48 protein-coding genes, 4 tRNA genes, 3 rRNA genes and 1 riboswitch (1 of these 56 cut by a window edge) are annotated in these 57,671 nt (G+C 61.5%); of the genes, 27 read left to right on the forward strand and 28 right to left on the reverse strand.

From position 1 onward, the window contains the following. Positions 1 to 968: 968 nt before the first annotated feature. From AAGS40_RS23415 to AAGS40_RS23455, 9 genes are read left to right on the forward strand one after another with little or no spacing between them, the layout of a single operon-like run. Entirely contained in the window at positions 969 to 1,793 is an 825-nt protein-coding gene (locus AAGS40_RS23415) for a hypothetical protein (protein WP_345815328.1), read from the forward strand. Between the two features lie 50 nt (positions 1,794 to 1,843). Further along, positions 1,844 to 2,101, forward strand: coding sequence for a hypothetical protein (locus AAGS40_RS23420; RefSeq protein WP_345815329.1), 258 nt, complete (start codon positions 1,844 to 1,846; stop codon positions 2,099 to 2,101). Continuing rightward, the gene (locus AAGS40_RS23425; protein ID WP_345815330.1) at positions 2,098 to 2,775 is read left to right on the forward strand and encodes a hypothetical protein; all 678 of its coding nucleotides are present in this window, start codon (positions 2,098 to 2,100) and stop codon (positions 2,773 to 2,775) included. Before AAGS40_RS23420 ends, AAGS40_RS23425 begins: the two co-directional genes overlap by 4 nt. 8 nt (positions 2,776 to 2,783) lie before the next feature. Then, positions 2,784 to 3,701, forward strand: a complete 918-nt coding sequence (locus tag AAGS40_RS23430; RefSeq protein ID WP_345815331.1) for a hypothetical protein — start codon at positions 2,784 to 2,786, stop codon at positions 3,699 to 3,701. A 56-nt stretch (positions 3,702 to 3,757) separates the two neighbouring features. Beyond that, entirely contained in the window at positions 3,758 to 4,084 is a 327-nt protein-coding gene (locus AAGS40_RS23435; RefSeq protein ID WP_345815332.1) for a hypothetical protein, read from the forward strand. Continuing rightward, positions 4,081 to 5,079, forward strand: coding sequence for a phosphoadenosine phosphosulfate reductase family protein (locus AAGS40_RS23440; protein ID WP_345816557.1), 999 nt, complete (start codon positions 4,081 to 4,083; stop codon positions 5,077 to 5,079). Before AAGS40_RS23435 ends, AAGS40_RS23440 begins: the two co-directional genes overlap by 4 nt. Positions 5,080 to 5,105: 26 nt before the next feature. Next, positions 5,106 to 6,056 carry a Lar family restriction alleviation protein gene (locus AAGS40_RS23445; RefSeq protein WP_345815333.1) on the forward strand — a complete coding sequence of 317 codons (951 nt, stop codon included), beginning with the start codon at positions 5,106 to 5,108 and terminating at the stop codon, positions 6,054 to 6,056. Then, positions 6,053 to 6,304, forward strand: coding sequence for a hypothetical protein (locus AAGS40_RS23450; protein WP_345815335.1), 252 nt, complete (start codon positions 6,053 to 6,055; stop codon positions 6,302 to 6,304). Before AAGS40_RS23445 ends, AAGS40_RS23450 begins: the two co-directional genes overlap by 4 nt. Before the next feature lie 3 nt (positions 6,305 to 6,307). Further along, complete coding sequence (locus AAGS40_RS23455; RefSeq protein WP_345815336.1) at positions 6,308 to 7,342, forward strand: DUF551 domain-containing protein; 1,035 nt, start codon at positions 6,308 to 6,310, stop codon at positions 7,340 to 7,342. A gap of 2 nt (positions 7,343 to 7,344) precedes the next feature. Here AAGS40_RS23455 and AAGS40_RS23460 read toward each other — a convergent pair whose 3' ends face one another. Next, positions 7,345 to 7,524, reverse strand: a complete 180-nt coding sequence (locus AAGS40_RS23460; protein ID WP_345815337.1) for a hypothetical protein — start codon at positions 7,522 to 7,524, stop codon at positions 7,345 to 7,347. 308 nt (positions 7,525 to 7,832) lie between these two features. Between AAGS40_RS23460 and AAGS40_RS23465 the strand changes: the two genes are divergently transcribed. After that, positions 7,833 to 8,825 (forward strand): site-specific integrase, encoded by a 993-nt coding sequence (locus tag AAGS40_RS23465; RefSeq protein WP_345815339.1) that lies wholly within the window; start codon positions 7,833 to 7,835, stop codon positions 8,823 to 8,825. Positions 8,826 to 8,914: 89 nt separating this feature from the next. On the opposite strand, the gene AAGS40_RS23470 is transcribed toward AAGS40_RS23465, so the two are convergent. From AAGS40_RS23470 to fdnG, 7 genes are all read right to left on the reverse strand, one after another. Further along, a tRNA-Sec gene (locus AAGS40_RS23470) sits at positions 8,915 to 9,010 on the reverse strand. Positions 9,011 to 9,052: 42 nt separating this feature from the next. Beyond that, the gene (gene selB / locus AAGS40_RS23475) at positions 9,053 to 10,966 is read right to left on the reverse strand and encodes a selenocysteine-specific translation elongation factor (RefSeq protein WP_345815340.1); all 1,914 of its coding nucleotides are present in this window, start codon (positions 10,964 to 10,966) and stop codon (positions 9,053 to 9,055) included. A gap of 20 nt (positions 10,967 to 10,986) precedes the next feature. Beyond that, on the reverse strand, positions 10,987 to 12,414 hold the full coding sequence (selA, locus tag AAGS40_RS23480; RefSeq protein WP_345815342.1) for an L-seryl-tRNA(Sec) selenium transferase: 1,428 nt from the start codon (positions 12,412 to 12,414) through the stop codon (positions 10,987 to 10,989). 15 nt (positions 12,415 to 12,429) lie between these two features. Further along, positions 12,430 to 13,449 carry a formate dehydrogenase accessory protein FdhE gene (gene fdhE, locus AAGS40_RS23485; protein ID WP_345815343.1) on the reverse strand — a complete coding sequence of 340 codons (1,020 nt, stop codon included), beginning with the start codon at positions 13,447 to 13,449 and terminating at the stop codon, positions 12,430 to 12,432. Positions 13,450 to 13,548: 99 nt separating this feature from the next. Beyond that, the gene (locus tag AAGS40_RS23490) at positions 13,549 to 14,214 is read right to left on the reverse strand and encodes a formate dehydrogenase subunit gamma (protein WP_345815344.1); all 666 of its coding nucleotides are present in this window, start codon (positions 14,212 to 14,214) and stop codon (positions 13,549 to 13,551) included. Then, a complete protein-coding gene (gene fdxH, locus AAGS40_RS23495; RefSeq protein WP_345815345.1) occupies positions 14,211 to 15,143 on the reverse strand; it encodes a formate dehydrogenase subunit beta in 933 nt (310 codons plus the stop codon). Before fdxH ends, AAGS40_RS23490 begins: the two co-directional genes overlap by 4 nt. 10 nt (positions 15,144 to 15,153) lie before the next feature. Then, the gene (gene fdnG / locus AAGS40_RS23500; RefSeq protein ID WP_345815346.1) at positions 15,154 to 18,222 is read right to left on the reverse strand and encodes a formate dehydrogenase-N subunit alpha; all 3,069 of its coding nucleotides are present in this window, start codon (positions 18,220 to 18,222) and stop codon (positions 15,154 to 15,156) included. 193 nt (positions 18,223 to 18,415) lie between these two features. Between fdnG and AAGS40_RS23505 the strand changes: the two genes are divergently transcribed. From AAGS40_RS23505 to AAGS40_RS23525, 5 genes are all read left to right on the forward strand, one after another. After that, positions 18,416 to 18,775 (forward strand): beta-xylosidase, encoded by a 360-nt coding sequence (locus AAGS40_RS23505; RefSeq protein WP_345815347.1) that lies wholly within the window; start codon positions 18,416 to 18,418, stop codon positions 18,773 to 18,775. A gap of 180 nt (positions 18,776 to 18,955) precedes the next feature. Further along, entirely contained in the window at positions 18,956 to 20,020 is a 1,065-nt protein-coding gene (gene selD / locus AAGS40_RS23510; RefSeq protein ID WP_345815348.1) for a selenide, water dikinase SelD, read from the forward strand. Between the two features lie 123 nt (positions 20,021 to 20,143). Then, positions 20,144 to 21,211 (forward strand): tRNA 2-selenouridine(34) synthase MnmH, encoded by a 1,068-nt coding sequence (mnmH, locus tag AAGS40_RS23515; protein WP_345815349.1) that lies wholly within the window; start codon positions 20,144 to 20,146, stop codon positions 21,209 to 21,211. 24 nt (positions 21,212 to 21,235) lie between these two features. Next, positions 21,236 to 22,291, forward strand: a complete 1,056-nt coding sequence (locus tag AAGS40_RS23520; RefSeq protein ID WP_345815350.1) for a permease — start codon at positions 21,236 to 21,238, stop codon at positions 22,289 to 22,291. 64 nt (positions 22,292 to 22,355) lie between these two features. Then, positions 22,356 to 22,490: a hypothetical protein gene (locus AAGS40_RS23525; protein ID WP_345815351.1), complete on the forward strand. Its 135-nt coding sequence runs from the start codon at positions 22,356 to 22,358 to the stop codon at positions 22,488 to 22,490. 74 nt (positions 22,491 to 22,564) lie between these two features. On the opposite strand, the gene dhaK is transcribed toward AAGS40_RS23525, so the two are convergent. Both dhaK and AAGS40_RS23535 read right to left on the reverse strand, forming a co-directional pair. Further along, positions 22,565 to 24,304 carry a dihydroxyacetone kinase subunit DhaK gene (gene dhaK / locus AAGS40_RS23530; protein WP_345815353.1) on the reverse strand — a complete coding sequence of 580 codons (1,740 nt, stop codon included), beginning with the start codon at positions 24,302 to 24,304 and terminating at the stop codon, positions 22,565 to 22,567. Positions 24,305 to 24,681: 377 nt separating this feature from the next. Continuing rightward, positions 24,682 to 24,758, reverse strand: a tRNA-Val gene (locus AAGS40_RS23535). A gap of 244 nt (positions 24,759 to 25,002) precedes the next feature. Here AAGS40_RS23535 and AAGS40_RS23540 point away from each other — a divergent pair. After that, positions 25,003 to 25,467 carry a hypothetical protein gene (locus AAGS40_RS23540; RefSeq protein WP_345815355.1) on the forward strand — a complete coding sequence of 155 codons (465 nt, stop codon included), beginning with the start codon at positions 25,003 to 25,005 and terminating at the stop codon, positions 25,465 to 25,467. Positions 25,468 to 25,682: 215 nt separating this feature from the next. Here AAGS40_RS23540 and rrf read toward each other — a convergent pair. The 5 genes from rrf to AAGS40_RS23565 form a co-directional block, all read right to left on the reverse strand. Next, positions 25,683 to 25,796 (reverse strand): 5S ribosomal RNA (gene rrf, locus AAGS40_RS23545). Positions 25,797 to 26,013: 217 nt separating this feature from the next. Continuing rightward, positions 26,014 to 28,897, reverse strand: a 23S ribosomal RNA gene (locus AAGS40_RS23550). Between the two features lie 316 nt (positions 28,898 to 29,213). After that, a tRNA-Ala gene (locus tag AAGS40_RS23555) sits at positions 29,214 to 29,289 on the reverse strand. Positions 29,290 to 29,358: 69 nt separating this feature from the next. Further along, positions 29,359 to 29,435: transfer RNA gene (locus AAGS40_RS23560), tRNA-Ile, on the reverse strand. Positions 29,436 to 29,530: 95 nt separating this feature from the next. Next, positions 29,531 to 31,063: ribosomal RNA gene (locus AAGS40_RS23565) — 16S ribosomal RNA — on the reverse strand. Together the 16S, 23S and 5S rRNA genes with 2 tRNA genes alongside form the textbook arrangement of a ribosomal RNA operon. 789 nt (positions 31,064 to 31,852) lie before the next feature. Here AAGS40_RS23565 and rpoD point away from each other — a divergent pair. Further along, positions 31,853 to 33,847 (forward strand): RNA polymerase sigma factor RpoD, encoded by a 1,995-nt coding sequence (rpoD, locus tag AAGS40_RS23570; RefSeq protein ID WP_345815356.1) that lies wholly within the window; start codon positions 31,853 to 31,855, stop codon positions 33,845 to 33,847. A 428-nt stretch (positions 33,848 to 34,275) separates the two neighbouring features. Continuing rightward, on the forward strand, positions 34,276 to 34,752 hold the full coding sequence (locus tag AAGS40_RS23575) for a PRC-barrel domain-containing protein (RefSeq protein ID WP_345815358.1): 477 nt from the start codon (positions 34,276 to 34,278) through the stop codon (positions 34,750 to 34,752). A gap of 82 nt (positions 34,753 to 34,834) precedes the next feature. Here the strand turns inward: AAGS40_RS23575 and AAGS40_RS23580 are convergent, their stop codons facing one another. The 3 genes from AAGS40_RS23580 to AAGS40_RS23590 form a co-directional block, all read right to left on the reverse strand. Next, positions 34,835 to 35,335: a hemerythrin domain-containing protein gene (locus AAGS40_RS23580; RefSeq protein WP_345816558.1), complete on the reverse strand. Its 501-nt coding sequence runs from the start codon at positions 35,333 to 35,335 to the stop codon at positions 34,835 to 34,837. Between the two features lie 472 nt (positions 35,336 to 35,807). After that, positions 35,808 to 36,980, reverse strand: coding sequence for an FAD-binding oxidoreductase (locus AAGS40_RS23585; RefSeq protein ID WP_345815360.1), 1,173 nt, complete (start codon positions 36,978 to 36,980; stop codon positions 35,808 to 35,810). A gap of 136 nt (positions 36,981 to 37,116) precedes the next feature. After that, positions 37,117 to 38,616 (reverse strand): aldehyde dehydrogenase family protein, encoded by a 1,500-nt coding sequence (locus tag AAGS40_RS23590; RefSeq protein ID WP_345815362.1) that lies wholly within the window; start codon positions 38,614 to 38,616, stop codon positions 37,117 to 37,119. Between the two features lie 405 nt (positions 38,617 to 39,021). On the opposite strand from AAGS40_RS23590, the gene AAGS40_RS23595 reads away from it, so the two are divergent. Next, on the forward strand, positions 39,022 to 39,390 hold the full coding sequence (locus AAGS40_RS23595) for a response regulator (RefSeq protein WP_345815363.1): 369 nt from the start codon (positions 39,022 to 39,024) through the stop codon (positions 39,388 to 39,390). 192 nt (positions 39,391 to 39,582) lie between these two features. On the opposite strand, the gene AAGS40_RS23600 is transcribed toward AAGS40_RS23595, so the two are convergent. Then, the gene (locus AAGS40_RS23600; RefSeq protein ID WP_345815365.1) at positions 39,583 to 40,425 is read right to left on the reverse strand and encodes a MaoC family dehydratase N-terminal domain-containing protein; all 843 of its coding nucleotides are present in this window, start codon (positions 40,423 to 40,425) and stop codon (positions 39,583 to 39,585) included. A 206-nt stretch (positions 40,426 to 40,631) separates the two neighbouring features. Here AAGS40_RS23600 and AAGS40_RS23605 point away from each other — a divergent pair, with 206 nt between their 5' ends. Continuing rightward, positions 40,632 to 41,366: a 2OG-Fe(II) oxygenase gene (locus AAGS40_RS23605; RefSeq protein WP_345815367.1), complete on the forward strand. Its 735-nt coding sequence runs from the start codon at positions 40,632 to 40,634 to the stop codon at positions 41,364 to 41,366. A 507-nt stretch (positions 41,367 to 41,873) separates the two neighbouring features. Next, positions 41,874 to 43,811 carry an FUSC family protein gene (locus AAGS40_RS23610; protein WP_345815369.1) on the forward strand — a complete coding sequence of 646 codons (1,938 nt, stop codon included), beginning with the start codon at positions 41,874 to 41,876 and terminating at the stop codon, positions 43,809 to 43,811. A gap of 168 nt (positions 43,812 to 43,979) precedes the next feature. On the opposite strand, the gene AAGS40_RS23615 is transcribed toward AAGS40_RS23610, so the two are convergent. Together AAGS40_RS23615 and AAGS40_RS23620 are read right to left on the reverse strand one after the other, a co-directional pair. Further along, on the reverse strand, positions 43,980 to 44,723 hold the full coding sequence (locus AAGS40_RS23615; RefSeq protein ID WP_345815370.1) for a CbtA family protein: 744 nt from the start codon (positions 44,721 to 44,723) through the stop codon (positions 43,980 to 43,982). A gap of 14 nt (positions 44,724 to 44,737) precedes the next feature. Beyond that, on the reverse strand, positions 44,738 to 44,959 hold the full coding sequence (locus AAGS40_RS23620; protein WP_345815371.1) for a CbtB domain-containing protein: 222 nt from the start codon (positions 44,957 to 44,959) through the stop codon (positions 44,738 to 44,740). 41 nt (positions 44,960 to 45,000) lie between these two features. Next, a riboswitch (cobalamin riboswitch) is annotated at positions 45,001 to 45,161 on the reverse strand. 56 nt (positions 45,162 to 45,217) lie between these two features. On the opposite strand from AAGS40_RS23620, the gene AAGS40_RS23625 reads away from it, so the two are divergent. Continuing rightward, the gene (locus tag AAGS40_RS23625; RefSeq protein WP_345815373.1) at positions 45,218 to 45,793 is read left to right on the forward strand and encodes a histidine phosphatase family protein; all 576 of its coding nucleotides are present in this window, start codon (positions 45,218 to 45,220) and stop codon (positions 45,791 to 45,793) included. Between the two features lie 33 nt (positions 45,794 to 45,826). Here AAGS40_RS23625 and AAGS40_RS23630 read toward each other — a convergent pair whose 3' ends face one another. From AAGS40_RS23630 to AAGS40_RS23645, 4 genes are all read right to left on the reverse strand, one after another. Then, entirely contained in the window at positions 45,827 to 46,267 is a 441-nt protein-coding gene (locus AAGS40_RS23630) for a hypothetical protein (protein WP_345815375.1), read from the reverse strand. 106 nt (positions 46,268 to 46,373) lie between these two features. Continuing rightward, the gene (locus AAGS40_RS23635; protein ID WP_345815377.1) at positions 46,374 to 47,399 is read right to left on the reverse strand and encodes an alpha/beta hydrolase; all 1,026 of its coding nucleotides are present in this window, start codon (positions 47,397 to 47,399) and stop codon (positions 46,374 to 46,376) included. A 37-nt stretch (positions 47,400 to 47,436) separates the two neighbouring features. Next, positions 47,437 to 48,783 (reverse strand): MFS transporter, encoded by a 1,347-nt coding sequence (locus AAGS40_RS23640; RefSeq protein WP_345815378.1) that lies wholly within the window; start codon positions 48,781 to 48,783, stop codon positions 47,437 to 47,439. Next, complete coding sequence (locus AAGS40_RS23645; protein WP_345815379.1) at positions 48,780 to 49,841, reverse strand: alpha/beta hydrolase; 1,062 nt, start codon at positions 49,839 to 49,841, stop codon at positions 48,780 to 48,782. The genes AAGS40_RS23640 and AAGS40_RS23645 overlap by 4 nt, the downstream gene beginning before the upstream one ends. Before the next feature lie 188 nt (positions 49,842 to 50,029). On the opposite strand from AAGS40_RS23645, the gene AAGS40_RS23650 reads away from it, so the two are divergent. The 3 genes from AAGS40_RS23650 (at position 50,030) to AAGS40_RS23660 (ending at position 54,191) form a co-directional block, all read left to right on the forward strand. After that, positions 50,030 to 50,938, forward strand: coding sequence for a LysR family transcriptional regulator (locus AAGS40_RS23650; RefSeq protein WP_345815380.1), 909 nt, complete (start codon positions 50,030 to 50,032; stop codon positions 50,936 to 50,938). Positions 50,939 to 51,011: 73 nt separating this feature from the next. Then, positions 51,012 to 52,529: an ATPase domain-containing protein gene (locus tag AAGS40_RS23655; protein WP_345815381.1), complete on the forward strand. Its 1,518-nt coding sequence runs from the start codon at positions 51,012 to 51,014 to the stop codon at positions 52,527 to 52,529. A gap of 3 nt (positions 52,530 to 52,532) precedes the next feature. Then, on the forward strand, positions 52,533 to 54,191 hold the full coding sequence (locus AAGS40_RS23660) for an ATP-binding protein (protein ID WP_345815382.1): 1,659 nt from the start codon (positions 52,533 to 52,535) through the stop codon (positions 54,189 to 54,191). Between the two features lie 53 nt (positions 54,192 to 54,244). On the opposite strand, the gene AAGS40_RS23665 is transcribed toward AAGS40_RS23660, so the two are convergent. The 3 genes from AAGS40_RS23665 to AAGS40_RS23675 are packed head-to-tail and all read right to left on the reverse strand — an operon-like array spanning position 54,245 to position 55,892. Next, complete coding sequence (locus AAGS40_RS23665; RefSeq protein WP_345815383.1) at positions 54,245 to 55,519, reverse strand: diguanylate cyclase; 1,275 nt, start codon at positions 55,517 to 55,519, stop codon at positions 54,245 to 54,247. Then, positions 55,516 to 55,692, reverse strand: a complete 177-nt coding sequence (locus AAGS40_RS23670) for a hypothetical protein (RefSeq protein ID WP_345815384.1) — start codon at positions 55,690 to 55,692, stop codon at positions 55,516 to 55,518. The genes AAGS40_RS23665 and AAGS40_RS23670 overlap by 4 nt, the downstream gene beginning before the upstream one ends. Beyond that, positions 55,689 to 55,892 (reverse strand): hypothetical protein, encoded by a 204-nt coding sequence (locus AAGS40_RS23675; RefSeq protein WP_345815385.1) that lies wholly within the window; start codon positions 55,890 to 55,892, stop codon positions 55,689 to 55,691. Before AAGS40_RS23675 ends, AAGS40_RS23670 begins: the two co-directional genes overlap by 4 nt. Positions 55,893 to 56,205: 313 nt before the next feature. Here AAGS40_RS23675 and AAGS40_RS23680 point away from each other — a divergent pair, with 313 nt between their 5' ends. Together AAGS40_RS23680 and AAGS40_RS23685 are read left to right on the forward strand one after the other, a co-directional pair. Continuing rightward, positions 56,206 to 56,796, forward strand: a complete 591-nt coding sequence (locus AAGS40_RS23680) for a MarR family transcriptional regulator (RefSeq protein ID WP_345815386.1) — start codon at positions 56,206 to 56,208, stop codon at positions 56,794 to 56,796. Between the two features lie 6 nt (positions 56,797 to 56,802). Next, positions 56,803 to 57,671, forward strand: partial view of an FUSC family protein gene (locus AAGS40_RS23685; RefSeq protein ID WP_345815387.1) — the 5' end (the start) only. Its footprint extends 1,234 nt past the window's final position; the window shows 869 of its 2,103 coding nt (coding positions 1-869); its start codon is at positions 56,803 to 56,805; its stop codon lies off the right edge, out of view.

A 57,671-nucleotide genomic window follows, 5' to 3' on the forward strand; every position in this document is an offset into this window, starting at 1 on the left:
AGCGAAGAATCTCGAAACTCAGTCCTGTTGCTAAAGATAGGGCGCCCGGTTCCGACTTCAAAGCCGAAGGCTGGCTCTCCCAGCAGTATCACGTTCCACCTTTCACTGTCTCCCCACTCCTCGACAAAAACGGTCCTTCCCACCAACGACGGGATGGTGGAATGGACCACCTGCGCGAGGTCGCCGGCCTTACAGCGCGGCGCATTGTCTAGCGATTTTTCTTTCATATACAAGCCAAGCGACGGTAAGAACTGTATGGATGTACAGTAGCAGACATTGCGGTCGGCGCACCAGATAGCGGGATTCCCGCTTTTATGCGTTTGCCTTGTCTAGTCGTGCCTTGTCAGGGTATACGACTATCAAACTTCAATTGGCCGCGTCGTTATAACGATACGCAGGTCCTCAATGTCCCCTCCTGAACTACCCCTAACTGGTGTGTCGGCAGATCAACTTGGTCTGCCTCAAGACAAACCGGCGGTAGATTAAACCAAACGGTGTTGACTGGAAATACACCACATGGTTTAATGCGTCACCCGAGCTAACTGTCTCGCATGAAAAGCTCGCAGTGACTTGCAACCATCTACTCAGGACACACCAATGGCGTTCATCCGGTACGTCGCCGTCACAACATTTGCACTAGCCATGGTTGTGCTCTTAGTTGCGACGGTGCAGCAATGGGATGAATCGAGCAACGTAACTGCGGTGGCCTGTCGATCCGACCACTGCAACTGATCCCGTAAAGGCTCACCTGTGAATACCGACTTCAGCATTCAGTTAGTTGTACTTTTTATTACTGTCGTCATGGCGTTGGGTATCGGGTTTGCATTCGGAACGTTGTTCGGAGCGACTGCCCGCGTTTACCAATCCACAGCATTTTTCCCAAGCGGCTACGCGCACGAGTCCGAGCCACATTAGTAGCGTCGGCCGAATCTAAATCTCCGCACGGCGGCTCACGAGGCCGCGGCTTTGTGGGCGCTGTTCTGGCCCACTCTTTTTGGATACCTGACATGGTTGCATCGACGAAACACGACCGAGTCGTACACGCGAATCAGCTGATCCAAGTGATTGCAGCGCACGGACGCCGCTTTTTCTACTGCAAAAGCCAAGACACATATGCGCGTATCGAACTGGATGCCCGCGGCCGTGTTTGGTTCGTCGACGACTATACGCAGCAACGCTTCTACACACATCACGAGGGACGCTGGAGCGGCTTCTCTCACGGCGGAACGCTGCGCGGATTGGTGGAATGCATGCGTGACTACATCACGCGCGGTGAGCAGATTGGGCGCTGGCGTATTGGCACGCATTGGGGTTATAGCGAAGCATCGCTCGACTTGGTCAAAAGTGCCGCATTCAGCCTACCGATCATTGCGCGCGACCCTAGCGAGCCGCGCGACTACTACGTCATCAGCGTGCACCACACACGCCGGGACCATCGTTACGTGACGCTGTGGGCCCCGGATAACAAGGGATATGTATTTCGCGCCTACAAAGCTGGGCGTTACGCGGAAGATGGCGTGCGCGAAAAACTCGGCTACTACAACGACGGCTGTTCGAACATCGCCGTGCCGTGCGACATCGTAGACCCGCTCACGATCATGACGACGCCTGCTGACCAACTCGACGGAGCAGACGGCCCAGCGCTACTGAACACGCGGGATAGCTGGAAGATGATTCTGGCGAACGTGATCGCCGCGCCGAAGTACAAGCCGTGGCCGCTCTACAAGGGCGCACCTCTGTCCGATTACGAACGCGCGTCCCGCGGTCTGCCGAAGAGAAAGGAGGCAGTGTGAATAAGATCCTGAAGCCGTACTTTGTGACGATTCAAACGACTGCGGTCGTTATGGCCGAGAACGGCGACCACGCGCGCCGCGTCGCGGCGGATCACAAAGCCGATATTTGCGCTGACACACCGCTCAAGTTTTCGATCGGCGCTTTTATTGCCAGCGAAGACGAACTCATCGCACACGACTGGGACGGTATGTGCCTGCCCTATGGCGGTGATGGCCATACTCGATTGCGCGAAATCATCGCAGCAATCGCTGCACTGCCTGATCGCGACACGAAGACCATCGACATGTTCTCGGAGCAGGCATCGTGAAAGAACGTCCGATCCTCTTCAGCGGCCCGATGGTGCGCGCGCTGCTCGATGGCCGCAAGACGCAGACGCGGCGCATCGTCAAGCTGCCGCACAATAATCCGCTCGGGCAGTGGGAGCCGATTCCCATCGGCGGCGAGAACGGTGGACGCACGGCCGCCGGCGAAACGATCCCGCTCCAAGGCGGCATCTGGCACACGCGGACCGGTGACAGCCTCATGTGCCCTCACGGCCAGCCCGGTGATCGTCTGTGGGTGCGTGAGACGTGGCGCGGCGTCGTCGAGATCAATCCGCCCGGCAAGATGACTGAATTGGGCGTGGCTCGATACGTACCGGACCAGCAGTATTGCCGGCGCGTCGAATATCTTGCGACGCACGGGCGAGACGACGAACCGTGGCGGCCGAATATCCACATGCCGCGCTGGGCGTCGCGCATCACGCTCGAAGTCACGGGCGTGCGCGTCGAGAGCCTTGAGGACATCAGCGAGGCCGATGCGCGGGCTGAGGGTGTGACCATCGAAGAACGGCACATGAATGGCTATTGCGCCGGCGAAACGCGGCCGCCAAGCATTCGCGCTTTCCGCGAATTGTGGGAGTCGATCAACGGCGCGGGAGCGTGGACCGCAAACCCGTGGGTGTGGGTCGTCCAGTTCAAGCGCGTCACGCGCGAGGCATGACCATGCCGATGCGAACTCATTCTGCATTACTCGCCGTCACAGCGACCGCTACTGCCGTGTGTCTGTCCGTAGTTGCGGGCTGGCAGCGTGGTGGCTGGGCTGCTGAGCGCGTTCTGTGGATCGCCGTCGGCGTCGTACTGGTGATCGCCGCTCACCTGCTCCCTGCCCTCTGCCGGTCGTATGGCTGGCGTATCCGGATCATCGGCGCCGTGCTCTGGCTCGCCTGTATGGCGGCTACCTGCTACGGCCATGCCGTCTTCTTTCTTATGGCCCAGAAGCATGCGGGTGATCTGCGGGCCGCCGCGGAGCCGGTAGTAACGGCAAAGGGACGCGGCTTGGCCGAGATCGCACGTGACCGTGCAGACGCAGTAGCGCGACTGGCCCGCACCAGTACGCGCCGCTGCGTCGAACCGTGTTTGACCCGGACCGCCGAGCGCACCGCCCTGACTGCGCGACTCGACGCGTTGACGGTGGAAACAGTCGAAGCGAAGCGAGCCGAGGAAGCGCAGGACCGGGCAGCAGCCGCACGTGACGCGGCGATGGCTGATCCAGTAACCGGAGCACTGACAGCGTTCGGCGTGACGGTAGCGCATGCCGACTTGGCCGCGGGCCTTGCGTTCGCCGCCGTGCTCGAAGGCGTCGCCTGCTTCGCCTGGCTGCTCGCGCTCCAACCTGCCGGAATCGCTGTAACGCCCGTCACACAAGGCAGTAATGCCGCGCCAGTAGCGGAAGTAACGGAATCGCGTAACGCCGTCGCGGTGCTGGAGTCGCCAGTTGCGGAGCAGCACGACGAAGTTACCCGCGTCACCACGGCAGTAGCTGCCGGGTCACTGCGGCCAACGGTGAACGAGATTCGCAAGTTCCTTAGCTGCTCTCAGGCGACTGCGATGGCAATACGAAAGAAGGTCGTCGAAGTAACGGCGTAACGGTATCTGCCCCACGAATAACCGGCGTGTATGCGCCACACAGATGAGAGATGAGCATGAAGACGCACGACGTGCCGACATTCTGGGCTCGAATTTTCATAGCCGGGGATCTGGCAACCATCAAGGCGACTTGCCAGAAATATTGCGATGAGATCGGGCTGTGCGTGACGGTTGAGCGCTCTCATTACATCTACACGGCCGGCAAGGAGCTCGGCGCCGTGATTGGGCTGATCAACTATCCGCGCTTCCCGTCGACGTCAGAAGAAATTTTCGAGCGCGCCGAGAAGTTGGCGATGCGTCTGATGGATGCGTGCGAGCAGCAGTCGTTCTCGATCATGACTCCGGCCTTCACTCGTTGGTACAACAACCGAGGCTACGAATGAGCGATCGTCCAATCATGCACGTCGTGTCGATGTCGGGCGGGAAAGATAGCACCGCAACTGCTCTGATGGCATTGGAAATGCACGGCCACGAGAACTGCCGGTTCGTTTTCGCTGACACGGGCAATGAGCACGCGCAGACATATGAATATGCGCTTGATTATCTGCCTTCGATGCTTGGCATAAAAGTCGACGTGGTGAAAGCAGATTTTTCCGACGAGTTCGCGACAAAGCGCGCCAACCTTGCGCGACTGGCCGCTGGCGAACCGGAAAGCGCCGTCTACGGGAAGCGCAAGTTTCAATACCCGTGGACCGCTGAGGCAGCCGCGAAAGCATTGGAGTTGTTGCATCCGACAGGCAATCCGTATCTCGACATGTGCATGCTCAAGGGCGGATTCCCGTCGCGCAAGCGGCAGTTTTGCACCCAGTACCTGAAGACGGAACCGCTGACCGAGTACGCACTTGATCTGATCGATTCCGGATATGCCGTCTGGTCATGGCAAGGCGTTCGCATCGATGAAAGTGATTCGCGGCGCACACGACTGCAAGGGACCGGTGCCTGCGTGAAAGCGTTCGACGTCGTCGGCGGTGGCCTGTTCAACTATCGGCCAATCCTGCGCTGGCACGTGGAAGACGTGTTCGAGGCACACGCGATCGCTGGTATCCAGCCGAACCCTCTGTATCGCCAAGGCATGAATCGCGTGGGCTGCATGCCCTGTATCAACGCGGCGAAGGCGGAACTCGCTGAAATCGCGCGACGCTTCCCTGAAGAAGTCGAGCGCGTGGCTGAATGGGAGCGGCTGGTATCGAGCGTGACGCGCCCACGATCGCCGGTTTCCTTCTTTCACATGGGAACGCAAGGTCATTCTGGACAAGCATCGACTATCTGGGCTGTCGTCGAGTGGTCGAAGACAACTCGCGGCGGCCGCCAGTACGACCTACTCGAACCGACCTATGACGCGAAGGCCTGCTCTTCGGCCTACGGACTTTGCGAATAACCGCCTAACCCACCCTACCTACACCCATGAAAACATCAAATTTGAAAGACGAGCGCGAGGCGCTTTTGCCATGTCCGTTCTGCGGATACTGGAATTGCAGTCTGTCGCTTAGGGCTGGCGCATGGAAGTTTGCCTACTGCCCTGACTGTCTTACTGAAGGCCCTGCGAGGGACAGCGATAGCGATGCCATCGCAGCATGGAACACCCGCGCAACTCAGGCTTCCGAGGTAGAGCAAGCGCCCCATCCCTTCCTTACCTGGCAGCAAAAACAGGCTATCTCGCTGGCGTTGTCGTTTCTTCAAGACAAAAACTTCACACAGGCTCGTGACGAAGCGGTAAAGGTCATCCGTGAATTGCTGGATGCGCCTGAGAAGGCTTACGAGGTGAAGCATCATCCGGAGCAGTCCGACCTTATTAATTTGGTGGTGAAACTGCAAACTATGCACAAACGCGCCACTGGAATGAAACTGCCCGATCAAGCTGCGTATCCAATGGCTAGGGCCATTCTTCCCGCAGATAAAGCCTCCAATTTAGAACAAGCTCCGGTTGCATACCCCGACGCCAGAACACTTGAGCGCCTAAAAGCGAACCCGTTCGGAGGTTATGCCGTATGGGGGTCGCCGTGCGACGGCTACGACGTTGCGATATATGCCGCGCCCGGCGCTCCCACTGCAGAGCAGGATAAGCGGGATGCGGAAGTCGAGCAGTTTCTGTCAGAGGTTCGCACCGAATTGATCCGCGCGCGCTCGAAGTTCCCCGGTGACCGGATCATGACCATTGCACTTGCCGAAGAATTCGGCGAACTGTGCAAAGCAGTGCTCGACGAGAGCGCAGCGAACGTTCGGAAAGAAGCGATTCAAACCGCAGTCATGTGCGCTCGCGTGGTTCTCGACGGTGACGGATCGGTAGTCGCGTGGCGTGAAGAGCGCGGGCTAGACGCTCTCGCCGCAACCGCTCAATCGGAGGGGGAATCGTGAGCAACGTCGAACAATTGCCCGTTAAGGGCGCCAGCGACCGCCCCGCGCCCAAGAAAATCATGCGCCCCTGTGATTGGGGATTGATCGTCGCCATTCGCGATATGGAAACACAGGTTGGCACGGTCGAGGCATACAACCGACTCTGCGACGCAGCCCAACAACTCAAGGCGAAGATCGACCGCGGCGACGCGCAGATCCAGAACCGTCTATTTGCGACCGATCCGAAGTGGATCTACCCGGCAGGCTGAACCATGACCACCAACACAACCAAGCAAGCTGAAGCGGAAATGATCGCCGAGATGAAGCGTGCCGCGCTGGCCGCGACGCCGCAGAGCATTGATACCGCACAACGCATCGAGCACTACGACGACGGCAGCCACATCGAATGCCCGGCATGCGGCGGCGAAGGTAACGTCGAGCTTGAAGCTGATTTCTGCAACTACGACGGCACAGCGATCGGCGTGCAGTTCTATGGCGTTGGCAATGCGCATGGCGCGGCTGAAGCGTATCTGCGCGCCGCGATGCCCGCAAACGTCTTGGCCCTGATCGAGCGGCTGGAACGTGCCGAAGCTGCCCTGCTATCTGCAAGCAAACCTGCAGCGCCAGCGCAATCGGGGGAGCGTCCCGACCCGAAAGATATTCACGGCTGGTCCGTGACCGTCAACGTGAATGCCCAAGACATTCTGATGATCGGCCACAACAGCCTAAGCGGCATCGACAATATCGAAGATTTTGCGCAGGTCGTGCGCGATTGCGCCGAGCACCTTCTCTCGTTCATCGGAAAGCCCGAGGAATCCGCCGTGGTGCTGGACGATGAACGGGCCGACGACCTGATCGAGCAGCAAGCCGCACGGATTGCCGCCCTCGAAGCCGCTGCAAAGGGCGAGCCGGTGGCGTACATCTGCGATGCGGGACTCGCGATTCTTGAGAAGCACACAGCATCTGCCTCCGATGTATCCGTATGGTCAAAGGACCACGCTGCTCCCGGCGATACCGCACTCTACCGTCATGCCGCCGCTACTGATAACGGAGGCGGCCGGGATGCGTGGATCAGCGTCGATGAGCGGTTGCCAGATGAAGGTCAAAACGTCGCCTTCGTAGTCAGCAGCGCGAGCCCAACTTTCGCTTATCTGAACGGCAGGGTGCTCGGCGGATATTTCGGCCATGTCGCCAAACATCCGACGTTCAGCGTTCCGGGGCTGGGACTGCACGCATCGCACTGGATGCCCCTGCCCGCATCCCCGCAATCCACGGCGACGCCGCACGACGGCCAGGGGAAGGCGTGATGTCAGTGAGACGTGTCGGGCTTGTTCAGCAGAACGTCGAGGGATTCGATCGTCGCGTCGGGCATCACTTCGACGATCGCACCTTCAACGATCTTGTCATAAAGCCTTCCCCATTCAGGCGAAAGCACACGGACTTCATTGGCGTCGAGAATCAGCTCAAACAGGACGTTGGCGGCGTCCATGATCGCTTGCGCTTGAGTTTTGGATATGGGCTTTTTCATCCGTGTATTTAACGGCTTTACTCACGAAATCTTTAATTGCATTGCCGAAGCAGCAAAGCAAATCCTAGAAGTAATGCGAAAACAGTGGGGTGTGAAATGGACTTAGCGAAGGGAAAAAGAGTCAGCGCCACCGAGGCAGCGCAGGTCCTCGGCGTGCCGCGTTATGCGATCAGCCGGATCGACCGGGCAGGCGAGATCATTCAGCGTTACAAGCTCGGCCACAAAACACACGTCTACGACCTCGAATCGCTCTACAAATTTCTCGCATCATGCCAATCGAAACCATTACAAAAGCCGGTCGTCGGCGCTACCGCTGGACGTTCGAACGAGTCATCGAGAGCAAGCGTGTCCGCAAAACCAAGCTCCTCCCTGCGGGAATTTCTGCGGCAGAAGCTGACAAGCTCGGGCGGCAATGGGACGCTGAGGTCTACGCGGTAGAAACGGGCGCCAGAAAACAGGTAGTCACGATCGGCGAATGTGTTCGGCTCCACATCGAAGATGAAGGCCCAACTTGGAAGGATTTCGAGACCCGCTGCCGGGTCATGAACAAGTACGCGCCCGAATACGAGAACCAAGACGCCCTGCATCTCTATGAGTGGTCGATCACCTTCGCGGGGTATATGCGCGCCAGCGTCGATCGAGACGGGCGGCCAAAGAAACCGATGAGCGACAAGACCATCAGCAACACGCTCGGCTATATCAGGGCAGCGATCAAGTACGCCTACAACAAAGGCAAGGTCGAGCATGACGAAACGGGAAAGATGGCGATCCCAAGGGTCGAGAACGAGCGCCACGTCTACAAGGTACGGCGCGAAATGCTCGCCATTGCCAAGGCATGTAAGCACCGCCAGACGCGTGCCGCCATCCGGGTCGCGTTTTATTCAGGCATGCGCCTAAGCGAAATCCTGAGAGCGAGAGTAACGCGCGACGGGTTCTCTTTGTCGACGACAAAAAATGGTCGACCGCGCATCGTTCCGATTCATCCAAAAATTGCGGTGATCGCGCGCCGCGTGAAATTTACGATCCAGCCTCACAAGCTGAAAGTCGAGTGGAACAAAGCCCGCAAGACCGCCGGCTATCCTGACGTCCGGTTTCACGATCTACGACATAGCGCCGCATCAGAGATGATTAATGCGGGTATTGACCTGTACACCGTCGGCGGTGTGCTCGGGCATAAGACGCCTGCATCGACGAAGCGTTATGCGCACCTGGTAACCGAGAGACTGGCCGGAGCAGTCGCAACTATCGGCACCCGTAAGTAGGACGCGAATTCTGGCTCGGGCAGAAAAACCCACACCCCGAGCGCGAATTGGATGATTTTCTAGAATGACGAGAATCGATGGAAGCCTTGTGGCGGAAGACAGCCGGAGTCGAACCGACCTGAGAACGTCTGACGTCCTCAACTGGGTTTGAAGCCCAGCCGCACCACCGGATGCGAATGCCTTCCACAGTGATTGAAAAAACTCGGTATTGAATCGCGTGCCGCGCGTCAAAGCAGATCGTGCCAGCGAGTCTCCGCGCGCATCAGGTGAAGGCCACGGTGAAAGCGAGTATACCCAACGCGGTCGAAAAACTCTAAGAGCTGGATCGCACGTTTGCGCCCAAGGCCTGTAGCGTCGCGAAATGGCGCGGCCGCCACGGTGCCCGCGTTCTTGCGGGCCTCGTTCCCGGCGAGCGCCGCCAGTTCGCGGATCACGTCGGCATGGTAGAAAAGATCGCGTACTACCTGGAACAGCTCGCCTTGCCGGGCGAGCTTTCGCATCAACTGCCGCACGCGCTCCTCGGCGACACCTTGCGCGCTCGCGAGGTCGCGCACCCAGGGGGGATCGAAACGCCCCGCCTTGACCAGCGGCAAGAGCGCGGCGGCAAGGGTGCGATCCGCTTCATCGAGCGTGACCGCGTGGCCCGGCATGTGCAGCCACGGCCCATTCCTGACGATGTCGCCGCGTGCCGCCGCATCGTCGACGAGCGCACGCCATAGCGCTTCGTCGAGCAACGGCGCGGCGATGCGCCGCAAGCGCGACAGGTCCGGCCCGAGTTCGTCCGGCGAGCGCTCGTGAAAATGGACGAGCGCGGCCGTGAGTCGCCCTCCGAGCGCCTGCCAGGCGTCGTCCGCAATCAGCAGCGCATCGCCTCCGGCCAACTCAACGGTTCGCGTGGCGGACGGCAACGCGAGCGCGTCGGCGGCCATCCCTGTCAAGCGTTCCAGCAGCGCCCGGCGCAATCCGTGCGGCGCGCGCGCGAACAGTGCATCGAGCTTACCTGTGTCGAGCATGATCTGGAGCGCGTCGAGCCACGCAAGGCGCTCAGCCGAGCGACGTTTGCGCGACGGCGCAAATGGATCGAGCACATGGCCACCGCCAACGGTCCGGCTCGCCTGTGCATTGCGCACGACGAAGCGATCCCCCGGCACTGCGCACACCGGCCGCTCGAACACGAGTTGCACACGGCCGCGCTGCCCCGCTTCGAGTCGGTCGTGATCGAGCAATGCGACGTGGGCAACCTGATGTTGGGTGCCGAGATGTACATGCAACGGTGTCCAATGTTCGAGCGCGAGCGGCGCGTCGGCGAGAAGCGAAAGCGTTACGTCGATACGTTCCGATGTCTGTGACAGGCGCGGATCGACAATCCAGTCGCCCCGGTCAATTGCGCTCTTGTCGATGCCGGCGAGATTCAGCGCGCAGCGCTCGCCCGCTCGTCCCGCGTCCGCCGGCCGGTTCTGCGCGTGGATGCTGCGTAGGCGCACGAGCTCGTTTTTCGGCGCGAGCAGCATGGTGTCGCCGCTCTTCACACGCCCCGACACCACCGTGCCCGTCACGATCGTGCCTTGTCCAGACAGCGTGAACACGCGGTCGATCGCGAGACGGAACAGGCCGTCGTCATGCTTCATTCGCCATGCTTCGGCGGCATCGTGCAAATGCGCTTTCAATGCGGCAACGCCGGGATCGTCGGCACGGGTGGCGCACGTCTCGAACACGGGTGCGTGCTGTAACACGCTGCCGGCTACAAACGCCGCAATTTCCTCATGCACGTCCCGCAGGCGCGCTGCATCCACACGATCGATTTTGGTCAACGCAATGGCGCCGCGCCCGATGCCGAGCAGTTCGACGATCGCCAGATGCTCGCGCGTTTGCGGCATCACGCCGTCGTCCGCGGCGATCACGAGCAGCGCGAAGTCGATGCCGCTCGCGCCCGCTGTCATGGTGTGAACGAGCTTCTCGTGGCCCGGCACATCGATCAGGCCAAGCACGTCACCGTTATCCAGCGGCACATACGCGTACCCCAATTCGATCGAGATACCGCGCGCTTTTTCTTCCTTCAGCCGATCGGTGTCGACGCCGGATAGCGCCTTCACCAAGCTCGTTTTGCCGTGGTCGATATGCCCGGCTGTTCCAACGATCATGCGTACCTGCCCTTCCTGTGCTACGGGTTACCCTGCAATTGCGCAATCAGCTGCGCTTCGTCCGCCGCTTCGAGACAGCGCAGATCGAGGCGCAACGCGTCGTCTGCAATGCGGCCAATCACGGGCCTCGGCATTTCGCGCAGCAGTTTTTCCAGCGCGAGCAGATGGCGGCCGCCGCGTTTGCCGTCAGCGGTCCGGATGACGAGGCCGTGGCTCGGCAGCACGTCGACGGGCAACGCGCCGCTGCCAATCTGGCTGAACATCGGCTCTGCCACCACTGTGTAGCGTTCGCCGACCGCACGCTGCAATGCGGGCAGCACGCGCTCCGCGACAACGCGGATGTCGTCGGCGGGACGCGTCAGCAGGCGCAGCGTGGTGAGGCGCTCAGTGAGCTTTTCAGGCGCACGATACAGTTGCAACACCGGCTCGAGCGCAGCGAGCGTCAGTTTGCCGACGCGCAGCGCGCGCTTGAGCGGATGCTTCTTGATCTTCGCGACCAGATCACGCCTTCCGACGATCAGGCCGGCTTGCGGACCGCCGAGCAATTTATCGCCGCTGAACGTGACGAGATCGGCGCCCGCCTCGATGGTTTCGCGCACGGTCGGCTCGCGCGGCAAGCCCCATTGGCTCAGATCGACGAGCGTGCCGCTGCCGAGATCGACCGCGACCGCCACGCCCCGCGCGCGGCCGAGCGGCGCGAGTTCGTCCAGCCCGACTTCTTTCGTGAATCCGTTGATCGCGTAGTTACTCGCGTGGACCTTCATCAACAACGCCGTATTGGGACCGATCGCTTCCGCATAGTCTTTCAGATGCGTGCGATTGGTCGTGCCGACCTCTCGCAACTTCGCCCCGGCACGGCTCATGATGTCGGGAATACGGAACGCTCCGCCGATTTCAACCAGCTCGCCCCGCGACACGATCACTTCTTTTCTCGACGCCAACGCAGACAGCGTGAGCAGCACGGCAGCCGCATTGTTGTTGACCACGGTGGCCGCTTCCGCGCCGGTCAGCTCGCAAATCAGTTCGTCGATCAGATCGTCGCGATCGCCGCGTTTGCCGGTGCCGAGATCGAACTCCAGATTGACGGGCTGAGTGAGCGCCTTGACGACGGCGTGCACGGCCTCGTCTGGCAACAGCGCGCGACCCAGATTGGTATGCAGCACGGTGCCGGTCAGATTGAATACACTGCGCAAGCGGGACTCGTTGCGACGGCGCAGCGCAGCCTCGACCGTTGCGCGCAGCGGGGTGGTGTCGAGCGCGCTCACGGATGCCTCGCCCGACTGCGCGCTGATACGCCAGTTGTCCAGCGCCCGACGCACCGCGCCCAGCACCTGCGTGCGCCCGTATTCGCCGAGCAGCGCGGCAAATTCCGCCGACGCCATGATCTTCTCCACTGACGGCACGCGCGCCATTAGCGCCCGCAACTCAGCGCCGCTTACATCGCTCACGAGGCTATCCTTTGTTTAATGGGACCCGGAGCCGCCGGAGCCATCTGACCCGCCGGGCGGTTCAGCCGCGTCCTCGGCCTGCTCCGGCCATAGCCACGGATGCAGCGACGCTCGCTGATAACCCTCGGCTCCCATCAGCAGATCCAGTGTGAGACTGGCGAGGTCGTCCGCGAACGGTTCGAAATCGTAGTCTTTCGACTGAATGCCGATTTTGCGGTAAGTATGGCACTCGTCGCACGATTCCGCCTTCAAGGCTGCGTTTTTCGACTCAGTCTCACGGGTGGCCGTGTCGGCATCGGACGAGCCGACTGCATGATAGGCGATCCCCTTCGTCGAATCGCAGTTCGAGCATTTCGAGCGGACCATGTGCCATTCGGTCGAACACAGACCGCATTGCAGATAGCGATAATTGTCGTAAGCGCCGCCCACCCGCACGATGCTCGCCACCGGATGCGAGCCGCAAACCGGACACAGCCCGAGCGTTTCGAGGTACGGCACCGCGCGCTTGTCGATGTCGGCAGCGAGATCGGTCCACACCACCTGCAGCGCGGCCATCAGGAACGGCGCGCTCGCCGGATCGACCTCGTCGAAGCGCTGCGCGAAGATCGCGTCGGCCTGGGCTTCCAGCGCGGCGTGATCCAGCGCGCGCAATTTGCCCAGTAACGCTTCGAGCGGCGGCGTGAGCGGGCCCGCGGCTTCCACCTTGTCGAGCAACTGGAGCAGTACGTCGCGCCATGCCGGGTCGCGCACACCGGAAAGCGCCGGGACCAGCGGCATGGAATGCTCCTGCGCGCTCGCGATCAGTTCGGCGCTCGGCGCCTGCGCCTTGAAACCGGTTATCACCGCCTGTTGCGCGTCGGCCAGCACGGCCATCAGGCGCAAATAGCCGCCGATCGGATTGTTGAGCGCCGCCAGCTGGCGCAAGCGCGCCGCGCGCGGCGCGAAAACACCGAGCCGTTCCGGCGTGCGGATGCGGGGAATCGCCGTGTGATCGAGCGATTCGATATCGCCGGCTTCGAGAATGCGTTGAACCACGATTTCGACCTCTGAAAACTGAAAGGCCGCCGCTGTTCGTCGAACAAGGGCGGCGGCTCGGAGTGCGGTAACGGCCGGTTGCTACCGGCTATCTACCGACTATTTGTCGATGATTTCCTTGAACCAGTTCGGGTGATGCTTTCTGGCCCAGCCATAAGTCACGGTGCCGCGCGTCATTGCACCGATCGAGCCTTTGATCCACAGCCCGGCATAGATATGCACGACGATGCCGACGATCAGCACGAACGCCGCTGCCGCATGAACGAGCGCGGCCAGCCGGATGATCTCGATCGGAAAGTAGAACGAGAAGTACCGCCGCCAGATCACGACACCACTGGCCATCAGCGCGAGCAGGCAGATCACCATCGTGAAAAATAGCAGCTTCTGGCCGGCATTGTATTTCCCGATCGCCGGTAACTTATCTTCGCGATTGTTCAGCACGTCGCCGATCTGCTTCATCCACTGAATGTCGGCACGGTCCAGATAGTTGTGATGCCAGAACCGCAACGCGAGAATCATGAACGAAACGAACATTACGCAGCCGACGAACGGATGCAGAATGCGCGTCCACTGCCCGCCGCCGAAGATCGCATACAGCCACGACATGGCCGGATGAAACATGGCGAGGCCCGACAGCGCCAGCAACACGAACGTGATCGCCGTGATCCAGTGATTGGTCCGCTCATTCGGCGTGTAGCGCAGAATCAGGCTGTGGCCTTTCACATCCTTGAGTTCACCGTGACGATCGTGCTCAGCGTGTTTCATTGCGATACCTCCCGCGAACGGCGTGCCTCGTTGGCTTCGTCGGCTTCATGCTGCGCTTCGGCTTCGTCCGCTTCACTCACCTCGTTCGGACCGACGCGCGTGTAGTGGAAGAAACCGGCCACCGCCGCGAACGCAATGCCCGCGAGCGCCAACGGTTTCGCGAGACCTTTCCAGATGGCGACCATTGCGCTGATCTTCGGATTCTGCGGCAAGCCGTGATACAGCGTGGGCTTGTCGGCGTGATGCAGCACGTACATGACATGCGTGCCGCCCACGCCGGCGGGATCGTACAAACCGGCATTCTGGAAACCGCGCTCTTTCAGATCTTCGATCCGGTCGGACGCCTGCTGCTTCATGTCTTCCTTGGTGCCGAACATGATGGCGCCCGTCGGACAGGTCTTCACGCAAGCCGGTTCCTGACCCACCGCCACGCGGTCGGAACACAGCGTGCATTTGTACGCACGGTTGTCCTGCTTCGAAATACGCGGGACGTTGAACGGACAGCCTGTCACGCAGTAGCCGCAGCCGATGCAGTTTTCCTCGTGAAAATCCACGATACCGTTCGTGTACTGGACGATCGCGCCTGGCGACGGACACGCCTTCAGACAGCCCGGATCCTCGCAATGCATGCAGCCGTCCTTGCGGATCAGCCACTCCAGATCGCCCTCGGGATTCTCGTATTCCGAGAAACGCATGACTGTCCATGAATGCTCGGACAGATCACGCGGGTTGTCGTACACGCCCGTGGTGACGCCGATGTCGTCGCGCAGGTCGTTCCACTCCATGCACGCGGTCTGACACGCCTTGCAGCCGATGCATTTCGACACATCGATGAGCTTGGCGACCGTGCCCGTGATCGGCTCGCGCACCTGCGTTTGCGGGACGGTCGTGGCCGAGAGGCGTTTGATATCAAGTGATTGCAGTGCCATCTCTAATTCCTTATGCCTTTTCGACCTTGACGAGGAACGACTTGAATTCCGGCGTCTGCGAATTCCCGTCGCCCACGGAAGGCGTCAGCGTATTGACGAGATAGCCAGGCTTCGCAAGACCCTTGAAGCCCCAGTGCAATGGCAATCCGACTGTCTGCACCTTTTTCCCTTCGACCATCAATGGTTTGATCCGCTTGGTGACGAGCGCAACGGCGATGATGTGCCCGCGATTGGACGACACCTTGACGCGATCGCCCGCCACCACGCCGACTTCCTTCGCCAGATCCTCGCCGATCTCCACGAACTGCTGCGGCTGCACGATCGAGTTCAGGCGCGCGTGCTTGGTCCAGTAGTGGAAATGCTCGGTCAGACGATACGTGGTGGCCGTATGCGGGAAGTTCTCGTGCGTGCCGAACGCGGCTCTGTCGTCCGGGAACACACGTGCCGCCGGATTGCTGACGACCGCCTTGTTATCCGGATGCAGCGGGTTGTAGCCGAGCGGCGTTTCGAACGGCTCGTAGTGCTCGGGGAACGGACCTTCCACGAGACCATCGCGCGAGAAGAAGCGCGCCACGCCCTCGGCATTCATGATGAACGGGTTCATGCCGTTTTCGGGCGGCTCGTCCGCCTTGAAGTCCGCGACGTCCGCGCCGCTCCACGTCTTGCCGTTCCACGCGATCAGCTTGCGCGTGGGGTCGAACGGCTTGCCGGAAACATCGCACGACGCGCGGTTGTACAGAATGCGCCGGTTTGCCGGCCACGCCCACGCCCAGCCGAGCGTGTTGCCGATGCCGGTTGGATCGGAGTTGTCGCGCCGGCCCATCTGGTTGCCGGCCTGCGTCCACGAGCCGCAGAAAATCCAGCAACCGCTCGCCGTGCTGCCGTCGTCGCGCAGCAGCGCGAAGCTCGGCAGCTGTTCGCCACGCTTGGCAAGCACCTTGGTCTTGTCCGTCGGATCGGTGACGTCGGCGAGCGCCTTGCCGTTGAACTCCATCGCGATCTCTTCCGGCGTGGGGCTCTCCGGGTTGGCATACGGCCAGCTCATCTTGACGATCGGATCAGGATACTTGCCGCCCTGCTCCTGATACGCCTTGCGCATACGCAGCCAGAGACCCGACATGATTTCGAGGTCGCTGCGCGATTCGCCCGGGCCGTCCGCGCCCTGCCAATGCCATTGCAGCACGCGGCTCGAACTGACGAGCGACCCGCGCTCTTCCGCGAAGCACGTAGTGGGCAGACGGAACACTTCCGTCTGAATCGTCGACGAATCGACGTCGTTGTACTCGCCGAAATTCTTCCAGAACTCCGATGTCTCGGTAGCGAGCGGGTCCATGACGACGAGCCATTTCAACTTGGCCAGACCCGCGCCGATCTTCGCCTTGTTAGGCGCCGCGGCGAGCGGATTGAAACCCTGCGCGATATAGCCGTTCATCTTGCCCTGATGCATCAGCTCGAAGACCTGCAGCATGTCGTAGGACTTGTCGAGCTTGGGCAGAAAGTCGTAACCGAAGTTGTTCGCGGCAGTGGCGTTCTCGCCCCACCACGACTTCATGAAGCTCACGTGGAACGCGCGGTAGTTGCGCCAGTAACTCAGCTGGTTTGGCCGCAGCGGCTGGGTTGCGCGCTTCGTGATGAACGCGTCGAAGTCCTGCTCGGCTTCCATAGGCAGCGTCATGTAGCCTGGCAGCAGATTCGACATCAAGCCGAGGTCGGTCAAACCCTGAATGTTCGAGTGACCACGCAGCGCGTTCATGCCGCCGCCCGCGATGCCGATGTTCCCCAGCAGCAACTGCACCATCGCGCCGGTGCGGATGATCTGCGCGCCGACCGAGTGATGCGTCCAGCCGAGCGCATACAGGACCGTGCCGGCGCGGCCCGGTACGGCCGTGGACGCCAGCATCTCGCACACCTTGAGGAATTTCTCTTTCGGCGTGCCGCAACTTTTCTCGACCTGCTCGGGCGTATAGCGCGAGTAGTGCTGCTTCATCAGTTGATAGACGCAGCGCGGATGCTGTAACGTCGGATCGACCTTCGCGTAGCCGTCGTCACCGCGTTCGTAATCCCACGTGGTCTTGTCGTAGCTGTGCTTGTCGGCGTTGTAACCCGAGTACAAACCGTCGGTAAACGAAAAATCCTCACGGACGATGAACGACATGTCCGTGTAATTTTTCACGTACTCGTGCTGGATCTTGTCGTTCGTGAGCAGATAGTTGATCACCCCGCCCAGGAACACGATGTCCGAGCCGGTGCGAATCTGCGCGTAATAGTCCGCCACCGAGGCCGTGCGCGTAAAGCGCGGATCGACCACGATCAGCTTCGCCTTGCGATGCGCTTTGGCTTCGGTCACCCATTTGAAACCGCACGGGTGCGCCTCGGCCGCATTGCCGCCCATTACCAGAATCACGTCCGCGTTCTTGATGTCGACCCAATGGTTCGTCATCGCTCCACGGCCAAACGTCGGGGCAAGACCTGCCACCGTCGGGCCATGTCAGACACGCGCCTGATTGTCGAATGCGAGCATGCCAAGACTGCGCGCAGTCTTGTGCGTGAGATAACCCACTTCGTTACTACCGGCCGATGCAGCAAGCATGCCGGTGGTCAGCCAGCGGTTGACCGTCTTGCCGTCTTCTGTCTTTTCGACGAAGTTGGCGTCCCGGTCTTCCTTCATCAGCTTTGCAATCCGATCGAGCGCCTCGTCCCACGAAATCCGTGTCCATTCACTCGAACCCGGCGCGCGACGCTCGGGATAAAGCAGACGGCTCGGACTATGAATGAAGTCGATCAGGCTTGCACCCTTCGGGCACAGCGTGCCGCGATTGACCGGATGGTCGGGATCGCCTTCGATATGGATGATGCTGGACTTTGCATTCTTGGCGTTGTCGCCAAGACCGTACATCAGGATGCCGCAGCCAACCGAACAGTACGGACAGGTATTGCGGGTTTCAGTAGTGCGCGACAACTTGTACTGACGGACTTCTGCCAGCGCGGGTGCCGGAGAAAAGCCCATCAGGGCAAGACTCGATCCGGCTAGCGTGGTGGCGGAAACCTTCAGGAATTGTCGCCGGGACATGTGGGGCATGTATTGGCCTCGGCTATATTGGGATACTGATCGGGATTATAGAGGCCCGCATGAAGTCATGCAGTGCGAAGTTACCCGCCCGGCGTCAGAAGAAATATGAACTGCGATAGCCGGTTCATTAAAAAGGCGGGCACCGTTCATGCTGAAACGACTTATGATGCCACCGCGTTACAACCGGATCTTTTACGCTGCCATGAATTCTCCACTTCTCATTCAGTCTCGCGCACGCCCGCTTCATGAAGTTGCGGTATCGCGCGCGACCGCACGCATCGCCGTAGCTCTGGCCGGCGTTGCCTTTTTTGCTTCGAGCAATGTCTGTCTTGCGCAGATCACCCAAGGCAGCGGATCGAGTCAGCAGGAGAATCGAACATCTGCGATGGGCTCGAAGCCAGACCCATCTGCCTCGTTCGTGCATGAATCAAACACGCCGCAGACCAAAGACGGCGCCAGCGGCGGTACACGCGGCAAGACCGCAAGCAAGGGTCACGACACGCAAGGCGCAGGCGGATTCAACAATGGCCTTTACGGAACGGGCGCGGGTAGCAACAAATAGTGCGTCGCGCCAATCCGTTCGCGGCCGTCAGTCTCATTCGCCAAAGCGCGGGCCGCTTTCAATAGACGCGTGGCGCAACGACGAGCGGCATGCCCGGTAATGGACGCTGTGCCGGGCAGGCTGCGCTGCGCGAGAACAACCCGCATAATGCGGTCATTCCAAGCCAGCTTATGCGCCGCCATGACCGAAAACCTCGTCCAAGCCCCCTCGTCCCCTCGTCTGACCAGCCTGTCGCACGGCGGCGGCTGCGGCTGCAAGATCGCGCCGGGGCTGCTCGCCGACCTGCTCAAGCGCAGCGCGCCGCTGCCTTTTTTCCCGGATCTGCTGGTCGGCAACGACACGGCTGACGACGCCGCCGTCTATCGGCTCAATGACGAACAGGCAATCGTTGCGACCACGGATTTCTTCATGCCGATCGTCGACGACCCGTTCGACTTTGGGCGCATTGCCGCGACGAACGCGCTGTCCGACGTCTATGCAATGGGCGGCAAGCCGGTCATGGCGCTCGCGATCGTCGGCATGCCGATCAATGTTCTTCCGCACGACGTGATCGCGGCCGTGCTGAAAGGCGGCGAATCCGTCTGCGCGGACGCGGGCATCCCGCTCGCGGGCGGCCACTCGATCGATTCGGTCGAGCCCATCTACGGGCTCGTCGCGATCGGCGTAGTTGACCCTAAGCGTGTCAAACGCAACGCCGGTGCGCGCGCGGGCGACGTGCTGATCCTCGGGAAGCCGCTCGGCGTGGGCGTGCTGTCCGCCGCGCTGAAGAATGACAGGCTGGACGCAAACGGCTACGCCGCCATGATCGCCACGACGACGAAACTCAACCGCCCGGGCGCGGAACTGGCGAATCTGGAAGGCGTGCACGCGCTGACCGACATCACCGGCTTTGGGCTGCTGGGCCACACACTGGAGCTGGCGCGCGGCTCGAACCTGAGCGCTCGTGTGCGTTATGCCGATCTGCCGTGGCTGCCGGACGTGGTCGGCTTCGCGGAGGCCGGCATTTTTACCGGCGCGTCGGGACGTAACTGGGACGCGTACGGCAGGGATATCGTGATGCCCGCGTCGTTGCCGTCGATCGCCCGCACGCTGCTCACGGACCCGCAGACGTCGGGCGGCCTGCTGGTGTCGTGCGCGCCCGAAGCGGCCGACGAGGTGCTTGCCCTCTTCCGCGCCGACGGCTTCAACGACGCGCGGGTGATCGGCGAGATGGTGGAGGGAGAACGGCGCGTCGAAGTGGTCTGACCGACACGCTACAGCTGGCGAATGCGCTGTGGTCCTTGCAGTAGCGGCGATTGCCGAGCCGGCCGTGACCGGCGGCGCGTGAGATAATCGGCCTTTGCAGCCGTCGCAACTGGCCCTTCGCCCTTGAAAAACCTCCTTGTCAACCTTGACCAAGCCGGTGATTTCGATGAAATCATCGACGTGCGTACGCCGCTCGAGTTCGCCGACGACCACATTCCGGGTGCGATCAACGCGCCGGTGCTCAGCAACGAAGAGCGCGTGCTGGTTGGCACCACCTACAAGCAGGTGTCGCCGTTCGAGGCGACACGGATGGGCGCGGCGCTCGTCGCACGCACTATCGCGCATCACCTGGAAACGACGTTTGCCGACCGGCCGCGCAACTGGCGTCCGCTGATTTATTGCTGGCGCGGCGGCAAGCGCTCCGGCTCGGTCACCACGCTCTTCAACATGATCGGCTGGCCGGCGCGTCAACTGGAGGGCGGCTATAAAAGCTATCGGCGCGCCACGCTCGCCACGCTCGATTCGTTGCCAAAATTGTTCAGTTATATTGCGCTGGTCGGGCCCACGGGCAGCGGCAAAACACGGCTGCTCGCGGCACTGCGGGATGCAGGCGCGCAAACGCTGGATCTCGAGGCGCTTGCGTCGCATCGCGGCTCGCTGCTCGGTGCATGGGCGGGCGTGCAACAACCGTCGCAGAAGCATTTCGACACACTGCTCGTGAGCACGTTACGCGGCTTCGACGCGTCACGGCCGGTGTTCGTCGAAGCGGAAAGCCGGCGTATCGGCTCGGTGGCGTTGCCGCTCGCGCTGCTCGAAACGTTTCACCGCGGCGCGTGCGTCGAGGTCGTCTCCAGCCGGGCCGACCGTGCGGCGTTTCTTTTACACGACTATGCACATCTGTTCGACGATCCAGCCGCGCTCAAAGCACAGCTGCAACGGCTGATCGGCCTGCACAGCCGGGAGCGCGTGGCAGGCTGGCAGCAATCCGTCGATGAGAACAGGCGCGCCGAGCTTGCGCACGAATTGATCGAGCGGCATTACGATCCGGCGTACGCGCGCAGCAGCCATCAGCATTTCGTCCATCTGCAGCACGCACTGAAGTTTTCTTTCCGCCCAATCGACGCCGATGTCGTCGATCAGGCAAAGGCGCTTCTCGCGCAGATCGAAAAACATTCACTCGTTGTCACCTGACTAAAAACAGCCGTTCAGACCACCATGCAATCAACTCTTCGGCAGCCGCGTGCCGCCATTGGCGGAATCGTTTTTCTGCTCATCGCCGTCGTCGGACTCTTCTATGTGAAGTGGTTTCCGTATTACAACCGCGCGTTCGTCGCTGCGAGCCAGCACTCGATCGGCAAATCCATTCTGATGGGCACGTCGGCGAGCGCGCCGGCGGCGTCGTGGCACTCGGCGGTCGATTACGCGATGGCGTACGGCAAGGCGATCTGGCAGGCGATGGTTCTCGGCCTGTTGCTTGGCTCCGCGGTACAGGCGTTGATCCCGCCGCAATGGGTCGCGCGTGCGCTCGGCCGCGCCGATTTCGGCAGCGTGGTAAAGGGCGGCCTGATGTCGCTGCCAGGAATGATGTGTACGTGCTGCGCCGCGCCGGTCGTCGCCGGTTTGCGCGCGCGCCAGGCGGCGCCCGGCGCGGCGATCGCCTTCTGGCTCGGCAACACCGCTCTGAATCCGGCCACGCTGATTTTTATGGGCTTCGTCCTCGGCTGGCAGTGGATGGGCCTGCGCCTCGTCCTTGGCATCGTGATGGTGTTCGGGCTTGGCTATCTGGTGAATCGCATGGTCACGCCGAAAGAGGCGCAAGCCGCTCAAGCCTCCCTGTCGCACCTCGTCGCCACCGACGAACCCGGCACCGCCTTTACGCGCTGGCTAAAAATTCTCGCCGCAATGACGCTGCGGCTCGTGCCCGAGTACATCGTGCTGGTGCTGATCCTCGGCGCGGCGCGCGCGTGGCTCTTTCCGCACATCGGCCCGAATATTGACAACAGCCTGCTGTGGATCGTCGGGCTATCGGTGGCGGGGACGCTGTTCGTGATTCCCACTGCGGGCGAAGTGCCGATCATCCAGGCCATGCTCGCGTTCGGCATGGCAGCCGGCCCCGCCGGCGCGCTGCTGATGACGTTGCCGCTGATCAGCGTGCCGTCGATCGCGATGCTCGGCCGCTCCTTTCCGCGGCGTGTGCTGACAGTGGTGACGCTGGCGGTCGTGCTGTGTGGCGTCGTCAGCGGGTTGCTTGCGGCGGGTCTGGGCTTTTGAGGGTGCCGGCTGTGCGGGGTTTCCGTGTCGGCGGGTCCGGGTTTCCGGTTGCGAGGTTCCGGTGATGAAACGTATTGCGGCGTTTTCGGCAACGACCTGGTCGGCGGCTGCGTTGCTCTACTTCGGTCAACATTCGGTGGCGTTGATCGTGATGAGCGGCGTCGTCGCGCTGGCTGGGTTTGATTTGCTGCGGCCTTGAGCGGCGGCAGCAGCGGTCGTGAACGGGCGGCGGCGGATGCACGGCGCAATGTCGTGTGAAGTCCGCTGGCCCGCTTACGTTTTCAAGGCGTCGCGAATTGAGGCGAGCCATAGCGCGACCGCATGCGCGCCGGGGTCCACGTGCCCGAGCGCGCGGTCGCCGACGTAACTCGAACGTCCACGCCGCGGCTGCATCTGCGCTGTCCGTGCGGCGCCTTCTGCGGCGGCATCGACTGCGGCGTTCAATGCGGCGTCAATGTCCGGCGAACTGGCCAGCGCGGACTGCAGCGCGTCCGCGGCGGGTTTGAGCGCATCGACCATTGTGCGGTCGCCTGGGTGCGCACCGCCTAATTCCATCAAGCCGGCGACGCCTGCTGTGAAAGCAGCCGCCCAATGCCGCGCCGTGGCCGACGTGGCCGAAGTGCCGGCAGCATTCGTCGGCGCTTCGCGCGGTTGCTCCAGTGCGACGGCGGCGCGTAACAGCATCACCGAATAAAGCGGGCCCGACGTACCGCCGACCACTCGCCGCACCGTTGCCGAGATGCCGCGCAACACGTTGCCGGGCTTCGTCTCGGCCGCGTACGAGTCGAGTTCGTGAAGAATCGCGCGTGCGCCACGCGACAGGCTGATGCCCAGGTCGCCGTCGCCGACGCGCAGGTCCATATCGGTCAGCGTCGGCTCAGCCTTTATCAGACAGTCGCACACGGCGCTGATTACCCGGCGCAGTGCGGCATCGCGCGCCAGCTTCTCTCCGTCAAAGGTCAACGGCTCCGTCGGCGCGGGCCGCACGGACGCCTGCGCAACTCGCCCACTCAGCGCGGGCCAGGCGCTGGTGTGCGCGGCGGCGTCGAGCCAGCCGAGCCGGACGTCGTCCACGCGCAGCAGCGACAGCGAAACACCTGCCATCTCCAGCGCGCTCAGAAAGGTGCCGGCCCACGCACGTTCCACCGTGATGCGGCGCTCGGCCAGGCAGCGCAAACTGGCGCTCGCCACGATGTTCAATTCGCTCGACGGCGTTCCGCCAAGATTATTCACGAGCAACGCGACACGCTCGCCCGCCTGCAACGACAGATCATCGATGATCTTGCCCAACAGCCGCTCGACAATCTCCCGGGCCGGCTGCAGCGGGCCTTTTTCTACGCCAGGCTCGCCGTGGATGCCGAGTCCCCATTCGATTTCGTCGTCAGCCAGCTCAAAGCCTGGCTTGCCCGCCGCGGGCACGGTGCACGGTGTCAGCGCGACGCCCATGGTGGCGAGGGAATCGATTGCGTCGCGCGCTATCTGGGCCACCTCGGCCAACGGTCGGCCAGCCGCAGCGGCCGCGCCCGCGATCTTATGAACCAACACTGTGCCTGCGAGCCCACGACGCCCGGCGTGATCGCCGCTGGCCGCGAGCGCAACGTCGTCGGCGACGACGACCATGTCGACCGGAATACCCTCAGCACGCGCGATCTCGGCCGCGAGACCGAAGTTGAGGCGGTCGCCCGTGTAGTTCTTTACGATCAGCAATGCGCCCGCCGGGCCGGCGACTGCGCGGATGGCGTCGAGCACGGCATCGGTTGAAGGAGACGTGAACACTTCGCCGGCGACCGCCGCGCTCAGCATGCCGGGGCCGACATAGCCGCCGTGCGCGGGCTCGTGGCCCGAACCCCCGCCCGAGATTAGCACGACCTCGCCGCGCGCCGCGGCGGCCTGGGCATCCGCGCGCACGACGACCCTGCTGTTTTGCAGTAGCGAGAGATTGGGATTGAGCGCCGCGAGTCCGTCGAGCATGTCGGGGACGACGGCGGAAACGTCGTTAATGAGCTTTTTCATTGCGTCGGCTTCCTTTCAGGCGGCGGGCACTGCATCGCAGGTAAGCGGCAGGTTGTGCAGTGGCGCAATGACAAGCTTACCGCGCATTGTCAGACGGCGACGCGAAGCGGTGCCTGCGGATGCGAGAAGTGGCCCGCACGGCAGGCGAATGCTGATCTGGGTGTGGAAAGAGACCGGAGAGTGCCGCAGGCTCAGGCGCGTTGCATGGATGCGCTGTTTTCGCTGCGTTTCAGTTTTTGCCGCAGTTTTGTGGAGTTTGCGACGTGTTGGTCTCGTTGTGCCGAGTGATGTGTTACTGAGGTGGGTGTGATGTGTGTGATGCGAGGACCTGACAGTAGAAGAAAGCGGAACCGCTTTCTTCTACGCCACGGATGCGTTGGTAGGCTCGATTGGATTCGAACCAACGACCCCCACCATGTCAAGGTGGTGCTCTAACCAACTGAGCTACGAGCCTTTAGAGGCGCGAATTATAGAGAGTCTGTGTGCAGAGCACAAGAGCTCGGCGGCACTTCTTTAACAAAGCGGTAACGATCGGTTTTCCGGACGGCTCGGCTCGACCCAATCGTTGTCAGCTATGCGTGGCGAATAGGTTTCTGCGTGTGCTTTTGTCAATTTGCGGAGCACGCGGCTATCGGGGCTTAACCTTTTGCGACGCACGCCGTTATTGCATCTGCACAGGCATACACATTTGGACCTTCATGGCACAACCTATTCCGTTTTCCCGCAACACTGGTGCTGCCCGCGCACGGCATGCCAAAGCCATGCTGTTGCCGCTGGCGCGCCAGATCGCGGACGACCTCGCACTGCGCGTGCATCTTGCGCTCGATGCGCTCCGTCGCGGTGCCGGCAGCATGACCGACGCACAAACCCTCACGCAGACGATGCTGCTCACGGGCTTTCTCGCGGAGTCGGGATTCGGCTCGGTGAATCAGGAGCACCTGAGCGCGGCGGAACGAGCTGTGTCGATGGTATTTGACATCGGCCGCGAAACCGATCGATGGGAACTCGACGACACGGGCTTTGCGCCCTTTGCTGCGATCGCTACGAGTTACGATCAACAGTTGCATCGCGCGCCGTTGTGGGCGGTCACTGAGGCAAGCGAAAGGCTTGATCGGTTTGTGGCGGGGCTACCGTATCAGGCGGCAGCGAGGAAGCGGGCTTAATACAGCGAGGGAGTCGGATAACGCGGGCGCTGCGTTTGTCGCGAAGATGCAGACGATGACAGCGCCTTGCGGCGTTGTTTAGCAGAGGGCGCGTGATTGCGCCTTCGAGTGTGCGGATTTTGCTGACTGTGCTGCGGTTATGCGGCGCCGTTTCCACGCGCCGTAAACGCAGAAACCCCACCTTTTGGGGGTGGGGTTTCTGACACTGCTGGGGAGCCTGACGATGACCTACTTTCACACGGGTAATCCGCACTATCATCGGCGTGGCGTCGTTTCACGGTCCTGTTCGGGATGGGAAGGGGTGGGACCGACGCACTATGGTCATCAGGCATGACTTGTTGCTGCGCTGTCCTGTGGGGGACAGCCCAACCAATCGGGGAAGAAGTAGTGTCTGGTGAGGCTCACCAGAGAAGTTTTGGGTTGTGCTGTTTCTGGCACAACACTGATCTCAACCGTGTGTGGTCTGCACAAGACCCTGCGCGTGGCGCAGGGTGGGCCTGCCATGAGTGCTTGCGCACTGACGGCTGGCCGTCACACACCTGTTATAGGATCAAGCCTTACGGGCAATTAGTATCAGTTAGCTTAACGCATTACTGCGCTTCCACACCTGACCTATCAACGTCCTGGTCTTGAACGACCCTTCAAGGGGCTCGAAGCCCCGGGGATATCTCATCTTAAGGCGAGTTTCCCGCTTAGATGCTTTCAGCGGTTATCTCTTCCGAACATAGCTACCCGGCGATGCCACTGGCGTGACAACCGGTACACCAGAGGTTCGTCCACTCCGGTCCTCTCGTACTAGGAGCAGCCCCCTTCAAATATCCAGCGCCCACGGCAGATAGGGACCAAACTGTCTCACGACGTTTTAAACCCAGCTCACGTACCTCTTTAAATGGCGAACAGCCATACCCTTGGGACCGGCTACAGCCCCAGGATGAGATGAGCCGACATCGAGGTGCCAAACACCGCCGTCGATATGAACTCTTGGGCGGTATCAGCCTGTTATCCCCAGAGTACCTTTTATCCGTTGAGCGATGGCCCTTCCATACAGAACCACCGGATCACTATGACCTGCTTTCGCACCTGTTCGACTTGTCAGTCTCACAGTCAAGCACGCTTATGCCATTGCACTATCAGCACGATTTCCGACCGTACCTAGCGTACCTTCGTACTCCTCCGTTACACTTTGGGAGGAGACCGCCCCAGTCAAACTGCCTACCATGCACTGTCCCCGGTCCGGATAACGGACCCAGGTTAGAACCTCAAACAGATCAGGGTGGTATTTCAAGGTTGGCTCCACGCAAACTGGCGTTCACGCTTCAAAGCCTCCCACCTATCCTACACAGACCGGTTCAAAGTCCAATGCAAAGCTACAGTAAAGGTTCATGGGGTCTTTCCGTCTAGCCGCGGGGAGATTGCATCATCACAAACACTTCAACTTCGCTGAGTCTCGGGAGGAGACAGTGTGGCCATCGTTACGCCATTCGTGCAGGTCGGAACTTACCCGACAAGGAATTTCGCTACCTTAGGACCGTTATAGTTACGGCCGCCGTTTACCGGGACTTCAATCAGGAGCTTGCACCCCATCATTTAATCTTCCGGCACCGGGCAGGCGTCACACCCTATACGTCCACTTTCGTGTTTGCAGAGTGCTGTGTTTTTATTAAACAGTCGCAGCCACCAGTTTATTGCAACCCCTTCACCCTCTGCCCGCAGGGGCATCAAGCTACAGGGGCGTACCTTATCCCGAAGTTACGGTACCAATTTGCCGAGTTCCTTCTCCCGAGTTCTCTCAAGCGCCTTAGAATACTCATCTCGCCCACCTGTGTCGGTTTGCGGTACGGTCACTGTCAAACTGAAGCTTAGAGGCTTTTCCTGGAACCACTTCCGATTGCTTCTTCACCGAAGTGAATGGCCTCGCACCCTTGAATTCCGCGCCCGGATTTGCCAAAGCGCCTTCTCCAATGCAAGGACCGGGACGTCCAACACCCGGACAACCTTCCGCGATCCGTCCCCCCATCGCATTTGACAATGGTGCAGGAATATTGACCTGCTTCCCATCAGCTACGCATTTCTGCCTCGCCTTAGGGGCCGACTCACCCTACGCCGATGAACGTTGCGTAGGAAACCTTGGGCTTACGGCGAGGGGGCTTTTCACCCCCTTTATCGCTACTCATGTCAGCATTCGCACTTCCGATACCTCCAGCACACTTTCCAGTGCACCTTCGCAGGCTTACGGAACGCTCTCCTACCATGCATATAAATATGCATCCGCAGCTTCGGTATATTGCTTAGCCCCGTTACATCTTCCGCGCAGGACGACTCGATCAGTGAGCTATTACGCTTTCTTTAAAGGATGGCTGCTTCTAAGCCAACCTCCTGACTGTTTTAGCCTTCCCACTTCGTTTCCCACTTAGCAATATTTGGGGACCTTAGCTGGCGGTCTGGGTTGTTTCCCTCTTGACACCGGACGTTAGCACCCGATGTCTGTCTCCCGTGATTGCACTCTTCGGTATTCGGAGTTTGCTATGGCGTAGTAATCCGCAATGGACCCCACAACCATGACAGTGCTCTACCCCCGAAGGTGATACACGAGGCACTACCTAAATAGTTTTCGGAGAGAACCAGCTATTTCCAGGTTTGTTTAGCCTTTCACCCCTATCCACAGCTCATCCCCTAACTTTTCAACGTTAGTGGGTTCGGACCTCCAGTACGTGTTACCGCACCTTCATCCTGGCCATGGATAGATCACCTGGTTTCGGGTCTACACCCAGCGACTGAAATCGCCCTGTTCGGACTCGCTTTCGCTACGCCTGCCCTAATCGGTTAAGCTTGCCACTGAATGTAAGTCGCTGACCCATTATACAAAAGGTACGCCGTCACCCCCTTGCGAAGGCTCCGACTGTTTGTATGCATGCGGTTTCAGGATCTGTTTCACTCCCCTCCCGGGGTTCTTTTCGCCTTTCCCTCACGGTACTGGTTCACTATCGGTCGATCACGAGTATTTAGCCTTGGAGGATGGTCCCCCCATCTTCAGACAGGATTTCACGTGTCCCGCCCTACTTCTCGTACACCCAGTTCTTCCTCGCTGTTTTCGTCTACAGGGCTATCACCTGCTATGGCCGCACTTTCCAGAGCGTTCGACTAACAATGAAGATAAAGAGTACAGGCTGCTCCCATTTCGCTCGCCACTACTCTGGGAATCTCGGTTGATTTCTTTTCCTGCGGCTACTTAGATGTTTCAGTTCGCCGCGTTCGCTTCGCGTAACCTATGTATTCAGTTACGGATGACCCATTCGGGCCGGGTTTCCCCATTCGGACATCTACGGATCAAAGCTCGTTTGCCAGCTCCCCGTAGCTTTTCGCAGGCTACCGCGTCCTTCATCGCCTGTGATCGCCAAGGCATCCACCACATGCACTTGTTCGCTTGACCCTATAACGGGTGCGTCTCGGCCGCATTCACTGGGAATCCGGCGTGATCCACATCGCTACAGGTTGAGTATTCGTGTTGCGCCGTATTCCAAAGCAATCTTTCGATCACTTAAAAATACATTGATACAATCACAACCCTGATTCACCTACTCACGCACCCATCTCGAGGCACGCTTTCGTGAATCTCTTTACTACTTCTTCCTGATTGTTAAAGAACGACAGCCGATAGCGCAGTTACCATCACCACGTATCGCTCTGACTGGCTCAATCGCCAATGCATAACGCTCGGTGAATACCGAACACTAGGCATTGAGGATTGGTGGAGGATGACGGGATCGAACCGACGACCCCCTGCTTGCAAAGCAGGTGCTCTCCCAGCTGAGCTAATCCCCCCGGTCATGCACAGAACAGCATCTGCTTTCCATCCCCGGGGGTCTCACCGGTCAGCCACCGCAGAATCAGTGGTGGGTCTGGATGGATTCGAACCATCGACCCCCGCCTTATCAAGACGGTGCTCTAACCGGCTGAGCTACAGACCCCTGAGTCTGTCTGCGTATGCTGTGCATGTGTGTCTTCAAAGTTCACAGCCGATAAGCGTGAGCGCTTGGTGCGTCGCCTGACGCATAAGCTCTGGAAAGGAGGTGATCCAGCCGCACCTTCCGATACGGCTACCTTGTTACGACTTCACCCCAGTCATGAATCCTACCGTGGTGACCGTCCTCCTTGCGGTTAGACTAGCCACTTCTGGTAAAACCCACTCCCATGGTGTGACGGGCGGTGTGTACAAGACCCGGGAACGTATTCACCGCGGCATGCTGATCCGCGATTACTAGCGATTCCAGCTTCACGCACCCGAGTTGCAGAGTGCGATCCGGACTACGATCGGTTTTCTGGGATTGGCTCCACCTCGCGGCTTGGCAACCCTCTGTTCCGACCATTGTATGACGTGTGAAGCCCTACCCATAAGGGCCATGAGGACTTGACGTCATCCCCACCTTCCTCCGGTTTGTCACCGGCAGTCTCCCTGGAGTGCTCTTGCGTAGCAACTAGGGACAAGGGTTGCGCTCGTTGCGGGACTTAACCCAACATCTCACGACACGAGCTGACGACAGCCATGCAGCACCTGTGTTATGGCTCCCTTTCGGGCACATCCACCTCTCGGCAGACTTCCATACATGTCAAGGGTAGGTAAGGTTTTTCGCGTTGCATCGAATTAATCCACATCATCCACCGCTTGTGCGGGTCCCCGTCAATTCCTTTGAGTTTTAATCTTGCGACCGTACTCCCCAGGCGGTCAACTTCACGCGTTAGCTACGTTACCAAGCCAATGAAGGCCCGACAACCAGTTGACATCGTTTAGGGCGTGGACTACCAGGGTATCTAATCCTGTTTGCTCCCCACGCTTTCGTGCATGAGCGTCAGTATTGGCCCAGGGGGCTGCCTTCGCCATCGGTATTCCTCCACATCTCTACGCATTTCACTGCTACACGTGGAATTCTACCCCCCTCTGCCATACTCTAGCCCGCCAGTCACAAATGCAGTTCCCAGGTTAAGCCCGGGGATTTCACATCTGTCTTAGCGAACCGCCTGCGCACGCTTTACGCCCAGTAATTCCGATTAACGCTTGCACCCTACGTATTACCGCGGCTGCTGGCACGTAGTTAGCCGGTGCTTATTCTTCCGGTACCGTCATCCGCCACAGGTATTAACCACAGCGTTTTCTTTCCGGACAAAAGTGCTTTACAACCCGAAGGCCTTCTTCACACACGCGGCATTGCTGGATCAGGCTTGCGCCCATTGTCCAAAATTCCCCACTGCTGCCTCCCGTAGGAGTCTGGGCCGTGTCTCAGTCCCAGTGTGGCTGGTCGTCCTCTCAGACCAGCTACAGATCGTCGCCTTGGTAGGCCTTTACCCCACCAACTAGCTAATCTGCCATCGGCCGCCCCTGTAGCACGAGGTCCCGAAGGATCCCCCGCTTTCCTCCGCAGAGCGTATGCGGTATTAATCCGGCTTTCGCCGGGCTATCCCCCACTACAGGACACGTTCCGATGTATTACTCACCCGTTCGCCACTCGCCACCAGGGTTGCCCCCGTGCTGCCGTTCGACTTGCATGTGTAAGGCATGCCGCCAGCGTTCAATCTGAGCCAGGATCAAACTCTTCAGTTCAAACCTGTTACTGTTTCTCGGGCTCTTTCGAACCCGGTCGCTCACTCAACGTACTGACGAATGATCCTTCCATCTCTCGATGAAAAAACCTTCCTTTCATTACTGTGTGAGACCTGATACTTTCGCCTCACCCGGCCCCGTAAGACCCGGTGTGCGCCAGCGCATCAAGCGCCCACACTTATCGGCTGTTAGTTTTTAAAGATCAGTTACGCATCCACGAGCGCGCTGCACCGGATGACTACCTTCGCCACCCCCTGCACCGCTTCGTTTCTGCGCCCGCTGCATCAGCAGCAAAGAAGCGAGATTATGAAGAACGATCGACGTGCCGTCAACCCCCTACCTTGAATTTTCTTTTGACCACCGCCCCTTTAACGCGACAAACATGCGCCTCATATAGATAGCAGGCTGGGCCGCGACCATCTGAATGTGTGACGCTGACCGTGTTCCTCTATATAGTGAGGGGCATGTGAATGACGAAGGCGCACGTCGATGCATCCCTCCCACACCGAGCGTTCCGCGCTGCATCGCGCGTCCGGAGCCCACCTGCGACAAGTTCGCGCAACGATTTGATGTGCGCACAATGCGCGCGAACGCGCAACGTCGTATATAATGCGAGCCGCGCGAATTTCGCGCATTTCTATCGGCCCGCTTCGAGCGGGCTCATCTTTTTTGCTCCCCAGAGCACAAGCCAAACAACCGCGTTGAGTCACTCAGGTGATGTTGAGCCATGCTCGAAACGCCTGACGGTAGCGTCTTGCGTCTCATAGCGAAGCCTCTAGAGGAGAATACGTGAACCCTTTTGATCGCGAAGATTCGCAACACGAAACCGCCAGCTTCACTGCCAAGGCACCGGGCCGTACCGCCAAAGGCAAGGGAGCGGGCAAAGCAATCCCCGTGGCAGCAGAACTGCCGCCGCAGCAGGCCGAAGAGCGTCAGCGCCAGATGCGCGCGCTCATCCAGTTGGGTAAGGAGCAAGGCTACCTGACCCATGCGCAGATCAATGACCACTTGCCCGACAACTTCGCGCAAACGGCGGCGATCGACAGCATTGTCAGCGCGTTCAATGACATGGGCGTGCAGGTCTACGAGCAGGCGCCGGACGCGGAAACGCTGCTGCTGAACTCGAACACCCCCGCCGTCGTGTCGGACGATCAGGCCGACGAGGAAACCGAAGTCGCGCTCTCCACAGTGGACTCGGAATTCGGCCGCACGACCGACCCGGTCCGCATGTACATGCGCGAAATGGGCGCCACCGAACTGCTGACCCGTGCGGGCGAAATTGCGATTGCCAAGCGCATCGAAGACGGCCTTCACGAAATGGTTCAGGCAATTGCCGCGTGCCCGCTCGCGATTTCCGCAATTCTGGCAAGCGCGCAGCAGGTGGCGGACGGCGAGTTGCGCATCGACGAACTGGTCGACGGTCTGAATGAAGACACGGTCGCCGCGGAAGAAGAAACCGTCAGCGCCGACGCTGCGGCAGACGAAGACACCGACGCCGACGAAGAAGACGACAGCGAGAGCGACGACGACGTCGGCCCGGCCGACTCATCGGCGGCGGACGAAGCGCGTCTGAAGCAGCTCACGAGCGACTGCCTCGAAATCTTCGCCCAGGTCGGCATGCTGTATGACCAGATGAACGCGTCGCACACGCGCGGCGACGTCACGTCGAAAGCGTATCAACGCGCTCGCGAAGAGATTCAGCAGCATCTGGCCAAGATCCGCTTTACGGCACGCACCATCGACCGCCTGTGCGGCGACGTGCAGCATCAGGTGGCGCAGGTTCGTGCAATCGAGCGCAACATCATGCAGATCGTCGTCACGAAGAGCGGCATGCCGCGCGAGAAGTTCATCGAATCGTTTTCGGGTCACGAGGCCGAACTCTCGTGGACAGAGCGCGCAGCGCGCGGCAACACGCCGTATGGCGCGGCGCTCGAGCGTCACCTGCCGGCCATTCAGTCCGAACAGCAGAAGCTGATCGACATTGAAGCCACCGTGTCGCTTCCGCTCAAGCACCTGAAAGAGATCAACCGCCAGATGGTGGCGGCGGAATCGAAAATGCGCAAGGCGAAGAGCGAAATGATCGAGGCGAATCTGCGTCTCGTGATCTCGATCGCCAAGAAATACGTGAACCGCGGCATGCTGTTCCTCGACCTCATCCAGGAAGGCAACATCGGCCTGATGAAAGCCGTGGACAAGTTTGAATACCGTCGCGGCTGGAAGTTTTCCACGTACGCCACGTGGTGGGTTCGCCAGGCTGTCACGCGTTCGCTCGCCGACCAGGCGCGCACGATCCGCGTGCCGGTGCACATGATCGAAACGATCAACAAGCTCAACCGCATTTCGCGCGAGATCCTCCAGCAAACAGGTCAGGAAGCGCATCCGTCCGTGCTCGCGGAACGCATGGAACTGTCGGAAGAGAAAGTGCGCGGCATTCTGAAAATCGCCAAGCAGCCGGTGTCGATGGAAACGCCGGTCGGCGACGACGGCGATGCCACGCTCGGCGACATGATCGAAGACTCGGCGGCTTCGTCGCCGGCGGATGCCGCGATGCAAGCCGACTTGCGCGCCGCCATCGACGACGCGCTCGACTCGCTGTCCCCGCGCGAAGCCAAGGTGCTGCGCATGCGCTACGGCATCAACACGAAGTCGGACCACACGCTCGAAGAAGTGGGCAAGCAGTTCGACGTCACACGTGAGCGGATTCGCCAGATCGAGAGCAAGGCTATGCGCAAGCTAATGCATCCGAGCCGCGCGGATCGCCTGAAGTCGTTCCTCGACCGTTAAACAGTACGACGCCTGACCAGGCTGGACGAAGGGCCCGACGTGCTTCGCGCACGTCGGGCCCTTCGCTTTTTCTGCGCGTTATCGGGCCGGCGGAATCAGCGATCAACCATCGGCATCAGGCAAGCAGTGTAATGATCCCGCCGAGGCTGATACTCGCCGCTACCCAGCGCCCCGCCGTATGGAACGCTGACGGATCCCGTCGGCTGCGGCGGTTAAGACTTGAGCGCGGGTAAAAAGCGGCAAGCACCCCGCGTAACTTTCGCCAGTAACGCTCCCGGCGAATGCAAAGCGGGCTCCGTGGCACCGACGAAAACGTGAATGCGTGACCAGCGGCGCCGATGGCGAGGCCACCGGATGGCGGCGACCATTCCTCGACGTTGGGCATAGTCGTTGCGGCAACCGGGTATGCTTTCCTGAAGGAGCACATCATGACCTTGCTCGACCCTCAAAAGCCCGCACCGGCGGCCACCCAAGGCGCAAATATAGTTGGTACGGGCGTCGGCGCAGGGCCCGGGCCGGACGTCATGGCGGCCGCTACGCTCGACGGCAATAAAGTGATGTCGTCCGACGGCGAACACGTCGGCAAGATTTCCGACATCATGCTCGACGTGCGCGGCGGCCGGATTGCCTATGCGGTGTTGTCAAGCGGCGGTTTTCTCGGCGTCGGCGACACGCTGCACGCAATTCCGTGGAGCGCGCTGACACTCGACACCGATGACCGATGTTTCGTCCTCGACGCACCTGCCGAGCGGATCAAGAGCGCGCCGGGCTTCGACAAGGAGCACTGGCCGGCGATGGCCGACGCGCAATGGGGTGCATCGGTATATGAGTACTACAATCGCACGCCGTACTGGAACGCGACACGCGACATTGTCGAAGAACGCGACGTCGATCCGAATCTCTGAACGCAACGCGCTCTGAAAAAGGGCGCAGCATGAGCGATGCTGCGCCCGTCTCGGTAAGTCAGTCAGACAGTCGCAACCATTTTCAGGTCTTGTCTCCGACTGACCGGCTACCCACTGCGTCCAGCTTCGCCTGTAGCTCCTGTTTGCGCGCCGCGATCTTCTTGCCGAGCGCGATGAGGTCGCATTTCGTACGCCGCAGTTCCGGGAACAGTTCCTCCTCTTCCTCTTCGACGTGATGCTGGACCATTTCCGACATCACCTTGAAAGTCGCATCAAACCCTTTGTCGCCGGCCTTCATCGTCTCGAACTTCGCAATCAATGTCTTGACGAGGTAATGTTCGATATAGGCCTCGTCGACGTCGAGCTTGTCGTCGTCCGGCAAAGCTTCCTGCGCGGCGGGATAAAGCAACTCTTCCTCGATGATCGCGTGCATGGTCAGCTGCTCGCAAGCGCGCTGCACAAGCGCGGCTTTGGCTTCCAGGTCGTCATCCCCGGCCCGCTTGAACGCGTCGAACAGTTTTTCCACCGCACGGTGGTCGGCTTCGAGCAACGCCAACGCGTCCTGCGTGCCGTCTGCCGGCATTGCCGGTTGTTTCTCGATGGTTTCAGCTTGAGCCATAACAGTTCTCCCTTGGGGGTTCATTCGGTTTGGCGAGTCCCGTCCGTTGATGGCGTTCACTCGCATGAAACGGCTATCGCAAGCGCCGTTCCGCACTCAGGCAATCCGCGTCTAACGCTAAAACCGGGCCGCAAGAGAGACGAAAACCCGCCATCCCATTTGTCCACAGAAATTGTTTGCAAGCCTGTGGATATCTTGCGCAAGACTGACTCAACTCCTTGAGCCAATTGACATTGCCCGTGCTGCCCGCACTTGCCCTGGGCATCTCGAAAAGTCTCGCCAGCGTCAGTCCGGCGCGACACGGTCGCCATGCCAGCCGTGCGCGCCGTCAGGCGAGACGACATGCAGACCCTGGACAGCGCCGTAAGTGTCTTATGCGAGCACTACGCGTAGTTTGTGCTGCGGCGTGCCGAAATAGATGTCGTAGCGCGGACGACTAAACCACGTTTTTTTCCACGATCGGACGGTTTTCCAGCACGCGCGAAAAGCTCAGCGAACTCAGATCGAGCGACGTGTAACGCCCATGCAGGATGAGTTCGCTGATGCCGCGGCCCGTGGCCGGACCCTGTTGCAAGCCGTGGCCGCTGAAACCATTCGCGAACAGACAGTTATCGACTTCCGGGTGATGGCCGATGATCGCGTTCTGGTCGAGCACGTTGTACTCGTAATAGCCCGACCAGCAGTTCTGCACGCGCAGCGCTTCGAATTGCGGCACGCGATGCGCAAGCGTCGGCCAGATCATGTCCTCGAAGAGCGCATGATCGACCTCATCGAGCGGCAGATCGTTCGGGTCGTTATCCGCCGAAGGCGACGTGCCGCAAATGAACGAATGACCTTCGGGCCGGAAATAAACGCCGCTTGGATCGATCAGCAGCGGACAACCATCGAGGCGGCCCGGCGACGTGACATTGAAAATGCTGCGGCGTCGCGCGTACACCGGCAGGTCGATTCCCACCATCTGCGCCACATGACGCGACCACGCGCCGGCCGCGTTGACTACGACATCACATGGATACGCGTCGCCGCTCATGGTGTGAACCTGAGTCACGCGCCGGCCGTCGCGAAGCAGCGCGGTAACGTGATCCGCAACATAATGCGCGCCGAGCGACTGCGCCTTTTTGCGCAGCGCCTGCACGAGTCCGTAACCGTCGAACCAGCCCTCGCCGCTCTCGCCGTAAGCGCCGGCCGCGAGGTCTTCGGTGTTCAGCCAAGGGAAGCGCGCGCGCAGCGCGGCCTGCTCGAGCAGACTGATGTCCGCACCAAGACTTCTTTGCAGCGCGTGATTTTCGCGCAGCGTGGCTTCACCGGCGCGCGTCGCGAGGAACAGATAGCCGCCTTCGTGAAGATCGATGGAGGGTTGCGTGCCGTTGATTTCCAGCCGCTCGCCGATCGTGCGCAAGAACTCGATGCCGAACAGCGACATCTGAATGGACAGCGGCGTGGAAAATTGCTGCCGGATGGATGCCGCGGACAAAGCCGACGACGAGCGCGCATAAGTTGGATCACGCTCGATCACGGTCACGCCGACTGTTGGATCAGCCAGCCGCAAGAAATACGCAATCGAACTGCCGATTACCCCACCGCCGACGATCACGACTTTCGAACTCACGCCTTACCCCATGAATTACGTGGCTGCTCGGCACGGCAGGCGCCGTCACGGCATTGCCGAAGATGTTGCGTCTATCCTGCAGCGCGGCGCGCGATGATGCCGCGCGTTCACGCCCGGAGGCGCGAGCGGCGTCGCGTCAGTCGATATTGAAGTCGATGCCCTGCGCGAGCGGCAGCGCCGACGAATAGTTCACGGTGTTCGTCGCACGCCGCATATACGCTTTCCACGCGTCCGAGCCTGACTCGCGACCGCCGCCGGTTTCCTTCTCGCCACCAAACGCGCCGCCGATCTCCGCGCCGCTCGGTCCGATGTTCACGTTGGCGATGCCGCAATCGCTGCCCGAGTCGGACAGGAAACGCTCGGCTTCGCGCAGGTCTGTCGTGAACACGCACGAGGACAAACCATGAACGGCTGCATTGTTTGCTTCGATAGCGTCCGCGAAGTCCGAGTAGCGCAGCACGTACAGGATCGGCGCAAACGTCTCCTTCAACACGACAGCAGTCTGCGACGGCATTTCGACGATTGCCGGACGCACATAATGGCCGCCCTCGTAGCCTTTCACCTCGACGCGCTCACCGCCGAACACCTTGCCGCCTTCGCTCGCAGCCTGCTGCAATGCCTCCTGCATGCGTGCGTACGACTGCCTGTCGATCAGCGGACCCATCAGCGTGCCCTTTTCGAGCGGGTTGCCGATCGGCACCTTGCTGTACAACTGCTTGAGCCGTTCGACGGTCTTGTCGTACACGCTTTCATGTACGAACAGACGCCGCAGCGACGTGCAGCGCTGACCCGCAGTGCCGACCGCCGAGAACAGAATGCCGCGCATCGCGAGTTCGTGATCCGCCGTTTGCGTGACGATGCCCGCGTTATTGCCGCCGAGTTCGAGCAGCGAGCGGCCAAAGCGCTTCGCCACTTCCGCGCCGACCGTGCGGCCCATTTCCGTGCTACCCGTCGCGCTGACGATCGATGCACGCGGATCGGCCACCAGTTTGGCGCCGACATCGCGGCCACCGTTGATCAACGCAGTCAGGCCGGCCGGTGCGTCGCCGAATTCCTTTAACGCTTCGTTGAGAATCTGATTGACGGCGAGCGCCGTCAGCGGCGTTTTCTCCGACGGCTTCCAGATCACCGCATTGCCGCAGACCAGCGCAAGCGCCGCGTTCCACGACCAGACCGCCGCCGGAAAATTGAATGCGGAGATCACGACGCACGTGCCGAGCGGATGCCACGTTTCGGCCATCCGATGACCGGGTCTTTCCGACGCGATAGTCAGGCCGTACAACTGCCGGGACAAGCCGACCGCGAAGTCGCAGATGTCGATCATCTCCTGCACTTCGCCCATCCCTTCCTGGAGGATCTTGCCGGTTTCGAGCGTGATGATGCTACCAAGCGCGTGCTTCTTTTCCCGCAGACGGTTGCCGAGCAGACGCACCAGTTCGCCGCGCCGCGGCGCAGGAACATTGCGCCAGGTGATGTATGCCTCTTGCGCGCGAGCAAGCGCCGCGTCGACTTCCGCCACCGTATTGCTCGCAACGCGGCCGATGAGGCCGCCCGTAATTGGCGAATGAACCGCGATGTCGCCGGCTTGTGCCGCGTGCGCGATACCGAGGTCCGCGAGGATGGTGGAAGCGTCCATGGAAAATCCCTTTTTATTTCCGATGCGAAACAAGAGTCGCTTCGGAAACTATACACGCCAGGTTTTATGGCGACAAGGCCGCCTCCCACAGTAGTAATTCAGCGTTCAGCGGTCAGCAGTTTCCGATTGGAAATCTTCGCGCATGACATCTTCGACCGTCGGCAGGCCTGGACAGAAGCGAAACTCTGGCGAGATACAGGAACGCCCGTAAGCGTTGAAACTCGTGCCGAGTCCAGTCGACGAGACGATCCGGCCATACGCCGTTCTTCGCACCGAGGCGCGTGGCATGCCGTTTGCTTAAAAGAGCCGCTTCGACAGAGGAAGGACGCCTTTTAGGCTGGCCATGCTGTCCTGAGCGATGCAAAAAATGCGTCGCCACATTCGATATTTTTCAGGTTAAGCAATATGAGTCGCGTTTTACTGGTAGATGATCAACCCGAAGCACTGTCCGCACTGCGCGCGGTGCTCGTTGGCCGGGGTTATACAGTGACCACGGCAGCCGACGGCGCCGAGGCATTCGAGAGATTGCAGCGCACGCGCGTTAGCGCCGTGGTGTGCGATTGGCGCATGCCCAATATGGACGGCGCCGAATTGATTGAATCGATGCAGGCGCAAAGCGAACTGGCCTCGGTGCCGGTGATCCTGACGAGCGGCAGCGGCGATGCGCCGTCGCTGCCTGTCAAAGGCTTTCTGCGCAAGCCGTTCGCACTGGACAAACTGCTGTCGCTTCTCGCCGAATGCGAAACCGGCGCGATGACCCGCGCCACTTGCTAAACAGCGGTTTTCAGACGCTGTGAGCGTCGGATGGCCATTCTGCCGTTCACTCCTGAATTGCATTGCGCACCGGGAGAGGGCATGGAGCCGGCAAGCTGCGCACGGCAACGAGCGCCGCTGTTCATGGAGCCCATCGCGTTCACGGCATTGATGGCACGCCTGTCACCGTGCACAAAGACAAACGTTACAGCATCAGGCCAGTGCGGCCGTCGCGCTCATCGTCAGATAGCCCTCATGATCCTTTGCCCATAGTTCGACGGTCTTGCCATCCGCTGACGGTTTCCCGCACACCGTCAGCGGATGGCCGGCAAACGTGGGCCGCTGCGCTCGAAAGGCGAAACTCGTGACTGTCGCATCAGGCCGCTTACGGCGCACCAGATCGACGAGCAGCGTCGCAATCAGCGGACCGTGGACGATCAGCCCCGGATAGCCTTCCACCTGCGTCACATACGGATAGTCGTAATGGATGCGATGCCCGTTGAACGTCAGCGCCGAGTAACGGAACAGCATGACGGCGTCCGCGTCGATCGTGCGGTGCCACGTTTCGTCCATTGGCGCGGGCACGTGCCTCGGCGGCTGCGCATCTTCCTGCGGCGCGTCGCGATAGACGATGTCATGCTCTTCCTCGATCTTCAGTTCGCCGCCGGCTTCGATCGTATGTTGCACAGTGACGAACACGAGGCGCCCTGAACGGCCGGTCTTGTCTTCGATATTGGCGATTGTCGACGTTCGCGTCGCGTGCTCGCCGACGTGCAGCGGCGCGTGAAATGTCAGACGCCCACCTGCCCACATGCGGCGCGGCAATGGTACGGGCGGCAGGAAGCCACCGCGCTTGGGATGCCCATCCGGCCCGGCCTCGGACAACGGCGAAATGGGCAAAAAGTAAAGCCAGTGCCACAGCGGCGGCACAACATGGCCGCTTTCGTTGCGATCGAGCGTAGCAGCCATCGCTTTTAACGGAAACGCGGTGATGTCGTCTTCCGTTAGCTCTTCCTTGTCGAGCCAGTCGTCGAGGTTCTGCGGGAAAGCGGACATGGGCACAGTCTCCAGGTAGCGGTTCGGGCACGAAAACGTCATCACTATGAACCGCACTTTGCCTTGTTTGTGAAGTTCGTGCGGCCTCGCGGTAATCGATGCGCGCGCTGCGCCTGAAGAATGGCGCAGCAAGAGTCGGGGTGTGAGACACGGCGCACGTCTCTACACTGGGGGCATCGCACAATCAGGGTTTATGGAGACGCTTGATGACTACGGTTGCCACACAAGACGCGCCGGCGGTTGCGCAGCGCGTGGCTGAGATCGACTGGTTCCACGCCGAAGACGAACTGAACAGCTACGGCTGTGCAGTGCTCCCAACGCTGCTACGCGCCGACGAATGCGACACGCTCGCCGCCCTCTATCCATGCGATACGCTGTACCGCAGCCGCGTGGTGATGGCGCGGCACGGCTTTGGCCGCGGCGAGTACAAGTACTTTGCCTATCCGCTGCCGCCGCTGATTGCGGACCTACGCGGCGCGCTCTATCCGCATCTCGCGCCGATCGCGAATCGCTGGAACGAGGTGATGGGGATTGACATCCGCTATCCGGCGACGCACGAGGCGTTCATCGCGCGCTGCCACGCTGCTGGGCAGACACGCCCAACGCCGCTGATCCTCCAGTACGCCACTGACGATTACAACTGTCTGCATCAGGATCTGTATGGCGAGCACGTGTTTCCACTACAGGTCGCGATTTTGCTGTCCGAGCCGGGCAAGGACTTCACCGGCGGCGAATTCGTCATGACGGGGCAGCGTCCGCGGATGCAGTCGCGCACCGAGGTCGTGCCGCTTGGCAAGGGCGACGCAGTGGTGTTCGCCGTGCATCAACGGCCGGTGCAGGGCACGCGCGGACCTTACCGCGTGACTATGCGGCACGGCGTAAGCCGGCTGCGTTCCGGCCACCGGCACACCGTCGGCGTGATTTTTCATGACGCGACGTGACGCGTTTCTCAAATCGCAATGTGCTCAGTGCTGACGCGCCACGATGGCCTAAAGCCTGATGCCTGAGGCCTGATGCCTGATGCCTGATGCCTGATGCCTGATGCCTATAAGGCTAATGCCCGGTGCCGAGGCTTGGGGCTTGGTGCCTGATGCCGACCCAAGCCCGATGCCAGCCTGGTACACGACACCGTTGAGCGCGGCCTGATGCCCGTTGCACGGCTGAAATCCGCTCCGCCCTCTGCTGCATCGCCGCAAAAATTGGGACAAGGCTAATTTTGACCCGGTATCATCCGGGAAAACCCGAACCCGCCGGAGACGCTGCGCCACCCTTGCAGCACCCTCGGCGTGTCTGTTCGTTGTGTTATCGCCCGTCGTCGGACGGTGCGTTCAGCCGGTGATCCCGGCGCGAACGCACAGCTCGACGATATGAAGGTGGCGGGCCAGCGCCCGCCCTGCCGCGATCGGCCAAAAGCCGGTGGCGGCCATTTTGCCTGGACATCATCGATCATGATTGCTGCCGCGTTTTCGCGCGTCACCGACCGCCTGCTGGTTACCGACCCAGGCCTCGTGCGTCTTCATAACGCCCTACGCGTTGCACTTGCCGTGTTGCTGACCGGCATGGTCACGATTGCGTGGGCCGTCTCCCGTCATCAGCCCGTCACGCTCGTCGCTCCTGCGATCCTGTTCGCCATGGTCGCGCCGTTGTTCGTGCGCGAAGCGAAGCGCCGCGCATGGTTCACCACGCTCGTGTGCCTCTACGCCTGCGCGTGCGCGTGCTTCGCCGCGGCGAGTCTGCTTAGCCGCAACGCGCTGTCCGGCGATGCGGGCTTTCTGGTCGTGATGTTCGTCGGCATGTTGTGCCAGGCGTGCGGGCCGCGAGCGCTCGGTTGCGCAATGCTCGGCGTGGTGTGCTTCTACCTCGGCCTGTATCTGCATCCTGCCGCGACGCATCTCGCGCAAGCGCTGCTTCTGTCCGTCGTCGGGCCGGCCATGGTCGCGCTGGTCGGCCGTGTGCTCGTACCGGCGCGTGCCGCTGTCAGTCTCCGGCTTGCCGTGCATACGGTGACGCTGCGTGCGTCGCGCGTGTTGCAATCGCCAAACGCCGCGCATCTGTCTGCGCTGAATGAAGCGGCGCTTTCGCTCGAGGAGCAACTCGCGCTCCTCAATCATCCCAAAACCGACACGATTCGTGAGCGGATCGTCGAAGTGGAAGTCGCCGCGGGGCAGCATGCGTTCGCGTCATCGCCGGCAAACAGCGGCGCGCAAGCGACGACGGACGCATTGCGACACGCGATTGCGCGGCTAGCAAAGATGGCGTACCGGCGCGACATGCAACGAGCGCTGTCGGGTGCCGAGGCGAACAGCGTCGCGCTCACCGCAGCGCAGCGTCTCGCCGATCTGCGCGGCAAGCTGTGCTGGCTGCCCGCAACGCGCGCCACGACGGCCGCGTTTCTTGCGATGCTGATTGGCCACTCGCTCTCTCCCGAACGCTGGTTCTGGGCCGTGATCACAACCTTTGTGGTCTTTCTCGGTACGCGGTCGCGCGCGGATACGGTCTATCGCGGCGCGCAGCGAATGGCAGGCACCGTGGGCGGCGCACTGGTCAGCGTGTTGCTGGTTGCGCCGCTGCACGATTCGCCGCTTCTGCTCGTGGCTGCCATGGTGCTGTGCGTCTTCGGGTGGGCCTACTTCATCCTGAGCGCGTACGCGCCCGGCGTGTTTTTTATCACCGTGCTGGTCGGGCTCGTGTACGGCGAGTTGGGCTTTGCGATGGGGCCGCTCGTCGAATTGCGGATCGAAGAAGTGCTGGTGGGCTGCGTCGTGTCGTTCGCCGTGGCAATCCTGATGATGCCGCTCGCGACGACCCGCCACGTCGAGACGCGCCTTGGCGCGGTGCTCGCTGCATTGCGCGACGTGGTGCGGCTCGCGGGATCGACGGAGCACGCGCAAGTCTCCGGCACCGATACCCACACCGACACCAGGCCTGCCATGCGCAGGCTCGATCGCAGCTGGCACGATTTGCGACTTGCGTTGCGGCCGCTGCAGACGCAGCGCGTGGTGGTGTGGAATCCGGACGTGGAGCTCGCGACAGGGTCGCTGCTGTGCTGTCTGCACTGGGCGCGAGTGCTGAGCGATCCGACGCGGCGCGAAGCACCTGGCGAAGTTCGCGCGCTCAACGCTGCGGCGGTGAGCGCTGCACACAGGAAACCGATCGTGGCGCGACTGGATGCGCTGATTGCGCGCTATAGCGGCGTGGTTGCAGCGTCCGGGCTCGACGCGTCCTCGAGTTCGACCGCGACCGCACTCGATGCCGATGCCGTCAAGGCACCTGCGCTCGCGCAACTGGATGGCGCAGTCGCGCAGTTGTTCGAGCGGCTCACGCAGCCGGTGGGACCGCGCCGGCGGATGTGGCTTGGGTGGGGTGTGCGAGGAAAGGGTGTTTGACCCAGCGTTTTGACGGAGGTTGAGTTACCCACAGAAATTGTCCATAAACCTGGACAACCCACCCACAACCGTCCCAACTACTTGACGCCAAAGCGTTCATCGACGGTGCGCAACGAACGCGACGCCCCAGTGAGGCGCCGCGTCACACCCGTCAACCCGAAGCCCGCATCACACCGACCGCGCCACCTCACGTCTCGCGCTCAGCGTGGCGCGTTGCGCGCGCTCGACCAGCGCACCGAACAGCAGACCGATGGTCGTCCACATGATGACCTGCATGCCGATCGCCGCCACGCGGAATTTCCACAGCAGCACCGCCGGGAAAGCCTCCGGCACTTCGTTGATCGCCGGCATCGACAGCTGCACGGCTGCAATGATCACGACGAACACCAGACCCGCGATGATGGAGCCGTTCCACAAGCCGAATTGCGCCGCCAGAGGCCGACGCACCTTGAGCGAGAACACCATCGCCGCAACCGATATCGCGATCATCAGGAAGAAAAGCCCGGTACGGGCGCCGATCGTATCGGGGTCCCCGACGGAAGGCGGATTCGCCGGATACTTGATGTTCGGCACAATCACCAGCGTAACGAACGCCCCTATCGCGAGCCACGCGGACAACGCACGCGCGCCGAGCACGCCCACTCGGCCATACGCATACGCGAACACCAGCGAGAACAGCCCGCCGAACGCGGCGCCGTACGTGACCACACCCGTGAGCAAGCCGATCCCGCGCTGCGTGTCGCGGCTGACGAGTTCGGGTTCGGGCGCTTCGCCCCTCGCGGCATCGGCCTTCGCTTCGAATGCAATGGCCTGATTGACCTGCGGTTCGCCGACCAGTCTGGCGAACGCGAACGTAAGTAGCCCCGCGGCGATGCCAGCGAGCATCCCGCGTACCAACAATTTACCCACCATGTCGTTCTGCTCCGTTAGTGGCAAGGAAAGCCGAGCAGATGGCGGCCGTCGTGCACGAACTCATGCACGTACATGCCAGGCACCAGTGACGTGGCGCCCTCTTCCGCACCCACGAAATAGAGGGCGAGCAACATCAGCAAACCGCCAAATACGATCCATGGCAGCAGTTCGCGCAGTGGAATCGGTGTGGGCTGAGCAACGGGTTGAGTGGCGGGATCGAAAACAGCGTCGTTCATGACGGACATCTCCTGGGGTAGCGCGCCCCGATAGTCGATTAAAAGGGAACCGTGCGAAGCTCAGGTCTGGCTTCCGGCCGGGGCGAACGCTGGGTTCGACTCTCGATGCCGGTTACAGTGGCGCGACCGCGCCGGGCTCTCACCGGCTTCCGCGCTTCGCAGCGCCGTTATTCTACGCGCTAAACTTCGACGCCCGGCAACCTCACGCGCGTGGTCCCGCGCCGCGCGCCAGCGTTGTATTTCATGGAATCGCCCAGAATGGACACACGGCTCCTGCTGATCAGCCATGCCTCGACCGCCGCCATGCGCGCCGCCCGCTTTCCCGCCGACGACCCGCTCGACGCCCGCGGCCTCGCCGAAGCCCAAACCGCGCGCGCCCGTCTTCCGATTCCGGACGACGCAGCAGCGCGCGTGAGCCCTGCTATTTGCGCGCGCGAAACTGCTGCAGCACTGCGCCTCTCCGCCACGGTCGACGCCGCGCTGGAGGATCTCGGCTACGGTCACTGGCAAGGGCGGCGCCTCGTCGATCTCAGCGCCGAGACGCCGCAAGAACTCGCCGCATGGACACGCGATCCTGACGCCAGAGCGCCCGGCGGCGAGTCGTTCAGCGAACTCGTCGTGCGGATCGGGCACTGGCTCGACGCGGTGGAAAGCGTGTTCGAACAGACGCCCTCTGTTGTCGCGGTCACGCATGCAGCGGTGATTCGCGCGGCCATCGTCCATACGCTTGGAGCGTCGCCGGGCGTCTTCTCGCGTATTGAAATCGCACCGCTGTCGCTCGTTGAATTACGCCGCTCGCGGCGCGGCTGGACATGGTGGCCCGCCGGGCAGTGAACGACCGGGAGCCGTCGTACTCGTCCGCCTCGCTTACTTGCCCGATATCACCAGCCGCAACTTGTTCGACCCGGTGGGCGTCAACGTGATGTCAGTCCGCTTGCCCTTCGCGCCGAGATAAAAGTGCTGACGTCCCGGCGAATTCTGGTCGTGCGTCGCTTCGGGCAGACAGGACGCAACGTCGGCGGCGACGGCTTGCAGTGCGTCCGCGTTCGACCCCGCGTCGTGATGCGGTGTCCACGTACACTGGTAGCTGCCGCGGCTGGCCGCGCATTGCGCATCGTCGCCATAGGGCTGAGCGACGCCCTTGCCGTCATCCGGCGTCAGTGAAGCGAGGCCGCCCGGCGCGGCCGCGACAATGTGTTTGAGCGATGCGCACGGGCTAGGCGCATCGTCGGCATACGTGTTGAACGGCAGCAGAGCGGCGAAGGAGGCAGCGGCGAGCGCGGCTGTGGAAAGTCGGATTGTTTTCATGTTGGCGCGGTCCTTTCATTTTCGATTGTGGGATCACGAACGACATGAAACGCGGTAGCACGCGTTATGCCCATATTGCGCCGGTCACGGCGCTACCGGTCAGCCGTCACCCGCCCGTCCCGGCTGTCACGCCGAAGAGCGCGGCCAGCCCTTCCGGCGACGCGAATATGCCCTTCGCGTCGTGCCCGACACCCTCGATCACGAACGTGCGATGCGCGTTCAGACCTCCGGGATGCCGCGCTCGCATATAGCGAGCGTAAGCGAGCCCGCGCGCAAGCCGATGCGCGCCTTGCGCCTGTGCCGCGCACGAACGGTCGAGCGCCGGATGCTGCGGGTCACAATCCGCCCCGCCCAGCAACACCGTCACGTCGCGCTGCGTATAGCGCGATTCCAGCGTGCCGGCGGACACCCCGTCCTCGCGGCGCGCGTAGGCGGGCAGATCGTCGAGCCCATACTTCCAGCGATTGAAACCGGCACACGCCGCCTCGTCGAAGGTCACGAAGTCGCCCTCGGGTCCGGTGGGCCGCTTCGCATCGAAATACACATACGACGATGGATTGGCCACGACATAACGCATCCCGATGCCGCGCGCAGCGAGCCGCGCGTCGTCGCGTGCGAGCACCGCGTAACGCTGCACGACCTGCGCGCCGCCCGAATGTCCCGCGATCACCACTTCACTTAACGAAGCAAACTGCTCACGCGATGCGAGCGTTTGCACGATCGCGTCGAGCACGTCGAAAGAACTGAGCGGCACCGGCCCCTCTGCATTCTCGCCGCCCATCCAGCTTGTCCATTCCCAATGCAACGTGGACGACGGCAACGCGTGCGCGTCCAGATCGGCGGTCGCGAGAAACTGTGGGACGATCAGCAGCGTGTCGGCCGGCTGACCGCCGGCGAGTGCGCAAGCGCGCTGCGCGAGTTCATAGTAAGTGTCGCCGTTGCGCAGTCGTCCATGAATCAGGATGACCGCGCGACGCACATCGAGCGTCGGCGCAAGCCAGTCACCGTTGGAAAATACCGGCACGGTGCCGCTGCCGGCTGGCGTCGTCACACTCAAATGCCGGCTGGCGACAACCGCGACCGGGCTCTCGTTCGGTGCGCGTTCGTCATCTGTGGTCAAAGGCTGGGTCATGCTGAAGACTCGTCGTTTTATACAAGGCGTCGGCGGTTCAATGCGTCAGCGAACGCGCGGCCGCTCGCCGCGGCTCGCGCCCGGAACGGGTGAAATACACCATCGCAAGCGACACGAAGCCGGCAAAGATCAGATAGAACGCGGGCGTCAAACTGCTGCCCGACAACTTCGTCAAACCCGTGATGGTGAGCGGCGCCATGCCGCCAAACAGCGTCACCGCGATGTTGTACGACAGCGCCACACCGGCTGAACGGCTACGTACCGGAAACAGCGTCGCCAGCATGCCCGGATGCGCGCCCGACATGGCCGCGAGAAACACGGTCGCGATCATCTGCGCAATAAAGAGGTGACCCGGCGTCGGCTGGGTCACCACGAAGTGATAAAGCGGATACACGCACACCATCCACGCAATGACGATCGGATAAAACAGACGGTACGCACCGAACCGGTCGGCGAGCTTGCCGGACAGCGGAAACAGGAACAGGTTGAGCACGCCCGAGACGAACGCGCCTAGCAACGCGGTAGACAGCGGCAGATGCAATTGCCGCTCCACGTACACCGACAGATAGGAATGCCATACATAATTGGTCGCCGCGCCGACGATGATCACGCCCATCGCGCAGATCGCCGCATCGCCGTTCTCACGGAAGAACTGGCGAATGGTCACGGGCGGCGGCCTGTCCTTATGATCGAGCAGACGCTCGAATTCCGGCGACTCCGCCACGCGATGACGGATATAAAAGCCGAACGGCCCCGCCAGCGCGCCGAACAGAAACGGCAAGCGCCATCCCCATGCGACGAGCTGGTCGTGCGTGAGTTGCGTCGTGAGCAGATAGCCCACACCGGACGAAAGCAGCAGCGCGAACGCCTGTGCCGACATGTTGAAGCTGCCGTAGAACATTTTCTTGTTCGGCGGTGCGTACTCCACCAGCATGGCCGACGCGGTCGCGAATTGGCCGCCCACCGAAAGACCTTGCAGCAGACGTGCAAGCACGACGAGCAACGGCGCCGCCATGCCGATGCTCGCGTAACTTGGCGTGAGGCCCATCAGCAGCGTGCTGGCCGCCATCGAAATGATCAGCAATGAAAGCGCCTTCCGACGCCCCGCGCGATCGGCGTAAATGCCGAGCAGAATGCCGCCGATCGGCCGCACGACGAAGCCGACGGCGAACGTGGCGAGCGTCAGCATGATCGACACGAAACCGCTGCCGCCGGGGAAGAACACCTGCGCGATGATTTTCGCGAAATAGCCGTAAATCAGGAAGTCGAACCATTCGAGTCCGTTGCCGAGCACGGAAGAAAAGATCGCGCGCCGCACCATCGACGGACTCAACCCGTTCGCGGCCGCCGCGCCATCGTGTTCATTCAGGGTGACATCGCTCATGGCTCGCATCCTTGTGCACCGAACATCGCCGACAGCGCGCACGCCGACGTCAGCATGCGCGAGCCGTCATGCCCCACGCCCGCCACGATATGAAAGGACTGTTTCAGGCCGTCCGGATGACGCGTCTGCATATAGCGGTAGTACGCCTGCGCCCGCGCGACGCGTTGCGGCCCTTGGGCTTCGGCGGCGCAGCTTTTGTCGAGCGCGCGTTGCTGCGGATCGTCGTCGGCGCCGCCCACCAGATAGTCGATCCGGCGCGCCGCATAGGTGGCTTCCAGTTGCGCAGGCGAGCGGTCGCGCAGATACGGCGGCCGATGATCCATGCCGTACTTCCACTGATTGAAGTCGGGACACGCGGCCGCGTCGAACGGCGCCGCCACACCTTGTGCATTCGGACGCTGCGCATCGAAATAAGCGTAAGTCGAAGGGCTTGCCACCACGTACCGCACGTCGATACCTTCGTCGGTCAGCGCGCTGACATTGTGCGCGGCGATCGCATAGCGCTGCACGACCTGCGCGCCGCCCGAGTGCCCGGCGAAGACCACCTGCCGCAGGTCAGGAAACAGCTTGCGATCCGCCAGACGCGCGACGATCGCATCCAGCACGTCAAAGGAACTGATCGGCAGCGGCGCTTGCGCCGTCTCGCCGCCCATCCACGCGTCGCCACGCCAGCGCAGCAGGCTGGCAGTTTCATCGTGCGCGCGCGTGTCGAGCGTGTCGAGCGTGGCGAGGAATTGCGGCGCGATCAGAAGCGTTGCGTCGGCGTCCGCATGGGCCGCTTCGCGGGCGTTTTCGGCCGTGCGGAAATAAACGTCGGCGTTGCGCAGTTTGCCGTGAATCACGATCACCGCGCGCGTCACGTGCGGTTGCGGCACGCTCCAGTCTTTGGACAGATACAGCGGAAATTGCGCACGGCCCTGCGGCGTGACGAGAGTGAAGCGCGTGTCCGAGATCGTTGCCACCGGCTTCAGGTGCGACTCGCGCGTCTGCGCCGCGAACGCCGGTTGTGCAGCGAGCGCGATGCAGGCCGACAGGACTACCGCATGATGTCTTTTCACTGATGTCTCCAATCCCAGTCCCGCTGGCTTTGTTCTGTGCTGCGATCCGCCGCGCGATTAACTGCTGGCAGGACGCAATCGACGTGATCATAGAAGCGGTCATGGCAAATGTAAAATACCGTTTGCAGACAGTATCCATATATAGAAGATATGGCGGCAGAGAAGCCGTTTTGGGAGACAGGCACACCATGGAACTTCGTCATCTGCGCTACTTTCTCGCGGTCGCGGAGGAAGGGCAATTCACCCGCGCGGCGGAACGGCTGGCCATGCAACAACCGCCGCTGTCGCAGCAGATTCGAATGCTCGAAGAGGAGATCGGCTTCGAACTCTTCGTGCGGATGCCGCGTGGCGTGGCGTTGACGCCGGCCGGTCACGCGTTCGCCGAAGACGCGCAACGTCTGCTGCATGATCTCCAGCAATCCGTGGAGCGCGCGAGCCGCATTGCGCGCGGGGAATTGGGCACCCTTTCGATTGGCCTGACGAGTTCGGCCGCGTTTCATCCCTTCACCACCGAAGCAATTCGCGCCTTCCGCTCCGTGTGTCCCGAGGTTGCCGTGGAGCTGGCCGAACTGAACGCCGCGGAGATCATTGAGCGTCTTGCCGCCGGTCAGATACAGGCGGCTTTTTTGCGCAAGCCCGTCGCCGCCCGCGAAGGCGTGGCCTTCGATCTGCTGCTCGACGAACCGATGGTCGTCGTGTTGCCGGTCGGACATCCACTTCTGAAAACGCATGGCAAAAGGCGACCGCAGGTGTCGCTCAAAGCACTGGCGCACGAAGACTTCATCCTGGTCCGCCGCCCCGGCGCGCCGGGCATGTATGCCGACATTCTGGCCGCCTGCCGTCAGGCGGGATTCGTCCCGCGAATCGCGCGAGAAGTGCCGCGCATGGTGTCGGGCATCAATCTGGTGGCAACCGGCCTCGGTGTGACGCTGGTGCCGGCCTCCATGCAACGTTACGACCAGGTCGGCACGGTGTATTGCACGCTGACCCAGCCCAACCGGCTGAGCGCGCCGCTTCATCTCGCCTACCCTGAGTCGATCCATAACAGCGCCGCCACGCGCTTTATCCAACTGGTCAAAGCGCGTGCTCGTTCATAACGGGCACATAAATTGCATTCACGCCTTACCGGCCGATCATCACTTACCATCCAATCGACGCGAACGCTACGCCATGTCAAATAAACCTGCCGCCGGCAAACAGGGCCGCCTTTCTTCGGGAATCGATGGAATCGACGACATTCTCGGAGGCGGTCTTACGCCTCATCGCATGTATCTTGTGGAAGGCGCGCCGGGCACAGGTAAAACCACCTTGGCCTTGCAATTCTTACTCAAGGGCGTGACCGATGGGCAGCCGGGCTTGTACATTACGCTCTCCGAGACGCGCGCCGAACTGATTTCGGTGGCCGAGAGCCATGGCTGGGATCTCAGCAGTTTTGAGATTCTCGAACTGCTCTCCGACGAAGGCCTCGACCCGCAGTACGAACAGACCGTGCTGCATCCGGCCGAGGTCGAGCTTGGCGAGACCGTGGGAAACGTGATCAAGCAGGTCGACGAACTGAAGCCCGCGCGTATCGTGCTCGACAGTCTGTCGGAATTGCGCCTGCTGTCGCAGAACCCGCTTCGCTACCGGCGACAGATTCTCGCGCTCAAACGCTATTTCGCGACGCGTGAGTGCACTGTGCTGCTCCTCGACGACAACACGTCCGAACCCGGCGACGTGCAGCTGCACAGCATCGCGCACGGCGTGATCAGCCTCGATAACGTCGTACACGATTACGGCGGCAACCGGCGGCGCGTGCGCATCTCCAAGATGCGCGGCATCAAGTTCCGCGAGGGCTATCACGACTTCTCCCTCGACACGGGCGGCATCGAGGTCTATCCGCGCCTCGTGGCCGCCGAACATCACGCCGATTTTCCGACAGCCATGATGAGCACCGGCACGTCGGGTCTCGACGCGCTGCTTGGCGGCGGCCTGATTCCGGGCACCAACGCATTGATCATCGGACCGTCCGGCGTCGGCAAGACGACCACCGTAGTGTCGTGTCTGATCGCGGCACTCGAACGCGGCGAGCGTTGCGTGTATTACGTCTTTGACGAAACACTGTCTACGCTGATGATCCGCTGCAACGCGCTGGGTATGTTTCTCGCGCCACATGTGGAAAGCGGTTTGCTGACGTTGCGCCAGATCGATCCGGCGGAAATCTCGCCGGGTGAATTCGCATGCGACGTACGCAAATGCGTCGAGAAGCAGGGCGTGAAGCATGTCGCGATCGACAGTCTGAACGCCTATCTCCAGGCCATGCCCGGCGAGCGTTACCTGCTGCTGCAAATGCACGAACTGCTCGGCTATCTGAACCAGCAAGGCGTCATTACGATGCTTGTGCTTGGGCAGCACGGGATCATCGGCGAGGTACAGAGCGATATCGACATCAGCTATCTGAGCGATGTGGTGCTCCTGTTCCGCTACTTCGAGCATCACGGCGAGGTGCTGACAGCCATTACCGCCGTGAAGAGCCGTGCCAATGCGCACGAACGCTCGATTCGCCAGTTCCGCCTGGCGGCAGGCGGGGTCGAAGTGGGCGAAGCACTGCGCGACTTCGAGGGCGTGCTGTCCGGACTGCCGTCCTATAACGGCAGCACGGCCCTGCTCGGCGCGACGGATCGCGTCATCGACACGTCCGGGCAGTAATGTATGGAGCACCGCGTCCTTATCCTGGCGCCGTTTGGCCGCGACGCCGATGTGATTGCCGAAGTGCTGCAGAAAGACGAACGCATTTGCTTAACCTGCCGCGATGCCGATGCGCTCACTGAAGCGCTGGAGAACGGCGCCGGCACGGCGCTGATCGCCGAGGAAGCGCTTGCGGGCGAGCGCGCGTCGCGCCTTTTCGCGTGGCTCGAGCAGCAGCACGCTTGGTCCGACTTTCCATTCATTCTGCTGGCCGCGTCGCGCGTCGGACATCGCTCCGCGCGTGGGCTCGAAGTGCTCGAACGGCTCGGCAACGTCGTCGTGCTCGAACGGCCGCTCAATTCGGAGACGTTGCGGCGTGCAGTGGCGTCGTCGCTGCGGGCGCGCGCGCGGCAGTACGAGTCGCGCCGCCATCTGGCCGAGCGGATCGAGGCGCAGGATGCGCTCGAACAGCTCAACGGTTCGCTCGAAAGCCGCATCGCCGAACGCACGCAGGAACTCGCATCCGCTAACGACCGGCTGATGACGGAGATTCACGAGCGCGCGAAAGTGCAGGCCGTGCTGGTGCAATCGCAGAAAATGGAAGCGCTCGGGCAGCTCACGGGCGGCATTGCGCACGACTTCAACAACCTGCTGAACGTGATTATGGTCAACTCGGAGTTGATCGCCCGGGTGAGCAGCGACGACCGTATTCGCGGCATGGCCGCAACCGTCAAGCGCGCCACCGAACGCGGCGCGAAACTCACGGGCCAATTGCTCACGTTCTCCCGCAACAGCAACCTCGATCTGAAGGCAATCGACGTCGTGGCGCTCCTGCAAGGGATGCGCGACATCATCACCGTATCGCTTGGCTCGGGCATCCGTTATACGAACGAGTTCGACACTAAGGAGATGTGGACGCAAGCCGACGCCAATCAGCTCGAACTCGCCATCCTCAATCTCGCGATCAACGCGCGCGACGCAATGCCCGGCGGCGGCGAACTGCGCATTCGCGTGAAGGAACGCGAGGCGCCCGACCAGACGCTCGACGAAGGCAAATACGTGGTGCTCGAAGTCAGCGATACCGGTTCGGGCGTGCCACCCGACGTGGTGTCGCGCGTGTTCGACCCGTTCTTTACCACCAAGCCGATCGGCAAAGGCACCGGCCTCGGTTTGAGCCAGGTCTACGGCATTGCGCGGCAGGCAGGCGGCACGGCGCGCCTCTTCAGCGAGGAAGGCAACGGCACGACCGTTGAAATCTGGCTGCCGCTGCGCGAGCGCGTCGCCCCGCAGGCCGCCGAAGAGGCGAACGCGGAAGCGAACGCCGTCGGCGAGAAGCGCGTGCTGGTGGTGGAAGACGACGGCGACGTGCGCGCGATGCTGGTTGAGTCGCTCAGAATGCTTGGCTATACGGTGACCGAAGCGGCGGACGGGCGTGCGGGCCTCAACCGGCTGGAAGACGACAAGCCTGACCTGCTGATGGTGGACTTCGCGATGCCGGGCATGAACGGCATTGACGTGATTGCCGAAGCGCGCAAGATGCGTGAGGACTTGCCGGTGATCCTCGCAACCGGCTACGCGGACGTCGACATCTCGGGCCTCGCGGTGAAGCGCTGTACGATCTTGCGCAAGCCTTTTCAGCTCGACGATCTCGCGCGCACCGTGCGGCTCGGGCTTGCTGCCTGAGCTTCCGTCTGATCTGCCGAGGCCGGCATGACGTCACGCCGCACGCGCGTGCATTAGCGCACGCAGTTGCGGCCTGCCGTCTTGGCCGTGTAAAGCGCGCGGTCGGCTGCATGCAACAGCGCCTGCAACGTGGCGCACGATTCGCTGAGCGTCACGCAGCCAAGACTCACGGTCACTCGCAATTCCCCCGCCACCGTGGCGATGCGCGCCGCCTCCACCGCTGCGCGCAAACGCTCGGCCACCTGTACCGCCTGCTGCCCGTCCGCGCCGCGCAGCAGCAGCACGAATTCCTCGCCGCCCAAGCGGGCAAACATATCCTGCGGCCGCAACAGCATTTTCGCCTCGCTGACGATCCGCTTGAGCACTTCGTCACCGGCGAGGTGGCCGGCCGTGTCGTTGATCCGCTTAAAGTGATCCGCGTCCAGCATCACGATTGCGAGGGCGTCGCCAACGCGCTGCGCACGCGCAATTTCGGCCTCGGCCACCTCGAAGAAATGCGCGCGGCTCGATGCGCCGGTCAGATGGTCCGTGGTGAGCAGACGCTTGAGGTTGTCGGCCGTCATCTTGCGCTCGGTGATATCGCGCAGCACTACGGTGTAGCCGGTGAACTCGCCGTCCTCTTCACGTGAGACGGCGACGAGAATTTGCCCCCAGTAGCGCTCGCCCGCGCGGGTCTGGCACCAGCATTCCTCGACGTGCCAGCCCTGGTCGCGGGCAAAGGCGAGATGTTCCGGTGAACGATGCGGCGCAAACTGCCCCGCCTCATAGAAAAGGGCGAGCGTGTGGCCAATGGCTTCGGCGCCGCTGTAACCCGTTACGCGTTCCACTGAATCATTCCACGTTTCCACCCGGCCTTGCACGTCGAGCGTGAAGAACGAAAAGTCTTTCACATTCGTGTAAATCGCCGCGAGCCACGACTCGGTCTGCCGCGCCCGACGCTCGGCCGCGACCTGGCGCGACACGTCGGAAAGCACGGTCATCAGCAGATCGGCACCAAGCTTGATGATCGAGCATGACAATACGACCGCGCGTTCGTGCGCCGGCGTGACGAAAATGCGGTGATGTTCGCAAATGCGCCCACGCTCCGCTCTGAAGCTCTCGACCAGATTGCGCACCTCGGGCGCGACCGATGCGAGGCAATCGAAGATATTGTCGATGCCCTGATCGCCGACGATCGGCATCAGCAATTGCGACGCGAGCGGATTGAGCATGTCGATCGTGCCTTTCGCATTGCTGCGCACCATGCCCACGGGCGACATATAGACGAACGAAAGCAGCGCTTCGTGTTCGCCCTGAAGCTCTTCCAGCGCTTCGTCGGCGTTGCTCACCGCGCGGCTTTCCGCTCGACGAGCACAAACCGCGCGGCGCTGCCTGCTCCGGCGAGAAGCCGCAAACGCACGGGCGTCGGCCGCATCCGCAAGGTCAGCACATAGTCCACGATTGCGTCGAGCCCGGCTTCGGCTTCGTCTTCGAAACGCTGTGCGACCATGAAGTTGTTCATACATGGCGGACTTCGTCGAACAGATGACGGCCCAGCACGTTCGCCGCGCGCAGGCCCGCGCACTTCGATTCGTACGCGTTATAGCGGGTGACGCGTCCATCCCCCGCGAAGCCGATGACGCCGAATGGAAGCGCATCCAACGCTTCGGCGTCGGCGACATTCAGTGCCGCGAGCGACACGCTGTCAAATTCATCAGTCACGATACCTTCCAGTAAAGACCGCGGCTCGCCACGTGAAGGCGCGGTGAGTTTGCCGGGCCAAGCTTATCGTCTTCTGAACGAGACCGCATCGACATCAACCCGCCATACGAACGTGTTAACGACACCGACGGCGGCAATTTTAGGGAGCGCGTCTCGTTGTAGTCAGAGACGCGCCTGTAAGGCAAACGTTGAGGCGGATCGCGAGCGGGCGTCCAGACAGCCGCGACGCATGACAAAGACCCAATGCATCGCTTTGCAAAAAATAACTATCTGATAGTTTGCTAACGAATATTTAGACAATACAATACCGGCCATGTCAAATCTCGATGTCCTGCGCCGCACTGTCAGCAGCGCCCTCGTCGTCGCCGCCCGCAAGTGGCGGCGCACGAGCCACGGCGTACTGGCGGCCTTCAACGTCTCCGAGGCGTGCGCCACGCCGCTTCTCACCGCCAGCCGGCTTGGCGAGGCGGTGCGTCAGGTCACGCTGGCCGATCATGTCGGTATCGAAGGGCCGTCGCTCGTCCGGCTGCTCGATCAGCTCTGCGCAGCCGGACTCATGCGTCGCGAAGAAGACCCCGAGGACCGGCGCGCCAAGACCGTTGCGCTCACGGACGAAGGCCGCGCCGTCACCGCCAGGATGGAAGAAGAACTCGTCACATTGCGCGCGCAGGCATTGAAAGGGGTGTCGCGCAGCGATCTCGAGGCGACCTTGCGGGTGCTGTCGGCGTTCACCGCCAACGCCCCGGATCGCGCCGACCCCGTGGATGATGAACGCGACGCGGCGGAACCGGTGCAGTCTCACAGCAAGGCCGCCGCGAAAAACGCCCACAACGGCAAAGCAAACAAACCCGGCAAAGGTAAAGTAGACGCAGCGGCGCCGCCTGACGCCAGCGACCCGGCATAACGTTTTATGGTCTATCCCACTCTTCGCGACTGGCTGTTCTCGGTCAAGACGTTCGCTGCGGCGATGCTCGCGCTCTACATCGGGCTCGCCCTCGAATTGCCACGTCCCTATTGGGCGATGGCGACCGTCTACATCGTGTCGAATCCGTTCGTCGGCGCCACCCGCTCGAAGGCGCTCTATCGTGCGCTCGGCACGATGCTCGGCGCGTCGGCGGCGGTGTTGCTGGTGCCGCCGTTCGTCGAATCGCCGTATCTGTTCAGCGTGGTCGTCGCACTATGGGTCGGCACGCTTCTCTATCTCGCCGTGTCCGACCGCACCGCGCGCAGCTACGTGTTCATGCTCGCGGCCTACACCATGCCGATCATCGCGCTGCCTTCGGTGACCAATCCGAACGGCGTGTTCGATCTCGCGATCAGCCGGACCGAGGAGATCACGCTCGGCATCGTCTGCGCGAGCGTCGTGGGCAGCGCGCTGTTTCCGAGCCGGCTCGCGCCGACCATCATCGAACGCACGGACGCCTGGTTTCGCGACGCCGCGTTCTTTGCAACCGAAACGCTGTCTGGCCGGATTGCCGGCTCCGCGGTTTCGGCTGCGCGCCAGCGGATCGCCGCCACCGTCAACGGTCTTGAACTGTTGCTGAGCCAGCTCTCGTACGACCAGACACGGCCTGACGTGCTCGTGCGCGCTTATGAATTGCGCGGCCGTATGCAGTTGCTGCTGCCGATCATGTCGTCGCTCGCCGATCCGCTCGTCGCGCTTTATAACAGCGGGCTGCAAACCTGGCCCGAAGGACTCGAAGCGCTGCTCAAAGACGTGATCCAGTGGTTCAACGAACCGCTTCCCGCGGCGGGCGAGGGCACGCAGCCCGATGCCAC

This window comes from Paraburkholderia sp. PREW-6R (assembly GCF_039621805.1).
GTDB lineage: Bacteria > Pseudomonadota > Gammaproteobacteria > Burkholderiales > Burkholderiaceae > Paraburkholderia.

Bases quoted from the DNA above. Each gene is read 5' to 3' on its own strand.
- AAGS40_RS23660 (WP_345815382.1), top strand. From the start codon at position 52,533: ATGGAGCACCGCGTCCTTATCCTGGCGCCGTTTGGCCGCGACGCCGAT.
- AAGS40_RS23670 (WP_345815384.1), bottom strand. From the start codon at position 55,692: ATGAACAACTTCATGGTCGCACAGCGTTTCGAAGACGAAGCCGAAGCC.
- AAGS40_RS23605 (WP_345815367.1), top strand. From the start codon at position 40,632: ATGACTACGGTTGCCACACAAGACGCGCCGGCGGTTGCGCAGCGCGTG.
- AAGS40_RS23615 (WP_345815370.1), bottom strand. From the start codon at position 44,723: ATGGTGGGTAAATTGTTGGTACGCGGGATGCTCGCTGGCATCGCCGCG.
- AAGS40_RS23435 (WP_345815332.1), top strand. From the start codon at position 3,758: ATGAAGACGCACGACGTGCCGACATTCTGGGCTCGAATTTTCATAGCC.
- AAGS40_RS23630 (WP_345815375.1), bottom strand. From the start codon at position 46,267: ATGAAAACAATCCGACTTTCCACAGCCGCGCTCGCCGCTGCCTCCTTC.
- AAGS40_RS23465 (WP_345815339.1), top strand. From the start codon at position 7,833: ATGCCAATCGAAACCATTACAAAAGCCGGTCGTCGGCGCTACCGCTGG.
- selD (WP_345815348.1), top strand. From the start codon at position 18,956: ATGACCGAAAACCTCGTCCAAGCCCCCTCGTCCCCTCGTCTGACCAGC.
- AAGS40_RS23595 (WP_345815363.1), top strand. From the start codon at position 39,022: ATGAGTCGCGTTTTACTGGTAGATGATCAACCCGAAGCACTGTCCGCA.
- fdxH (WP_345815345.1), bottom strand. From the start codon at position 15,143: ATGGCACTGCAATCACTTGATATCAAACGCCTCTCGGCCACGACCGTC.
- AAGS40_RS23680 (WP_345815386.1), top strand. From the start codon at position 56,206: ATGTCAAATCTCGATGTCCTGCGCCGCACTGTCAGCAGCGCCCTCGTC.
- AAGS40_RS23655 (WP_345815381.1), top strand. From the start codon at position 51,012: ATGTCAAATAAACCTGCCGCCGGCAAACAGGGCCGCCTTTCTTCGGGA.
- AAGS40_RS23650 (WP_345815380.1), top strand. From the start codon at position 50,030: ATGGAACTTCGTCATCTGCGCTACTTTCTCGCGGTCGCGGAGGAAGGG.
- AAGS40_RS23445 (WP_345815333.1), top strand. From the start codon at position 5,106: ATGAAAACATCAAATTTGAAAGACGAGCGCGAGGCGCTTTTGCCATGT.
- AAGS40_RS23575 (WP_345815358.1), top strand. From the start codon at position 34,276: ATGACCTTGCTCGACCCTCAAAAGCCCGCACCGGCGGCCACCCAAGGC.
- AAGS40_RS23640 (WP_345815378.1), bottom strand. From the start codon at position 48,783: ATGAGCGATGTCACCCTGAATGAACACGATGGCGCGGCGGCCGCGAAC.
- AAGS40_RS23625 (WP_345815373.1), top strand. From the start codon at position 45,218: ATGGACACACGGCTCCTGCTGATCAGCCATGCCTCGACCGCCGCCATG.
- AAGS40_RS23505 (WP_345815347.1), top strand. From the start codon at position 18,416: ATGAATTCTCCACTTCTCATTCAGTCTCGCGCACGCCCGCTTCATGAA.
- AAGS40_RS23430 (WP_345815331.1), top strand. From the start codon at position 2,784: ATGCGAACTCATTCTGCATTACTCGCCGTCACAGCGACCGCTACTGCC.
- AAGS40_RS23460 (WP_345815337.1), bottom strand. From the start codon at position 7,524: ATGGACGCCGCCAACGTCCTGTTTGAGCTGATTCTCGACGCCAATGAA.
- AAGS40_RS23520 (WP_345815350.1), top strand. From the start codon at position 21,236: ATGCAATCAACTCTTCGGCAGCCGCGTGCCGCCATTGGCGGAATCGTT.
- AAGS40_RS23600 (WP_345815365.1), bottom strand. From the start codon at position 40,425: ATGTCCGCTTTCCCGCAGAACCTCGACGACTGGCTCGACAAGGAAGAG.
- AAGS40_RS23635 (WP_345815377.1), bottom strand. From the start codon at position 47,399: ATGACCCAGCCTTTGACCACAGATGACGAACGCGCACCGAACGAGAGC.
- AAGS40_RS23580 (WP_345816558.1), bottom strand. From the start codon at position 35,335: ATGCCGGCAGACGGCACGCAGGACGCGTTGGCGTTGCTCGAAGCCGAC.
- AAGS40_RS23490 (WP_345815344.1), bottom strand. From the start codon at position 14,214: ATGAAACACGCTGAGCACGATCGTCACGGTGAACTCAAGGATGTGAAA.
- AAGS40_RS23610 (WP_345815369.1), top strand. From the start codon at position 41,874: ATGATTGCTGCCGCGTTTTCGCGCGTCACCGACCGCCTGCTGGTTACC.
- AAGS40_RS23440 (WP_345816557.1), top strand. From the start codon at position 4,081: ATGAGCGATCGTCCAATCATGCACGTCGTGTCGATGTCGGGCGGGAAA.
- AAGS40_RS23620 (WP_345815371.1), bottom strand. From the start codon at position 44,959: ATGAACGACGCTGTTTTCGATCCCGCCACTCAACCCGTTGCTCAGCCC.
- AAGS40_RS23590 (WP_345815362.1), bottom strand. From the start codon at position 38,616: ATGGACGCTTCCACCATCCTCGCGGACCTCGGTATCGCGCACGCGGCA.
- dhaK (WP_345815353.1), bottom strand. From the start codon at position 24,304: ATGAAAAAGCTCATTAACGACGTTTCCGCCGTCGTCCCCGACATGCTC.
- AAGS40_RS23540 (WP_345815355.1), top strand. From the start codon at position 25,003: ATGGCACAACCTATTCCGTTTTCCCGCAACACTGGTGCTGCCCGCGCA.
- AAGS40_RS23420 (WP_345815329.1), top strand. From the start codon at position 1,844: ATGGCCGAGAACGGCGACCACGCGCGCCGCGTCGCGGCGGATCACAAA.
- selB (WP_345815340.1), bottom strand. From the start codon at position 10,966: ATGATCGTTGGAACAGCCGGGCATATCGACCACGGCAAAACGAGCTTG.
- AAGS40_RS23525 (WP_345815351.1), top strand. From the start codon at position 22,356: ATGAAACGTATTGCGGCGTTTTCGGCAACGACCTGGTCGGCGGCTGCG.
- AAGS40_RS23455 (WP_345815336.1), top strand. From the start codon at position 6,308: ATGACCACCAACACAACCAAGCAAGCTGAAGCGGAAATGATCGCCGAG.